The 57,489-nt window shown below is 46.3% G+C and carries 62 protein-coding genes and 1 pseudogene (2 of these 63 running past the window's edge); 7 read left to right on the top strand and 56 right to left on the bottom strand.

Annotated elements, in window-relative coordinates; all coding sequences use genetic code 11:
• The 14 genes from KSZ58_RS06995 to KSZ58_RS06930 form a co-directional block, all read right to left on the bottom strand.
• A protein-coding gene (locus KSZ58_RS06995) for a PRC-barrel domain-containing protein (protein ID WP_224720950.1) crosses the window boundary here: on the bottom strand, positions 1-160 show its 5' portion. The gene continues 95 nt to the left of window position 1, outside the view; only the first 160 of its 255 coding nucleotides appear in the window; its start codon is at positions 158-160; its stop codon lies off the left edge, out of view.
• 36 nt (positions 161-196) lie between these two features.
• Entirely contained in the window at positions 197-976 is a 780-nt protein-coding gene (locus KSZ58_RS06990) for a SigB/SigF/SigG family RNA polymerase sigma factor (RefSeq protein ID WP_009269202.1), read from the bottom strand.
• A gap of 234 nt (positions 977-1,210) precedes the next feature.
• Positions 1,211-1,915 carry an RNA polymerase sporulation sigma factor SigK gene (gene sigK, locus KSZ58_RS06985; protein ID WP_002608792.1) on the bottom strand — a complete coding sequence of 235 codons (705 nt, stop codon included), beginning with the start codon at positions 1,913-1,915 and terminating at the stop codon, positions 1,211-1,213.
• On the bottom strand, positions 1,915-2,652 hold the full coding sequence (locus KSZ58_RS06980) for a sigma-E processing peptidase SpoIIGA (RefSeq protein ID WP_009269203.1): 738 nt from the start codon (positions 2,650-2,652) through the stop codon (positions 1,915-1,917). The genes sigK and KSZ58_RS06980 overlap by 1 nt, the downstream gene beginning before the upstream one ends.
• A gap of 101 nt (positions 2,653-2,753) precedes the next feature.
• Positions 2,754-2,930, bottom strand: coding sequence for a hypothetical protein (locus KSZ58_RS06975; protein WP_008817428.1), 177 nt, complete (start codon positions 2,928-2,930; stop codon positions 2,754-2,756).
• A 515-nt stretch (positions 2,931-3,445) separates the two neighbouring features.
• A complete protein-coding gene (locus KSZ58_RS06970; protein ID WP_008817429.1) occupies positions 3,446-4,636 on the bottom strand; it encodes a coenzyme F420-0:L-glutamate ligase in 1,191 nt (396 codons plus the stop codon).
• Between the two features lie 107 nt (positions 4,637-4,743).
• Positions 4,744-5,235, bottom strand: coding sequence for a metallophosphoesterase (locus tag KSZ58_RS06965; protein WP_002608788.1), 492 nt, complete (start codon positions 5,233-5,235; stop codon positions 4,744-4,746).
• Between the two features lie 63 nt (positions 5,236-5,298).
• Positions 5,299-6,279, bottom strand: coding sequence for a GerMN domain-containing protein (locus KSZ58_RS06960; protein ID WP_008817430.1), 981 nt, complete (start codon positions 6,277-6,279; stop codon positions 5,299-5,301).
• A gap of 65 nt (positions 6,280-6,344) precedes the next feature.
• Positions 6,345-7,472 carry a M15 family metallopeptidase gene (locus KSZ58_RS06955; RefSeq protein ID WP_009269204.1) on the bottom strand — a complete coding sequence of 376 codons (1,128 nt, stop codon included), beginning with the start codon at positions 7,470-7,472 and terminating at the stop codon, positions 6,345-6,347.
• 58 nt (positions 7,473-7,530) lie between these two features.
• Positions 7,531-8,130 (bottom strand): hypothetical protein, encoded by a 600-nt coding sequence (locus KSZ58_RS06950; protein ID WP_009269205.1) that lies wholly within the window; start codon positions 8,128-8,130, stop codon positions 7,531-7,533.
• Between the two features lie 370 nt (positions 8,131-8,500).
• The gene (locus KSZ58_RS06945) at positions 8,501-8,695 is read right to left on the bottom strand and encodes a helix-turn-helix transcriptional regulator (protein ID WP_079747667.1); all 195 of its coding nucleotides are present in this window, start codon (positions 8,693-8,695) and stop codon (positions 8,501-8,503) included.
• Positions 8,696-8,743: 48 nt separating this feature from the next.
• On the bottom strand, positions 8,744-10,522 hold the full coding sequence (gene uvrC / locus KSZ58_RS06940) for an excinuclease ABC subunit UvrC (RefSeq protein WP_009269206.1): 1,779 nt from the start codon (positions 10,520-10,522) through the stop codon (positions 8,744-8,746).
• Positions 10,522-12,855 (bottom strand): endonuclease MutS2, encoded by a 2,334-nt coding sequence (locus tag KSZ58_RS06935; RefSeq protein ID WP_009269207.1) that lies wholly within the window; start codon positions 12,853-12,855, stop codon positions 10,522-10,524. The genes uvrC and KSZ58_RS06935 overlap by 1 nt, the downstream gene beginning before the upstream one ends.
• Before the next feature lie 10 nt (positions 12,856-12,865).
• Entirely contained in the window at positions 12,866-13,513 is a 648-nt protein-coding gene (locus tag KSZ58_RS06930) for a CvpA family protein (RefSeq protein ID WP_224720952.1), read from the bottom strand.
• A 146-nt stretch (positions 13,514-13,659) separates the two neighbouring features.
• On the opposite strand from KSZ58_RS06930, the gene rnhC reads away from it, so the two are divergent.
• A complete protein-coding gene (gene rnhC, locus KSZ58_RS06925; RefSeq protein ID WP_008817436.1) occupies positions 13,660-14,562 on the top strand; it encodes a ribonuclease HIII in 903 nt (300 codons plus the stop codon).
• 161 nt (positions 14,563-14,723) lie between these two features.
• Here the strand turns inward: rnhC and KSZ58_RS06920 are convergent, their stop codons facing one another.
• The 6 genes from KSZ58_RS06920 to KSZ58_RS06895 are packed head-to-tail and all read right to left on the bottom strand — an operon-like array spanning position 14,724 to position 20,823.
• Positions 14,724-15,713: a proline racemase family protein gene (locus KSZ58_RS06920; RefSeq protein WP_008817437.1), complete on the bottom strand. Its 990-nt coding sequence runs from the start codon at positions 15,711-15,713 to the stop codon at positions 14,724-14,726.
• A gap of 22 nt (positions 15,714-15,735) precedes the next feature.
• Positions 15,736-17,208 carry a glycoside hydrolase family 1 protein gene (locus tag KSZ58_RS06915; protein WP_008817438.1) on the bottom strand — a complete coding sequence of 491 codons (1,473 nt, stop codon included), beginning with the start codon at positions 17,206-17,208 and terminating at the stop codon, positions 15,736-15,738.
• A complete protein-coding gene (locus KSZ58_RS06910) occupies positions 17,201-18,409 on the bottom strand; it encodes a pyridoxal phosphate-dependent aminotransferase (RefSeq protein WP_008817439.1) in 1,209 nt (402 codons plus the stop codon). The genes KSZ58_RS06915 and KSZ58_RS06910 overlap by 8 nt, the downstream gene beginning before the upstream one ends.
• Positions 18,410-18,464: 55 nt before the next feature.
• Complete coding sequence (locus tag KSZ58_RS06905; protein WP_002608777.1) at positions 18,465-18,800, bottom strand: PTS lactose/cellobiose transporter subunit IIA; 336 nt, start codon at positions 18,798-18,800, stop codon at positions 18,465-18,467.
• Complete coding sequence (locus KSZ58_RS06900; protein WP_008817440.1) at positions 18,797-20,431, bottom strand: PTS transporter subunit EIIC; 1,635 nt, start codon at positions 20,429-20,431, stop codon at positions 18,797-18,799. Before KSZ58_RS06900 ends, KSZ58_RS06905 begins: the two co-directional genes overlap by 4 nt.
• Positions 20,432-20,445: 14 nt before the next feature.
• Positions 20,446-20,823, bottom strand: a complete 378-nt coding sequence (locus KSZ58_RS06895) for a RidA family protein (protein WP_002608775.1) — start codon at positions 20,821-20,823, stop codon at positions 20,446-20,448.
• Positions 20,824-21,058: 235 nt separating this feature from the next.
• Between KSZ58_RS06895 and KSZ58_RS06890 the strand changes: the two genes are divergently transcribed.
• On the top strand, positions 21,059-21,733 hold the full coding sequence (locus tag KSZ58_RS06890) for a transcriptional regulator (RefSeq protein ID WP_002608774.1): 675 nt from the start codon (positions 21,059-21,061) through the stop codon (positions 21,731-21,733).
• Positions 21,734-21,913: 180 nt separating this feature from the next.
• On the opposite strand, the gene KSZ58_RS06885 is transcribed toward KSZ58_RS06890, so the two are convergent.
• From KSZ58_RS06885 to KSZ58_RS06860, 6 genes are all read right to left on the bottom strand, one after another.
• Entirely contained in the window at positions 21,914-22,408 is a 495-nt protein-coding gene (locus KSZ58_RS06885) for a dCMP deaminase family protein (RefSeq protein WP_002608773.1), read from the bottom strand.
• Positions 22,408-23,661, bottom strand: a complete 1,254-nt coding sequence (locus KSZ58_RS06880) for a rhomboid family intramembrane serine protease (protein ID WP_008817441.1) — start codon at positions 23,659-23,661, stop codon at positions 22,408-22,410. The genes KSZ58_RS06885 and KSZ58_RS06880 overlap by 1 nt, the downstream gene beginning before the upstream one ends.
• Positions 23,662-23,665: 4 nt before the next feature.
• Positions 23,666-24,580: an RluA family pseudouridine synthase gene (locus tag KSZ58_RS06875; RefSeq protein WP_217752644.1), complete on the bottom strand. Its 915-nt coding sequence runs from the start codon at positions 24,578-24,580 to the stop codon at positions 23,666-23,668.
• The gene (gene lspA, locus KSZ58_RS06870; RefSeq protein WP_002608770.1) at positions 24,568-25,044 is read right to left on the bottom strand and encodes a signal peptidase II; all 477 of its coding nucleotides are present in this window, start codon (positions 25,042-25,044) and stop codon (positions 24,568-24,570) included. Before lspA ends, KSZ58_RS06875 begins: the two co-directional genes overlap by 13 nt.
• 301 nt (positions 25,045-25,345) lie before the next feature.
• Complete coding sequence (locus KSZ58_RS06865; protein ID WP_021420228.1) at positions 25,346-26,602, bottom strand: DUF2812 domain-containing protein; 1,257 nt, start codon at positions 26,600-26,602, stop codon at positions 25,346-25,348.
• A complete protein-coding gene (locus KSZ58_RS06860) occupies positions 26,599-26,937 on the bottom strand; it encodes a PadR family transcriptional regulator (protein WP_008817444.1) in 339 nt (112 codons plus the stop codon). Before KSZ58_RS06860 ends, KSZ58_RS06865 begins: the two co-directional genes overlap by 4 nt.
• A 372-nt stretch (positions 26,938-27,309) precedes the next feature.
• On the opposite strand from KSZ58_RS06860, the gene KSZ58_RS06855 reads away from it, so the two are divergent.
• The 3 genes and pseudogenes from KSZ58_RS06855 (at position 27,310) to KSZ58_RS23470 (ending at position 28,811) form a co-directional block, all read left to right on the top strand.
• Positions 27,310-27,603 (top strand): hypothetical protein, encoded by a 294-nt coding sequence (locus tag KSZ58_RS06855; RefSeq protein ID WP_022300727.1) that lies wholly within the window; start codon positions 27,310-27,312, stop codon positions 27,601-27,603.
• A gap of 197 nt (positions 27,604-27,800) precedes the next feature.
• Complete coding sequence (locus KSZ58_RS06850; RefSeq protein WP_008817446.1) at positions 27,801-28,064, top strand: CD3324 family protein; 264 nt, start codon at positions 27,801-27,803, stop codon at positions 28,062-28,064.
• A 119-nt stretch (positions 28,065-28,183) separates the two neighbouring features.
• A pseudogene (locus tag KSZ58_RS23470) lies at positions 28,184-28,811 on the top strand (CatB-related O-acetyltransferase).
• 50 nt (positions 28,812-28,861) lie between these two features.
• Here the strand turns inward: KSZ58_RS23470 and KSZ58_RS06835 are convergent.
• The 14 genes from KSZ58_RS06835 to KSZ58_RS06770 all read right to left on the bottom strand — a co-directional run bounded on the left by KSZ58_RS06835 (position 28,862) and on the right by KSZ58_RS06770 (position 41,316).
• Positions 28,862-29,326, bottom strand: a complete 465-nt coding sequence (locus tag KSZ58_RS06835) for a hypothetical protein (protein WP_008819307.1) — start codon at positions 29,324-29,326, stop codon at positions 28,862-28,864.
• Between the two features lie 4 nt (positions 29,327-29,330).
• Complete coding sequence (locus tag KSZ58_RS06830) at positions 29,331-30,368, bottom strand: DUF1700 domain-containing protein (RefSeq protein ID WP_008819308.1); 1,038 nt, start codon at positions 30,366-30,368, stop codon at positions 29,331-29,333.
• Entirely contained in the window at positions 30,355-30,684 is a 330-nt protein-coding gene (locus KSZ58_RS06825; RefSeq protein WP_002608762.1) for a PadR family transcriptional regulator, read from the bottom strand. The genes KSZ58_RS06830 and KSZ58_RS06825 overlap by 14 nt, the downstream gene beginning before the upstream one ends.
• A gap of 178 nt (positions 30,685-30,862) precedes the next feature.
• On the bottom strand, positions 30,863-32,179 hold the full coding sequence (locus KSZ58_RS06820) for a GGDEF domain-containing protein (RefSeq protein ID WP_009269211.1): 1,317 nt from the start codon (positions 32,177-32,179) through the stop codon (positions 30,863-30,865).
• 1 nt (position 32,180) lies between these two features.
• Positions 32,181-33,746: a diguanylate cyclase domain-containing protein gene (locus KSZ58_RS06815; RefSeq protein WP_022300728.1), complete on the bottom strand. Its 1,566-nt coding sequence runs from the start codon at positions 33,744-33,746 to the stop codon at positions 32,181-32,183.
• 171 nt (positions 33,747-33,917) lie between these two features.
• The gene (locus KSZ58_RS06810) at positions 33,918-34,430 is read right to left on the bottom strand and encodes a dUTP diphosphatase (protein WP_008819311.1); all 513 of its coding nucleotides are present in this window, start codon (positions 34,428-34,430) and stop codon (positions 33,918-33,920) included.
• An 85-nt stretch (positions 34,431-34,515) separates the two neighbouring features.
• Complete coding sequence (locus tag KSZ58_RS06805; RefSeq protein ID WP_009588382.1) at positions 34,516-34,653, bottom strand: hypothetical protein; 138 nt, start codon at positions 34,651-34,653, stop codon at positions 34,516-34,518.
• 7 nt (positions 34,654-34,660) lie between these two features.
• Positions 34,661-36,496, bottom strand: coding sequence for an ABC transporter ATP-binding protein (locus KSZ58_RS06800; protein WP_021420230.1), 1,836 nt, complete (start codon positions 36,494-36,496; stop codon positions 34,661-34,663).
• A complete protein-coding gene (locus tag KSZ58_RS06795; RefSeq protein ID WP_008819314.1) occupies positions 36,462-38,276 on the bottom strand; it encodes an ABC transporter ATP-binding protein in 1,815 nt (604 codons plus the stop codon). The genes KSZ58_RS06800 and KSZ58_RS06795 overlap by 35 nt, the downstream gene beginning before the upstream one ends.
• 93 nt (positions 38,277-38,369) lie before the next feature.
• Positions 38,370-38,627 carry a TIGR03905 family TSCPD domain-containing protein gene (locus KSZ58_RS06790; protein WP_002608758.1) on the bottom strand — a complete coding sequence of 86 codons (258 nt, stop codon included), beginning with the start codon at positions 38,625-38,627 and terminating at the stop codon, positions 38,370-38,372.
• A 28-nt stretch (positions 38,628-38,655) separates the two neighbouring features.
• Positions 38,656-39,150 (bottom strand): Gx transporter family protein, encoded by a 495-nt coding sequence (locus tag KSZ58_RS06785; protein ID WP_008819315.1) that lies wholly within the window; start codon positions 39,148-39,150, stop codon positions 38,656-38,658.
• The gene (locus tag KSZ58_RS06780) at positions 39,150-39,530 is read right to left on the bottom strand and encodes a NusG domain II-containing protein (RefSeq protein WP_008819316.1); all 381 of its coding nucleotides are present in this window, start codon (positions 39,528-39,530) and stop codon (positions 39,150-39,152) included. Before KSZ58_RS06780 ends, KSZ58_RS06785 begins: the two co-directional genes overlap by 1 nt.
• A 142-nt stretch (positions 39,531-39,672) precedes the next feature.
• Positions 39,673-40,092 (bottom strand): FMN-binding protein, encoded by a 420-nt coding sequence (locus KSZ58_RS06775; protein WP_008819317.1) that lies wholly within the window; start codon positions 40,090-40,092, stop codon positions 39,673-39,675.
• Between the two features lie 51 nt (positions 40,093-40,143).
• A complete protein-coding gene (locus KSZ58_RS06770) occupies positions 40,144-41,316 on the bottom strand; it encodes a CapA family protein (RefSeq protein WP_161128974.1) in 1,173 nt (390 codons plus the stop codon).
• 64 nt (positions 41,317-41,380) lie between these two features.
• On the opposite strand from KSZ58_RS06770, the gene KSZ58_RS06765 reads away from it, so the two are divergent.
• Positions 41,381-41,518: a hypothetical protein gene (locus tag KSZ58_RS06765; protein ID WP_009588378.1), complete on the top strand. Its 138-nt coding sequence runs from the start codon at positions 41,381-41,383 to the stop codon at positions 41,516-41,518.
• Between the two features lie 289 nt (positions 41,519-41,807).
• Here KSZ58_RS06765 and KSZ58_RS06760 read toward each other — a convergent pair whose 3' ends face one another.
• The 10 genes from KSZ58_RS06760 to KSZ58_RS06720 all read right to left on the bottom strand — a co-directional run bounded on the left by KSZ58_RS06760 (position 41,808) and on the right by KSZ58_RS06720 (position 52,678).
• A complete protein-coding gene (locus KSZ58_RS06760) occupies positions 41,808-42,230 on the bottom strand; it encodes a hypothetical protein (RefSeq protein WP_008819319.1) in 423 nt (140 codons plus the stop codon).
• Between the two features lie 154 nt (positions 42,231-42,384).
• Positions 42,385-43,866, bottom strand: coding sequence for a glycerol kinase GlpK (glpK, locus tag KSZ58_RS06755; RefSeq protein ID WP_161128975.1), 1,482 nt, complete (start codon positions 43,864-43,866; stop codon positions 42,385-42,387).
• Positions 43,867-44,074: 208 nt separating this feature from the next.
• The gene (locus KSZ58_RS06750) at positions 44,075-46,660 is read right to left on the bottom strand and encodes an ABC transporter permease (protein WP_009269217.1); all 2,586 of its coding nucleotides are present in this window, start codon (positions 46,658-46,660) and stop codon (positions 44,075-44,077) included.
• A complete protein-coding gene (locus KSZ58_RS06745; RefSeq protein WP_040014014.1) occupies positions 46,657-47,349 on the bottom strand; it encodes an ABC transporter ATP-binding protein in 693 nt (230 codons plus the stop codon). The genes KSZ58_RS06750 and KSZ58_RS06745 overlap by 4 nt, the downstream gene beginning before the upstream one ends.
• Before the next feature lie 106 nt (positions 47,350-47,455).
• Positions 47,456-48,559, bottom strand: coding sequence for an RNA-guided endonuclease TnpB family protein (locus KSZ58_RS06740; protein ID WP_009269219.1), 1,104 nt, complete (start codon positions 48,557-48,559; stop codon positions 47,456-47,458).
• Positions 48,531-48,959, bottom strand: a complete 429-nt coding sequence (gene tnpA, locus KSZ58_RS06735; RefSeq protein ID WP_002606802.1) for an IS200/IS605 family transposase — start codon at positions 48,957-48,959, stop codon at positions 48,531-48,533. Before tnpA ends, KSZ58_RS06740 begins: the two co-directional genes overlap by 29 nt.
• A gap of 450 nt (positions 48,960-49,409) precedes the next feature.
• Positions 49,410-50,414, bottom strand: a complete 1,005-nt coding sequence (locus KSZ58_RS06730) for a sensor histidine kinase KdpD (protein ID WP_009269220.1) — start codon at positions 50,412-50,414, stop codon at positions 49,410-49,412.
• Positions 50,404-51,087 (bottom strand): response regulator transcription factor, encoded by a 684-nt coding sequence (locus KSZ58_RS06725; RefSeq protein WP_035303550.1) that lies wholly within the window; start codon positions 51,085-51,087, stop codon positions 50,404-50,406. The genes KSZ58_RS06730 and KSZ58_RS06725 overlap by 11 nt, the downstream gene beginning before the upstream one ends.
• Positions 51,088-51,607: 520 nt before the next feature.
• Positions 51,608-51,736, bottom strand: coding sequence for a hypothetical protein (locus KSZ58_RS23160; RefSeq protein WP_021420236.1), 129 nt, complete (start codon positions 51,734-51,736; stop codon positions 51,608-51,610).
• 246 nt (positions 51,737-51,982) lie between these two features.
• On the bottom strand, positions 51,983-52,678 hold the full coding sequence (locus KSZ58_RS06720) for a DinB family protein (protein WP_161128977.1): 696 nt from the start codon (positions 52,676-52,678) through the stop codon (positions 51,983-51,985).
• A 342-nt stretch (positions 52,679-53,020) separates the two neighbouring features.
• On the opposite strand from KSZ58_RS06720, the gene KSZ58_RS06715 reads away from it, so the two are divergent.
• Entirely contained in the window at positions 53,021-53,461 is a 441-nt protein-coding gene (locus tag KSZ58_RS06715; RefSeq protein WP_055200792.1) for a DUF3788 domain-containing protein, read from the top strand.
• A 72-nt stretch (positions 53,462-53,533) separates the two neighbouring features.
• Here KSZ58_RS06715 and KSZ58_RS06710 read toward each other — a convergent pair whose 3' ends face one another.
• The 6 genes from KSZ58_RS06710 to KSZ58_RS06685 all read right to left on the bottom strand — a co-directional run.
• A complete protein-coding gene (locus KSZ58_RS06710) occupies positions 53,534-54,385 on the bottom strand; it encodes a MerR family transcriptional regulator (protein WP_008819327.1) in 852 nt (283 codons plus the stop codon).
• A 17-nt stretch (positions 54,386-54,402) separates the two neighbouring features.
• A complete protein-coding gene (locus KSZ58_RS06705) occupies positions 54,403-55,143 on the bottom strand; it encodes an ABC transporter permease (RefSeq protein ID WP_008819328.1) in 741 nt (246 codons plus the stop codon).
• Complete coding sequence (locus tag KSZ58_RS06700; RefSeq protein ID WP_008819329.1) at positions 55,140-55,859, bottom strand: ABC transporter ATP-binding protein; 720 nt, start codon at positions 55,857-55,859, stop codon at positions 55,140-55,142. Before KSZ58_RS06700 ends, KSZ58_RS06705 begins: the two co-directional genes overlap by 4 nt.
• A gap of 178 nt (positions 55,860-56,037) precedes the next feature.
• On the bottom strand, positions 56,038-56,448 hold the full coding sequence (locus tag KSZ58_RS06695) for a hypothetical protein (protein WP_008819330.1): 411 nt from the start codon (positions 56,446-56,448) through the stop codon (positions 56,038-56,040).
• Between the two features lie 69 nt (positions 56,449-56,517).
• Positions 56,518-57,156 carry an ABC-2 transporter permease gene (locus tag KSZ58_RS06690; RefSeq protein WP_009269221.1) on the bottom strand — a complete coding sequence of 213 codons (639 nt, stop codon included), beginning with the start codon at positions 57,154-57,156 and terminating at the stop codon, positions 56,518-56,520.
• On the bottom strand, positions 57,153-57,489 hold the 3' portion of the coding sequence (locus KSZ58_RS06685; protein WP_161128978.1) for an ABC transporter ATP-binding protein. Its footprint extends 521 nt past the window's final position; only the last 337 of its 858 coding nucleotides appear in the window; its start codon lies off the right edge, out of view; its stop codon occupies positions 57,153-57,155. Before KSZ58_RS06685 ends, KSZ58_RS06690 begins: the two co-directional genes overlap by 4 nt.

Below are 57,489 nucleotides of genomic sequence, written 5' to 3'. Positions count from 1 at the left end.
ACAGCTTTTTCACAAAGGACTGCGTGGGATGGACAAATATGGAATGAATCACATACGTGCATGGATCAAATTCCACATCATTGACGAGTCCGATCATACTGCCATCCATCACATTGATGACCTGTCTTCCGCAAATATCCGTATATTTCAATTCTATCACCTGTTTCAGTATATGCCCTTCACCCGCAGGTGTTGCCTAGGAATCAAATTCTTTTTTCAAAACTGCAATGGCGTTTTTTTCCAGACGTGACACCTGTGCCTGCGAGATGCCCAGCTCTCCGGCAATCTCTGTCTGCGTCATATCCTGATAATAGCGTTTCTGTATGATATCCAGCTCCTTCCCCTTTAAGCGTGTCAGACTGCGCTTTAACGCCATCAAATTGTTCAGACGCTCGATTTCATCCTTGTCATCCTTGATCTGATCCAGCAAAAACAGCTCATCTCCGTCCGAATTGTATACCGGTTCAAAGATGGAAAGCACACTCTGTGTGGAATCCAGTGCATCCACGATATCCTTTTCCTTAACCTCCAGCTGCTGGGCAAGCCAGGAAACACTTGGCTCCTTTTGATGCTTATGTACATACTCCTCCTTCAGCTTGAAGGCCCGATACGCCAGATCCTTTAAATGGCGGGATACCCGGATTACCTGATTATCGCGCAGATAGCGTTTGATTTCACCCATGATCATCGGTACCGCATAGGTGGAAAAGCGCACTTCATGCTTCAGATCAAAATTGTCGATGGACTTCACAAGCCCGATGCAGCCAACCTGAAACAGATCATCCATATTTTCACAGCGATTGGAAAAGCGCTGCACAATGGACAGCACCAGCTTCAGATTTCCATTGATCAGTGTTTCCTTGGCACTTTCATCGCCCTGCTGGAGCTTCACAAACAGCTCCTTCATTTCTGCATTTGTCAAGACCTTTAACTGTGCGGTATTGATACCGCTGATTTCTACTTTATAACGACTCATATGCTCTTTGCCTCCTAGTGTCTGTACTAGCAGTGTGCCCGAGCCGTTTCTTTGTTATGCGTAAAAGCAGGCAGCTTTTCCTGTAAGTAATTGGAAGGAAAACAGTCTTGACAATAGTAAGATAAAAACAGCCGGATCAAACGTCTGTCCGACTGCTTATAAGGTTTTTTTCAGTGCATGGTTCCTCGTATTTTTTCAAATTTCATAATCCGTTGCTGCAGCTGAACCGTTGTTTTACTGTGAGTTCTTCATCTGTACCTTCAGCTTGGCGATAATGCGCTTTTCCAAACGGGATATATAGGACTGGGAGATACCCAGACGCTTGGCGATATCCTTCTGGGTCAGCTCTTCATGCTGAATGCCGTAGCGCATCTGCAATATCTGGCGTTCCCGCTCCTTCAGCGTCGACATCGCCTCCAGCAGCTCCCGCTTGTTTTCCTTTTTTTCAAACTCCTTGGTCACGACATCATCATCGGTTCCCAGAATATCCGAGAGCAGAAGCTCATTTCCGTCATAATCAATATTGAGTGGTTCATCGAAGCTGACCTCCACCTTGCGGCGGCTTTTCTTGCGCAGAAACATCAGGATTTCATTTTCAATACAGCGTGATGCATAGGTCACCAGCTTGATATTCTTATCCCGTTTAAAGGTATTGACCGCCTTGATCAGCCCGATGCTTCCGATACTGATCAGATCCTCCATAAAAATCGGATTGGTTTCATAGCGCTTTGCGATGTATACGACAAGGCGAAGATTATGTTCAATCAGTGTGTTGCGGGCCTCCTCATCTCCGTTTTCCAGAGCAATCAGTGCAGCCAGCTCCTCTTCCTTGTCCAGCGGCTTGGGAAGTACATCATTTCCCTGGATGTAATAGACCTCCATGACATCCTGTTTAATAAATAAAAAGCGAATGAGTTGCAGCAGTTTTTTCATCATCATCACCCCAGTGTCATCATATTCATGTTCAGCAATACTTCGCAGTTCAGCGGAAGGCTTACATGGTTTCTGCAGCAGACCAGCACCCTGTGCTTATGGCATCCCTCTATCGCCGCCAAGCATGCATAGCAGCGTATGACAGAGGTATCGTCAACGGTATTCATTACTACCAATTCTATGTCCTGTTTCTTAAAATATGTCTCATAGGAGGAAGAAATAAACAGGACCGGTATTCCTTCATAGCTCAGCAGATTTCCGCTGTCCAGCCATCCCTTCAAATGCAGCGTCGTATCCGCAAGCTCAATCTGCAGTCGGTACAGGTAATTCATGCGTGCCAGCATATCCTTCCATTTCACATGGAGCAGAAGGAACATTCCGCCATATACCAGCCACAGCCAGTACACCGACGCATGGAGCGGGACAAACCAGAGAAAGTTATGAAAACCACCCTGATAAAACGCAAAGGATGTCATGTACCAGAGTATGCGGATTCCCTGCATCATCATCCAGCTTTTGGCACAGAAACGAAACTGCCAGAAAAAAAAGACGACTTCCTCCAGCACCAGAAACAGCCAGGAGCCAGGAAAGAACAGCAGACAGCCCGGTATGCTGAGAGCAAGTGCATAAACCAGCATTTTCCGTATCGGCAGCGGTTGTACACAGGCATAGGATGCCATTAAAAATGACAGCAGAATGGTTGCGGTGTTATGCAGCATACTGACCTCTACATAGCTCTCCATACAAGCATCCCTCCTTCATGGCACAGTATACACCTGGCTATGTTATGAATCTGTCGATATTCGCCATACGCAAACCGATAAAAACCGGCAGGCTTCGACACTCAGACATGCATGTTCGCATACTCCCTGTGCAATTCAAGCAGATTGGGCTGGATATGATGCTTACTGCAGAAATCCACATACTGCTTCAGATACCCTTCCAGCTGTCCGCTATGAGCAAGCATGGTTATATCCTTTGAAAAATACGTGAGAAACTCCTGAAACGATAAAAACGACATAGCATCACCTCTATCCTATGGTATGCAGTCCTGTCAGAAATAGAACCGCGCTCATTCCTTTATTGATGCCTTACACAATTATGAGATCAAATACAAATTACAGACTGAAACGACTGTTTTCTAATCATAAATTAAAAACAGCAGACCCCTGCCTGCTGAGCATTCCCATACAATATCCATTCATGTACCTGTTTCCTAGCTGTACAAAGCTATGATATTTCATTATAAAGAAAAGCTTCCTTCTCGCATCCACACGTATCATGCATACCACCACCTTGCGCCGTTTCTTTTTCGAAAGTCTGTGTTTATTGCGATGTTCAGAACAATTGCGGACTTTTATACGCCTGTCCTGTCCCTTTCAGATTTTCTTCACGATGCTGATGACATCTATCGTAAACGTCCCCTTCTGATAAAGTCGGCAGCACAGGCAGCTGCTTCGATTATAATTCCTTAACGCGTGTACAGCAAAACACCATTGCCGCGCAATGGTGCTTTATGTATCAGCTGTTCACCCTTTAGTTTGTGAAATTATCGAAATATCCCTGAACGAGTACGATCGGTGTTCCTTTGTCTCCGGAACCGCTCGTCAGATCACAGAGAGAGCCGATCAAGTCTGTCAAACGTCTTGGAGTTGTTCCCTGAGAAGCCATGTTTCCGACCAGGTTGTCTTCCTTTTCACGGATTTTCGCCTCGATTGCCTTCTGCAGCTCCTCTCCCTTCAGCTGTGCAAAATCATTGTCTGCCAGATATTTCAGCTTCAGTTCATTCGGAGTCCCCTCCAGTCCTGGGGTGTATGCAGGAGAAACACAAGGGTCCGCAAGCTCCCAGATTTTCCCGACAGGATCCTTAAAGGCACCGTCACCGTACACCATAACCTCCACATGCTTCCCGCATGCCTGCAGTACCTGCTTCTGAATATCCTGTACCAGCGGCTGGCAGTTTCTCGGAAACAGCTTCACCATGTCCTCTGTAGATTTGTTGGATCCCAAAAGACCAAAGGCTTCATTGTATCCGGACCCGTCAACGGATGCCGTCATAATATCATCCAGGCCGCAGACACGCTCGGCACCGTTTGCTTTCAGGATGCGTTTTGTTCTAGCTCTTGTGTGAATGTCACAGGTTAGAACATTTTTTGTATACTTAAGAATTTCCTTTGGATGGTTGGCGAAAATGATTTCCACCTCGGCACCGCAGGATCGGATCAGATCACCATAGTAGCTCACATAGTCAATTCCGGTAAATTCATGACGGTTTTCACCAAAGAGCTTCCGATATGTTTCCAGACTCAGGACATCGCTGTACGGATTGATTCCGGCTTCATCCAGCTTATCGATGGATACCAGCTCGTTTCCAACCTCATCGCTTGGGTAGCTGAGCATCAGAACGACCTTTTTCGCCCCCTTTGCAATTCCCTTCAGACAGATTGCAAACCGGTTACGGCTCAGGATCGGGAACATAACACCAATGGTTTCTCCTCCCAGCTTTTCCTTAACATCAGCGGCAATTGCATCCACTGACGCATAATTTCCCTGTGCTCTGGCAACGATGGACTCCGTTACCGCAATAACATCACGGTCACGCAGTTCAAAGCCCTCCGCTTCTGCAGCTGACAATACGCTTTGTGAAACGATGGCAGCCAGATCATCTCCTTCACGGATAATCGGACAGCGCACACCTCTGGATACCGTTCCTATTTTTCTTTCCATAATCTCTAACACCTTTCTTTACTTTGTGTATCTTCCATCTATTTCAATCACCCTTGTGATTTGAAACCCTGATAACGCAAGAAAAACCGCATCATGTACGGTTTGTCCTACCAGAAAAACTTGCTTTTCTTCTGCTTTTGCGGCAGAAATTCAAATTGTACATCCACTGTGTCACCATCTATGTTTAACAGCGCATAGCTGGGACCTCTGCCATCCCTGCTTCGCCACAGCGATCCGGGATTGATCAAACGGATACCATCCACTGTTTCATCCGCCGCGATATGCGTATGTCCATAACAGACAATATCACAGCTGCGCTCCTTTGCGGCATCCGCCAGCTGCTGGCTTCTGCGTGAATACATAAACTGATGGGAATGTACAATAAAGATACGATGAGTCCCGATACTCAAAATCTGCTCATCCGGATAATCATAAAATATATCATTGTTACCGCCAACCGTCACAAAACGGGGAAATGCCCCCGGATCCGCATCGATATCTCCGCAGTGAATATATGCATAGGCATCCCCATGCTGCTGCAGAACATATTCCAGCGCATCATCACGGCCGTGACTGTCACTGACTACTACTATCTTCATTTTTACCACCGCTATTATCATACCAAAAAATGCAGACATTTAGAAGTGTTTTTTTTAAATACGCTAGAACTGTACCTCATTATACGTCAAAGCATACACCGATACCATATCCTCCTTCTGATCCTTCGGTGAAACCGTGACCCCGTCCACGCGTACCTCGACCTTTTCAATGCCGGGCAGTGCAGCCAGAGATAGCACCAGGGCATTGTACACATCCTGCTTCACCGTGCGGTTGCTGGCAAGGATATTCTTATTCAGATTCACAATCAGGGAGCCGTCATAAACATCAAAGCTGCTGACCTTGATATCATCGGCATACAGCGGCTGATCAAGCGCACTGGAGACACTGATATCGGAAAGAATGTTTTCAACACTCGCCTTCAAGGCATCCCCCTGACTCTGTGCAACCCGCTTACTTTTGGGAACCATGTATTCATTCCCCTGTACCTTTTTTGTATAGAATACCGTCAAGGAGGCAGAGTCATGCAATGTGGTTGTTGAGGTTTCGAAATGATTGATACCGATACTGCGGTTGAGGATTTCCGGAATCGGTGTCTGTGCATTCGGCATACTGGTCAGCTGTTTATCATTCAGATAGAGCTTTACCTGCTCGATATCATGAAACTGCGTAGCTCCCCATGTGATTGCCTCCAGAATACGCAGCTCATTCTCCTTATCATAGTTTTTCAGAGAATCATCAAAATACAGGGATACAATGCCGTTTTTGATAGAAGAGGACTGCAGGGTGCACTCCTTTGTAAACAATGGTGTAAAGCCCTTGATTTCCTGCTTCCCGCTCATATAGGAAAACATGAGTGCCAGCTTATCCTCCTCGCTCATCTCCTCACTGACCGGTATGGATAACGGAACCAGTGTCTTATCACTGTCCATCATATAAATCTGCATATGCTTTGTTTCATCCTTTGTGGAAATCACCGGGGATGCACTTTGTTCCTGTGCCGGGAAAAAGCGTACCGACAGATATCCGATCATGGCGATGGCCCCGAATACCACGGCCATCTGTTTCTTGAAGGTTTTCTTCATACGTTGTTCACCTCTAGTTCAATGTATGTGGCAGGAACAGAAAAAAGAACAGGTCCGACCTGTTCTTACTCCTTCAAATCACTGATATTCACTTCATCCAGGACATAGCCCTCATCATGCAGCTTTTTCGCGATTTCCTTACCGACATAGCGCAGGGTGTAGGGCTGATAGCGTTTTCCTGTCGCATCCTCCTTCTGTTTAGGATAGCGGATAATGAAGCCGAATTTATAGGCGTTGTCCTTCAGCCAGATTTCCTGATCGCGCTCCTCCTCACTCGGATTTTTCTTTTCCTTCTTATCCGAGCTCTTCGCTTCCTCCTTCTTTCCTGCATCTTTATCCTTGTCGCTTTCCTTTTTCTCATCAAATTCCGTCGTCAGGCCGTTTGGAAGCAGGCGCACCGTATAGCCGAGCTGAAATTCACTCTGTCCCGGATAATCCCAATGCTGCAGCACATCCTCTCCATAAACGAGCTTTGCTTTCTCAAACAGCTTCATCTGATCCTCATAGGAAATATAGCCGGCTATCACCTTCATATCACCGTTTTCCTTCTGGTTGACTTCCCCTGCAGCCGCCATCAGCTCCTTCAGCGGCTTAACGACCTCTTTCTTGATTGTGATGTCATTGGCCTGCGGAACAAGGGAGGCGTGGGGCAGATCATTGATGGATACCAGATCCTTCGGTTCATAGGTATACAGCGTATTTTTACCGCCCAGCACCAGATACGGATCATTGGGCTTCGCAATCAGATGAGCGTTTTCAATATTCGGATCCCCCTCATCAAAAAAGCGGGTCAGGACATTATAGGTATAGTTCATCAGCAGGTCATGCAGCTCCTGATACTCCATACGCGCACGGTAGCGGTTGATAAAGCTCACGATGTATTCCTTAACCTCCTGGTCACTCTCCGTATGCGACGGCTTCTGTGTCTGATATGCCACATCATACCAGAGTGTATTATTCAGCTCAAAGTCCTTGATTTCGATAAATGGCAGAAACTGCTTCGGTTCTATCTTTTGTGATACCAGATAATTGATCTGCTCGGTGCTGAGATGGGACAGCACCAGCTTTCGTTCCTCCTCACTCAGCTCATGCGGATATCTGGCCAGTTCATCATAATGCTGGTTCATGATATAAAAGCATCCGCTGAACAGTGCGATCAGCAGGATGACAAACACACTTCGTTTCAGTAGCATAGGCTCACCTCGTTCTTTATTATACACGACTTTCAAAACGAAAAAAAGAGCAAGATACTCACTCTTGAATCAGCGTTGCGGTTTCATTCTCCTCGTCCTGTGCTTTCCAGCCGTCCCGAAGCTCCTTCACCATCTTGAAATAGGTGGAGCGCTTAAAGCCCAGCTGCTTCTGATAGTCCTCATGCTTCATTTCCTTACGCATGATCTTCCGTATATTTTCTTCAAAATCCTGGGGTAATACCATTTTCGGTCTGCCGTAGCTGCCTTCCCCGTTCCTTTTCTTCTCCAGTGCCTTTTGAATCCCCTCCAGCTGCAGGGCATAGTTGCGCTTGCGAATCGTTCCTGTCACAAAGTCAATCAGCTGCAGCATCTGTTCCAGATCGACACTGCGCTCATCGCGCAGCCTGACACAAACGCCGCTTTTTTGCAGAGTGCTCAGTCTGTGCTTCAGCTCCTGTACCTCACTGGCAAGGTGTGCAATATCCTGAATGTACAGGATATCCGATTGCTTCCATACGGCTTGCAGCTGTTCCCACTGCGCTGTACTGCCATAATCAAAAAAGCAGACAGCCGCGTTTTTCCTTTGCATTTCCGTTTGTATTTGCTGCAGGCTGGACACCTCCTGCTCATCCTCCACATAAGTATAAAAATAATTCATATGCGTATTTCCTTCCTATTCCATTTTTCTTTGTCACCCGCAGTCAGTAAACAGCATGACTGTCCGGTGAGTCATCGTCTTATGTCATTCTACACCATCTGTATGGCAGAATCAATCCTTACGGCAAAAGAATCCAAAAAACTATAGTTTTTTACAATATTTGGAAATTTTCAGAAGCTGTTCTTTCCCTATAGGAAGACACATGACCAACAGAAGCTTTTCCTTTGTTCGCATTCATACACGGATTGATTTACGTTCCCATACTGCTGCTTCATACCCTTGCATTGGAGCATTGCATCCTGTATGCTCTCATCTATTCGCTATACTCGGCAGTATTGCAGAAGAAAAGCAGAACGTTTTCACGTCCTGCCTATTCAAGCGTTAATTCCTCCAATTTCAGCAGCTCCACGACCGCCTGGGCTCTTCCTTTTACTCCAAGCTTCAACATAACATTGGATATATGGTTTCTAACCGTTTTATCGGATATGTTCATCAGTTTCGCTATTTCCTTGGTGCTGTAATTGGCAATCAGTAATTCAAAAACCTCTTTTTCACGTTGCGTCAGTATTTTTTGCGTAGCACTTACCCCCTAACGTTCCTACCTACCTTTATCTTATGCATCTTCCGATTTTTGGTCTGTATTATGCAGGATATTGTAGATATTTTGTGCTACTTTCTCGGGAACCACCTGACGTATTTCCTCAATCGTGGCCTCTTTCAGGCGTTTCAGGGATTTAAAATGCTTCCAGATTTCCTTTTTCCGGACTTCACCAATCCCTTCCACCTCATCCAGAATGGACTTCGTCATGGCTTTTCCTCTGAGCTTACGATGATAGGAAATGGCGAAACGGTGTACCTCGTCCTGCATCTGGGTCAGCAGGAAAAACAGAGAGCTGTCGCGTTTTACCGGCAGAATATTCCCATTCACATCCATCAGATTGCTCGTCCTGTGATTGTCATCCTTCACCAGTCCGCAGATCGTTAAGGGAATATCCAGTGCCTCGATAATTTCTCTGGCCGCCTCGATCTGGAGATAGCCTCCATCGACAATCAGCAGATCGGGAAAGCGTGCACCTTCCTTCAACAGCCGGAAGTACCGCCGATAGATGACCTCCTTCATAGAGTCAAGGTCGCTTATGTATTCGCCCAGACGAAAGGTACGATAGTCCTTCTTGCTTGGCTCACCGTCCCGATATACCACCATGCCGCTGACATTGTGCGTACCGGAGATATGCGAGTTATCAAACAGCTCGATGCGATGAATCTCCTTCTGCAGCAGATTGCAGAGCTGTTCCATCCCCTCATAGCGCCGGCTTTCCTTGCGCTCTACCAGCTCAAACTTCTGTTCATGCGCATTTTTGGCATTCGCAAGCACCATATCCACCAGCTTCAGCTTGTCTCCGCGAAGCGGCTGCAATATCTTCGTGTCCAGAATTTCCTCCAGATGCGTAATATCATATTCCTTTGGTATTAGAATTTCCTGCGGCAGCGGATTATTCGCATAATACTGCAGAATAAAGGATACAAAGGCATCCGCTTCATTCTCATACAGCGGCTCAATGGAAAGCGTACGCTCCAGCAGCTTTCCTCCACGCAGGAAAAAGCCCTGAATGGATATATAGCCCTTGTCGACATAATAGCCAAATACATCCCGGTCCTTGCGGTCCTTAAAGTCGATCTGCTGCTTTGCCGTCACATGCTCAATCGCATGAATCAGGCTCAGCTTCTCCTGTGCCTTTTCAAACAGCAGCTCCTCACTTGCCTGCTCCATTTCCCGATGCAGGGTATCCAGCATCTCCCGGACATCCCCCCGCATGAATTTCTGAATGCCGCTGACCATATCCGCATACACACGCTCATCAATGTCCCTGATGCAGGGAGCCAGACACTGTCCCATGTGATAGTACAGACATTCCTTTTTCGGCATCCGCCTGCACTTTCTCAGCGGATAGATACGATTCAGCAGCTTTGCCGTTTCCCAGGCCGCCCCGGAATCCGGAAATGGTCCGAAGTAATAGGCCTTACGGTCCTTCGTATTGCGCACCACCTTTAATACCGGAGCATTTTCCTTTGTGAGCTTCAGATACGGATAGGATTTATCATCCATAAACATGATGTTGTATGGAGGTGTATGCTTTTTGATCAGATTGATTTCCAGCAGCAGCGCCTCTTTTTCACTGGATGTTACAATATATTCAAAATCGTCGATATTACTGACAAGGCGGGTGGTTTTAAAATCGTGAGCGCCGACAAAATACTGCCGTACGCGCTGCTTCAGCTTTTTTGCTTTTCCGACATAAATAATATCTCCGTCCTTGTTTTTCATTAAATAGCAGCCAGGCATAGCAGGAAGAATTTTCAGCTTATCCTCGATTTTGGCCATATTTGCCATTATTTACCGCTTCCCTTCTGCTTTAAAACAACAACAGTCGCTCCCAGACCGCCTTCGCCCTGACCTCCCATGCGAAAGCTCTCCACACGCGGATTGCGCTTCAGAAAGTCATGTACCCCCTTGCGCAGGGCTCCGGTTCCCATACCGTGAATGATGCGGACATTGTTCGCTTTTGCAAGCATTGCATTATCCAGATATTTATCAATGATCGGCAGGGCTTCCGCCACCCGCATACCGATGACGTTGCATTCCATGGAAAAGGAGCGCACGCCTGCCTTGGCGTATCCCTTTTTCTTTGTTTTCTGCACCTGCTTCACAGCCGGTTCGATTTCCTGCAGCGTTGTATTCATTTTCATACCGTTTGCCAGTACGCAGACCTTATCCTTGTTCATGGAAATAATTTCTCCATAATAGTTCAGCTTGCTGATTTTTACATAATCCCCCACCTGATAGGAAGGCAGCTTTTGCGGTGTAGCGTCTGTTTCCGCATCGTCCATCGAAGACAGCTGCTTTAATCTGGCCTTGCGGTCACTGATTTCATGCGGCTTGGCTTCACTGTGCATATGCTTCAGCTCATCAATGATATCCTGTGCTTCCTCCAGAGAGGACTCCAGCTGTTTTCTGGCATCCTCTCTGACCGTTTCCAGAATTTCCTCCCGCCGCTGCGCCAGCTGTTTTTTCTCCTGCTCCAGATCTGCCTGCAGCTGCCTGACATCCTTTAGTCTGGCAGCCAGCTTTTCCTTCAGCTCGTAATTTTCCATCAGGGATTGTTCCAGCTTTTCCATCGCGATGTCCGCCTTGCTGCGGTCCGCTTCCTTGCGTTCCCTCGCAAATCGAATGATGCTTTCCTTCAAGCCATAACGGCGGGCGATTTCAAATGCATTGGACTGTCCGCTGATTCCCTCGATATACCGGTAGGTCGGCAGCATTTTTTCCATATCGAATTCCACACTGGACAACAGGATGTCCTCATTATCCGCACCATAGGTTTTCAATGCGGAGTAATGGGTTGTGGCAATCACCATGGCACCGATGGCACGCAGATGATCCAGTACAGCAACCGCCAGCGGTTCCCCCTCCTTCGGGTCCGTCCCGCTTCCAAGCTCATCCAGAAGGACGAGAGAGCGTGCCGTCGCATGATCACAAATATCCGCCATTTTGGATATATGGGATGAAAAGGTGGACAGGGATTCCTGAATGGACTGATCGTCACCGATATCCACATACAGGGCGTCAAACAGCGGTACGACGGCCTGCTCCGCACTCAGCGGCAGACCGCTCATCGTCAGGGCGACAAACAGACCGATGGTTTTCAGTGTCACCGTCTTTCCTCCGGTATTGCTTCCGGTAATCAGAAGGCTGTGATGCGGTGAGCGGATTTCGTATGTATTTGCGACAACCTTCTGCGGATCGATCAGCGGATGTCTGGCTGTCTTCAGATACAGATGGTCATCCTTTGTATTCAGCTCGGCAATGCAGCCGTCCATTTCCTTCGTCCATAGCCCGCGGGCAAAGATACTGTCCAGCAGAGCGAAGGTTTCCAGATTGGACAGCAGCTCATGACTAACCGACTTGACCTGCTGACTTAATTCAAACAGGATGCGTGTGATTTCCTCCTGCTCCTGACTTTTCAGCGTTTGCAGACGGTTATTGAGCACCAGCAGACTGCGTGGCTCAACATAGGCCGTCTGACCGGAAGCACTCTCTCCGTGAACAAAGCCGTCCACACTGTTTTTCTCACTGATTTTCACAAGCACGCAGGTACGGTTGTTGCGCATCGTCGTGATCGTATCCATCAGCTTGCTTGCATTGCGTGAGAGAAACCGCTGTACCTCGCTGCTGATATCCGCATTGCAGGACAAAATGGATTTCCGGATGCTTTTCAATGCCGGGCTTGCGGAATCCAGAACCTCCGCATTTAAGGAAATGCAGCGATCGATCGAGGAAGCCAGCTGCTGATGCTCCGCAAAGGAATCACACAGCTCCTTGATCAGTGGTGTATCCAGATCACTTGCTTTCATATATTTGCGAACCTGCTCCACACCGCGTGTACTATCCGCAATTCCGCGCAGCTCATGCGGTGTCAGTGTCATGTCCTTCATGGCTGCCTCTATGCTGTCACGCGTATCATGGATACCGCCAAACGGCATGTTCCCAAATCGCACGACGAGGGCATAGGCCTCTTTTACTCTTGCCAGCTCACGCCTGACCCAAAGGGCATCAAAGCGCGGCATCATTTGTCGAATCAGCTGTTTTCCCAGGGAAAAGGACGCGTGTTTCGCAACCTGCTCCTTTACCTCATGCAGCTCCAACGGCTCATACATATCTTTCATATTCTTACCTCTATTGCAGCGCAGACAGCAGCGTGTCCACGTCTTCTTTCTTCATATTCTGCTCCAGCAGCCAGCTGCGGATATTCTCCTTTTCTGCTGTACTGAGCGTTTGTTTTTCATCCAATGCCGATGTCAGTCTGGATAACTCCTGCAGCGGTTCCCTGGCATAAAAGGTCAGGGCATCCATCATCCCATCGCTGTATCGCAAAAGAGATGCGGATGCAATCTCATTCCCGGTTTTCCAGAATGGCAGACGGCAGACCATGGCAGCCAGCACCATCAGCAGCACGGCCTGCAGTGCCCCCAGCGCAGCTCCCAGAAGCCGGTTGATACCGGATACGACCGGTACATGATTGGCCGCCTTTGTAAACGGCTTTATAACCAGCACCGCCAGCTGCAGCAGGACAAAGAGAATCACGAAAATGAGCAGGCGATTCAGGTTGTCATACAGGACAGCCTCCAGCGGTGTATCCTGCAATGGGAGCGCATGCTTGGGATACAGGTGGATAAAACTGCCGACATAGGAGGATGCCCACCATGCCAGAAAGCCGCATACAAAGAAAGACAGTATGCTCAGCAGCTTTAATAGGAAGCCGTCGCGGTATCCGCCGAATACGAGTGCACAAAGCACACACAGGATGACCATATTTACTAGCATAATCAGGGACACAGGCATCACCTACTTTCTTTTGTCCGTCTCATTATTTTACCATGAACGCATAAAAAAATGAATGGGAACACCCGATTTCTGTATCCTGTTGTCTCATTTTATGCTAAAATGGAAAAGTTATGAGGAGGAATACCATGGGAACATGTACCATACAGACAGATCGATCCAGCATGATGGCGCTGAAGCAGCGGTTGAAAACTGCGGAAATCCGTAAGACACCGCCCTATGCGATTTATCAGATCAAGACGAGGGATTGTGTCATTACCGCTTATGAGTCCGGCAAGCTCGTATTTCAGGGAAATGGCGCCGAGGAATGTGCAGCGCTGATTGCCCCGTCTGCCATACAGAAAACGCAGAGCGGGACAACAGCAAAAAAAACACAGGGACAGCCGAAAGCAATCTATCCGCAGGCCGGCAGCGATGAGGTTGGGACCGGTGATTATTTCGGTCCCGTGACCGTTTGTGCAACCTGTGTCCGTCATGAGGATGTGGAGTTTTTACGCAGTCTTGGGATACAAGACTCCAAGGCCATTGATGATACCGCCATACGGCGCATGGCTCCCAAGCTGATGGAACGACTGCCTCACAGTCTTTTGATTTTGGACAATGCCACCTATAATCGAATTCACGGTGAAAATAATATGGTTGCTATTAAATCCCGTATGCATAACCAGGCCTACGTACATCTGCGTAAAAAGATGGGATCACTGCCGCAGTTCTGCATCATTGACCAGTTCGTGCAGAAGACTTCCTATTACCGCTATCTGAAACATGAGCGCGAGGTCGTCTATGATATTCATTTTGAAACCAAGGCGGAAAATAAGTATCTGTCGGTTGCAGCCGGATCAATCATTGCCCGGTATGCGTTTTTGAAGGCCTTCGATGCGATGTGTGAGCAGTACGACTTCACCTTTCTGAAGGGTGCCGGCAGCAAGGTGGATCAGAATATTCGTGAGTTTGTGGCAATGCACGGAAAAGAGGCACTGCTCCAGGTTGCCAAGCTGCATTTTGCAAACACAAAAAAAGCCTTAGGCTAAAACAAACCCGTTTCCTGCATGAACAGAAAACGGGTTTTTCGTATGCCTTCATCTGCCAAAGCACAAATGAAATAGAAAGACAGAATCAATAAAAGGGCAGAAGGCCAGCAAAACTCGAAGGCCCTCTGTATCTTTTTATAAATCATGATGCAAAAGCAGACTCAAATCGTAAAGCCATAGGTCAAAGGGTCATTCTCATCGATCACATATACTGCCTTCCCCGTGATATAGGCACTACCTGTAATCATCGGTTGAATACCACGATAGTGTCCGATAACATCCTCCGCTTCATACCGTCCATAAAATTTTGCTCCGGTAAAGCTTTCATTCACAAAAATTTCGTTTGCAGATAAGTTTCCTTTCGCATGCAAATATGCCAGCTTTGCACTTGTTCCTGTCCCACATGGTGAGCGATCGATCTGACCTTCCTCGGCAATAACGATATTCTTCTGTTTCTTTTCTCCAGTAGCTACATAATATTCAGCATTTACAACGCGTGTGATTGCAAGTGAGGGATGCTTTATCTCATATTGCTTATTCAGCTGAGCCAGCAGTTTCCTTGTAAAGGGTATCAGAAACTCAATATCCTTTGCATCCAGCTGCAATGAAAGCTGTGCAGCATCAAACAAAGCAAAGAACGTACCGCCAAAAGAAATCGCAACCCTATATTCCTTGCCATCTACCCTTACCTTTACCTCATCAGCAAACAGAAATGAAGGAACATTATGCAAGGTAACCTCCTGCGCTTTTTTATTCTCCACCCTTACACTTGCGCATATAGTTCCTGATGGCGTATCCATCACAACCTCTGTATGCGGTTCGCACACAGGTACTAGCCCGGCCTCCACCGCATACATAGCACAACCGATGGATGCATGCCCGCACATATTTACCCATCTCTTCGCATCCATGAAAACAACACCGAATGCAGATGCTGTATGCTCTGCAGGCAGAATAAGCGCCCCAACCATATCCTTATGTCCCCTCGGCTCACACATCAAGGCACGGCGCAGATGGTCATACCGTTGTTCAAGGATCTCCTTTTTCTCCATCATTGTAATGCCCGGTATATCTGGAAAGCCAGAAGTGATAATGCGGGTAGGTTCTCCCAATGTATGCGTTTCAACCGTTGTAAAAACAATTTTCTGCATATCCCTCTTCCTTACAGGCACACTACTCAATGCAGCTGCCGTTTGTCTGAATGATTTTTTGATAATGATAGAAGGAATCCTTTCTGATTCTTTTCAGGCTTCCCTTCCCCTGATCATCCATATCTACATAAATAAACCCATAACGCTTTTTCATTTCACCGGTAGATGCACTAACCAGATCAATGGGTCCCCACCACGTATACCCAAGCAAATCAACACCATCCTCCAATGCATCCCGCATTGCGGACACATGTTCATTCAGATACTGGATACGATAAGGATCATGAACCTTTCCATCCTCACTTACCTCATCAATTGCGCCTAAGCCGTTTTCAGCGATAAACACCGGAATATGATATCTTCCATACAACTCATTCAGCATCCAGCGAAGCCCCTGCGGATCAAACACCCAGCCCCAGTCAGATTTTTTCAGATACGGATTGGCAACCCCTAAAGAGAAATTACCTGCAGTTGTTTCATGATGCTCATCCACTGCATGACAGCCGGATGTATAGTAGCTGAATGCCAGAAAATCAATCGTCCCTTTTTTCAAAATACACTTGTCCTCCTCGGTGATTCCAAGTGCTTCTATATCGACACCCTTGCCTTTCAGATAATGTCTGCTGGCATAGGAATATTCTCCGCGTACCATCACGTCCCCACAATACCAGAGGCGGTTCATGCTTTGCTGTGCTTCAATGACATTCACGGGGTTACAGGAATATGGGTAATGCGCATCCCCCGCAACCATGGAACCGATTTGAAAGTCCGGATTGATGTCATGACCTGCCTGTACAGCCAGCGCACTGGCGATAAACTGATGATGCAGAGCCGTAAAGCGTTTCGTCATTTTATCTGCAGACAAAGACTCCTCACTCGCCTGTGCGATATCCAAATATCGGGTTCCGTTAGAAAGAATCCCACCTGTATATATATCGCCGAAATAATTTGTCATCATATTGATTTCATTAAACGTGATCCAATACTTCACTTCATCCCGATACTCGCGGAAAATCGTTTTACAGTACGTGACAAAGGCAGGAATCGTCTTTCTGCTTAGCCATCCATCCTGTTTCAATGCCAGTGCCAGCGGTACATCGTGATGAGAAATGGTAACCAGCGGCTCGATATCATATTTTTTGCACTCCTGAAATATTTTATGATAGAATGCAAGACCAGCAGGATTGGGCACCTCGTCATCACCGTTGGGAAAGATTCTTACCCAGGAAATCGACATGCGGTATACCTTAAATCCCATTTCCGCAAACAACGCGATATCTTCCTTGTAATGATGATAGTGATCAATAGCTATCGCTGCCGGATAATAACAATCCTTTTCAACTGGTGTAAACTCTCTTGGGATTTCTCGACTTCCCGCTGTCAACAAATCAGTGACCGCAAAGCCTTTTCCATCCTCTTTCCAGGCTCCCTCACACTGATAGGCGGAAGTTGCCCCTCCCCACAAAAAATTTTCCGGAAACTGTATCTTATGCATGCTGTGTTCTCCTTTCTATTAGCATTTCAACACCCTTTTTTAATCGATTCAGACCTTCGCTGAGAATTTCCATACTGGTGGCAAGACAAATACGAACATGCCCCTCCGACTCATCACCGAAGTATTGGTGTCCTCCCGGTACAATCGCCAGCTGCACTTCCTCTTTCAGAAATTCGACAAATTCAGCTCCTGTAACATGAAGCTCCCGAATATCTACATACAGCAGGAATGTCGCCTGTGGTCTGTAGGCATGTAAGCCCGGAATATGTTCATTGATAAACGCCACTGCATAATCCCGGTTTTTTGTGATATGCTTTAAAAATGCCGCACGCCATTCTTGCGTTTCTTCCATAGCCGCAATCGCGGCAATCTGCGATAGTGAGGTAGCACCACCCGCAGTAGACAGCACATCGGAAGCATCAACCAGCTTCTGGAATTTTTCATCATCGTTCGCATAAACGCAGCCAATTCTCAATCCGGCAAGACCAAAGCTCTTAGAGAACCCAAATACAGATACTACGCGTTTACAGCGCTCCTCGCCTAAACAATAAATGCTGTTGAACTGTGCATCGGGATACAGGATATCCGACCATATTTCATCGTTCATAATCAGTAGATCATGTTTCTCACACAATCGCATGATTGCCTCCAGCTCCTCCTTCGTATAGACAAGACCGTATGGGTTATGCGGATTACACAATCCAATCATTTTGGTTCTCTCGCTTATGCACTCCTCCAGTCTTGAAAGATCCATTTTCCTATTCTCCGTATCAAGCTTTGCTGCGTAGCTGATTGGAGTTGCTCCAGCCGCTAAACAGGATTCCCGGAAAAGGAAATCGCAGGGATCAAAGACAATCATTTCATCTCCAGGCTTCAAAAAAGCCTTCGCCACGATGAACATCGCTCTTGCTGCACTGTCTACCGCCAGTACCTGCTCCGCTTTGATTTCCTCCCCCTTTGTTTCCTTCACATAATTTGAAAATGCCTGATTAAACGCAGGCAGGCCCAGTTTCGGTGTATAGGAGAAATAGCCTTCCTCCACGTACGCAAGCAATGCCTGTTTAATCGCCGGAGCACATGGGTAATCCATATCGGCAGCAGTGAGTGGGATAGTTCCATCCGCTACCTCCGCCCAGCGCAGATTGTATGCTTTCTTTTTTAATATATCGAGCTTAATGTTGCTGTTATCAAAGTAATTCATATCGTTCCTCCAATTCTAAAATTTTTGGCAGAAAACTCTGCCAAAAATTCCGGTTCTATTTTTCCAATTTCTTAAACCGCTCATCAATTGCTTCGCAGATATCCACGAGCTGCTGTGCGATGTTGATTTCACTGCATACGGTCATACACGTATCCTGTGCATGTGTGAATAGAATCGAATACTCAATTTCTTCTCCATTTGATTCCGCCTGCAGAGAGGCTGTCTGTGATTGGTGCGCAGCCACAATATCTTCATTTGCATCCAAAAGCTGCTGCTTTGCACGTTCTATATCAAAGGTTTTTAAAGATTTTAATGCCTCTGCTGTTTTCAAGCGGGCATCGCCGGCATGCAGGATGATCTGCATTGCCGCCTGCGCATTTTCTAATTTCATATGATCTCCCTTTCCTTTCTGTTTTCCAGCTCTTCTTTGTACTGCTGTTTTTCAAATACCCTAAAGAATGGCATCCAAATCAGCCAGGATACAGCAAACAATGCAATTACCAGAATAACCCCGGACATACTGTTCGTTGTCAGATAGCCTTGTACGATATTTGGAAGATACCACATCTGCATAGGTGCACTCGGAATAGGAACAAGGCCGATGCGCATAACAAGATACATAAGACTTGGAATAATAATTGAATTAAGGCACAGTGGAATCATAAGGATCGGATTCCATACAACAGGAGCACCAAACACAATTGGCTCATTGATATTGAAGATTGCAGGGAAGATACAAACGCGCCCGATGGATTTCAGTTTTTTTACATTTGAACGCATACACATCAGAACCAATGCAAGCGTACACCCCTGTCCACCGATATAGGTGATTCCCATTACCGTTTCCATAAGGTTAATACTTGACGCCGCCTGTCCTGCCGCAACCGCAGCCATATTGGCATCCATACCCTCCATCCAGATTGCCCATGCGATGGGGAACAGAATCCAGGTAAAGCCAAAGGAATACAGGAAGCAGGTGAAGAAACAAATCATAACAAGACCAAGCCAGGTCTGTCCAAAGGAAGAAATCGGTGCAAACAAGCCACGGATAAACAGTGGTAAATCAAATCCGGTGCTCATAATAAATAAACCGATGGCCAGTGTGATTGTTACAGGAACAAGTGCATCCATCCATGCCACAACCATATCCGGCATAACCGTATCCTCCTTAAACATAGAGTGCCTAGAAGCAAAATTAAAAATCCATGCTGTAAAAACGGATGTCACAACTGCTGTCAGCATACCACCTGTTCCAATTTTATCCATGATGAAATTCATCGTACCGGCTTCTCCGTCAATAACCGGAAGTGTGATGATAAAGAAGAGAGCAAGACTGGTCAGCATCGCAGAAATTTTCAATTTTTCATTTCCTCTTTTTTCCAGTACCTTCATCGGTACCAGAATAGCCAGAAATACTGCAATCAAGCCAAAGGAATATGTATTCAGCATGGAGATATCCGGAATCCAGCTCATCACCTCAAAGTTACGGAATACACCGACGATTGAGGAAACTGAACCGATCATAATCATTGGCAGAATACTCATGATGGATTGTTGTATTGCGGATATATAAATATTCTGTGTAAGCTTATCCAGTTTAGGAGCCAGTGATTTGGTAATCCATCCCATAAAGCCCTTCGCCGGTTCCTCCGAAGCCTCACTGCTCTGCGTTGGTTTTTCCTCTTTTACAGAGATTTCTTCGACAGGCTTTTTTACTTCCCGCAACGCATCCAATGCCTGCTTCAGCGTGGCAGCTCCATCAATACTTCCATACGCATCCTTGTCAATAAAGGCAAACGGAATATTAAACTTTTTTAAATCCTTTTCAAGCGCTTCCCTTTTAAACGCTAGATGAGGACCAAACATGACAAGATCTGTCCCCTGTAAATTGTTCATCATTTCTGCTTCACTTCGTGCAATTATTTCAAAATTTTCAATTCCCTGTTCTTTTGCGGCTTTTCGCATTGCCTGCGCCATAAAACCACTGGACGCACCTGCTCCGCACATTAACAAAATTTTCATAAGTTCTCTCCTTGTTATTTACACGCAATAACTTCTAATTCAAACAATGCCTGTTTCGGAAGCTCCTTCACGGATACACAGGATCTTGCCGGATAATTTCCTACAAAATACTCAGCATAAATTTCATTTACCACAGCAAAATTCTCCATTTCTGTCAAGTAACATGTCGTCTTTACAACATCCCTCATTTCATAGCCGGCCTTTTCCAAAATCGCCTTCACATTTTCAAGTGATTGTCTTGCCTGTTCAGCAATATCCCCGCTCACGATCACCCCCTGCCCGGGTTCTATCGGAAGCTGTCCGGATACAAACAACAAATTGCCATTCGTGACTGCCTGTGAATAGGGGCCGATTGCAGCAGGTGCGCTATCGGCATCAATAATTTTGTTCATTCCTTTCTCCTTTCTAATGAAATATTTTTTATTCCTATACTATAATACATTATTTTATTTTAGTAAATAAAATAATTATCATTTGTTAGATGAATTATATTTTAAGATTACAAAACTTTAGCAGTATTAAGCAATTTTCGCATTTATTTAGTTTACTTAATGAATTTTTTTGAAATTGTTTTGAATAAATGAAATTAGTACGCTATAATAGACAGCGAAGGGAGTGGAGGATACCATGAAACCACAAGAAGTTCAATTAACCCTGATTGATAAGATGATTCTGCAAAGCTACCGCTCAATGGTTGAAGGTCTGGGCAACTATTTGGGAGAGGCCTATGAAATCGTGCTTCATAGTCTGGAGGACTTTCAGCACTCCGTCATTTATATCAACCATGGTGAGCATACCGGCAGAAAGGTCGGTGCCCCGATTACAGATAAGGCATTAGACTTTCTCATCAAGTTCAGTGAGAACAGCTCGAAACAGGAAACCTATTATTCGGTCAATGCAAAGGGAGAACCTCTGAAAAGCACAACGATTGCCATCAAAGGAGAAAATGACCGCATTATCGGTTTATTGTGTATGAATTTTTATATGAATATCAGTTTTTATGATTTCATTCATACGTTCGTACAAAAAGAAACTCTCACAGCAGAAAACGATTCCGCAACAGAAACCTTTGCCAGTAATGTAGATGATATGATTACATCAACATTAAATACCGTAAAAGAGAGGATATACAATGACCCTGCTATAAGCTCGTCAAATAAAAACAAAGAAATTATTTATGACCTGTATAATAAAGGAATTTTCCAAATCAAAGACGCTGTTACAGTTATCGCTAAGCTTTTGAACATTTCAAAAAACACGGTGTATTTGCATTTGCGAAAATGCAGCAATCATAAATTCTGATATCATATGAATACCAGCATATAACAAAAAAGCTATTTCACTTAAACTTTTATCGTGAAATAGCTTTTCTTCATACTGACGGATTCTATAAGTACGAGCATACATAACAATCGCATAAATGCACAGCGAACAATTGGTATTCACACAAGGAATGCTGGTCCTATGATTGCCTGAACCTTCTTATCGTATTGTCGGATTGATTTTTCTGGATACCTGCAAATCAATGGCATAGGGAAGCTGTACCAGCTCTACCCCCGCACTGCGCAGCATCCGCTTGCTGGCAATCGTCCCTTCCGTATGTGCATACTTATCGGACTCATACACAATACGGCTGATTCCGCTCTGTATGATCGCCTTTGCGCACTCATTGCATGGAAACAGCGACACATAAATACTGCATCCTTTTAAATCATGTTTGCTGTTTAAAATCGCATTCAGCTCCGCATGCACGACATAGGGATATTTGGTGTTACCGAAATCCCCTTCCCGATCCCACGGAAACTCATCATCGCTGCAGCCGTTTGGAAATCCGTTATAGCCGATACTGACAACACGATGCTCACTGCTGACAATGACAGCCCCCACCTGTGTGGAAGGATCCTTGCTCCGTTTGGCACTCAGGTGCGCCAGTCCCATGAAATATTCATCCCAAGTTAGTACATCTTCCCGTTTCATTAAATACCTCCTGTTTTTTCATACTGCTGATGAAAATGCTCCTGCAGATATTCTGCATAGGCATTGAGCGGTGTATGACGGTAAACACTGATTATGGCTTCATCCAAATGCCGATCCAGCGGTGCAACCGTATCCACAGCAGCACCATAGGCAAACAGACTTGCCGCATACAGAACAAGCGCCAGACAGGCATGCTGCTTCATACCGGATTCACTCTGTCTGCCATGCATCCATAAGCCGTACAGAATTCCGCACAGAATCCCCGCAATACAGGCGATAAAGGACACCGAGGGCACCAGTGCGAGTACGGCCAGAATTGCCATACAGTTATACAGCGGAATACGCAGTAGTGGATGTCGCAGTGTATGCGACAGCAGCTGACTGGTGAGATAGGCTGCCGCCACACCAAAGATCCCGGCACTCATACCAGTCGCAATCCCGTTGGGTGCCGCAATCAGCTGTGCAGCATTCCCCAAAATCACAGAGGAAAGAAAAACCGCCATATACCAGCCTCTTCCCAAACGCTGTTCACACAGCTTTCCGGTCGCATACAGGGCATACAGGCTGATGACGAAATGAACAACACCGTTATGTACAAAGCCGCCGCTGAGAATACGCCAGTATTCATGCGCCGCAACAATACTCATCTTATAGTAACCGCCGACAGCCACGATGGCACTTTCCATATTACCGTCCAGATAGGCCAGTAGATATTCCAGTACGAGAAATATCGTACAAATCGCCATTATAGCAACTGTGCAGCGTGGAATACTTTTCTTACGCGCTTTTTTTATGAAATCCTGCTGCTGCTTCAGCTCTGCCTCTTCCACCTGAGCCATGAGTGTACTGCTTTCCTTATCCGGATCTGCCACGCGATGCACGACACGGTCAATGCCATGAAAGACGCTGGTCAGCTGCGGTTCACTGAGGGCTGAAGGAGTGATGCAAATCTGTGTCAGAAACGCATTGTGCACCGGACTGGATTGCGGATTGGTATTCAATATCAGCATCGGTCCCTCTCTGTGCATCAGATTGAGTATGATGCGGTGAACGTTGCGCACATAATCCGTGTCCGCAAAGGTTCCGGCATTGCCGCTGGATGAAATGCGGATCACCGGATATACCTGATGATTTTCATTCATCAGCCACAGATCATCCTTGTGCTGCTGAACCCTTACAATGCGATAATGCTGTTGTACGACCAGGTAATGCAGCAGCTGATAGGCAAACAAATCATATTCACTAATCTGCATCCAGTCACCTCGATTCCTGTCGCAGTTCTTCCAGTATGTCCGCAAACTGCTTCGGCAGCTCTGCTTCCACTGTCATCACTTCCCCCGTTCTCGGATGCTGAAAGGTAAGCTGGTGCGCATGCAGGAGTTGTCCGTTTGTCTGCATGGTCTTGCGATAGCTGTATTTCTCATCCCCCACTACCGGATGTCCGATATACTGCATATGAACACGTATCTGATGCGTTCGTCCGGTTTCCAGACGACATTCCACCAGGGTATAATTTTCAAATCGCTCAATCACCTGGAAATGTGTACGCGCATCCTTTGAGTTGGTTGCCGTTACCGCCATCTTCTGGCGATCCTTCACATCCCGTCCTATCGGCGCGTCAATGGTACCGAAATCATGCTGAATCACACCGTGTACCAGCGCATAATACAAACGGTTCACTGTCTTGCTTTGCAGCTGTTTGGACAATGACGCATGGGCGAGATCATTTTTAGCGATAATCAGCAGTCCCGTTGTATCCTTATCAATGCGATGCACGATTCCCGGACGCAGTGTACCATTGATTCCGGAAAGATCCTTACAGTGATACAGCAGTCCGTTGACAAGTGTCCCGCTTTGATTTCCTGCAGCAGGATGCACGACAATGTTTTTTGGCTTATTGATGACGATCACATCTTCATCCTCATATCGCACGTCCAGCTCCATTTTTTCCGGACGGGCTTCCATTTCCATTTCATCATTGAATACGGCCGTAATGCAATCGTCTGCCTTCACCTTATAATTTGCCTTCACCGCATTCTGATTGACCAGAATGCTTCCCGCAGCCAGCAGCGCCTGCACCCGGCTGCGGGATAAATCCTCCTGCTCACTGATGTATTTATCAATGCGAGCCCCTGCATCCTCTGCAGCGGCGATAATCTTTATTTCGCGCATATCCTACGACCTCCATATGTTTCCAGAACCATTGATAAAACAATGAGCCCTACACCGACACAAAGTGATATGTCAGCGACGTTGAATACCGGAAAATCATATCCGAAGATAATGAAATCCAGAAAATCACGAACATACTGGAAAATAAGACGATCAATAAAATTTCCCAGTGTACCGGCCATCATCAATACCACACCAATGCGTGTCAGTCTGTCCCTGTGATCTGTAGTACGGTAAAAATACAGCATGCCAATCAGAAAAACAATGGAAATCAGATAAAAGAAAACCATCTTTCCTTCCAGCATGCTCCAGGCTGCCCCTGTATTGTGCAGATACGTAATTCTGAAAAATCCCGGAATTACGTCAAAGCTCTCATCTATTTGCATGGACGTCTGTACGCCCCACTTGCTCAGCTGATCCAGCAGTAGTACTGCCGCCATCATCAGAATATGCTTAGCCTTCATGCGATTCACCTTTCCTTATATGTTCTGTGGGCTATCCTTTAAAAAGCACACAAAACAGTATCGTATCATATTATAACAAAAAAAACCGCCATTGGCGATTTTTATGTGTACTTTTTATTTCGAATCACGGTAATTAGGAAAGTTTATAAATAAGGAGGATGAGCTCGACACGTTCATACAAAGATTCTGAATAAAAAGTCCATTGGCAGATTCTTATGAAATTTGCTTACAGTATACCACGAAGAAACCACACTTTCAACACATTTTTCAATTTTTATTCATTTTATTTCTGAAAATATTTTCACAGATTCAACAATTCATGTATGAGCTTCCATCCGTCATCATCCAGCAAAAAATCGTCATTGATACATACATACGTATCATCACGGATGAACAACACCTCATACTCTCCCTTATACATGGTGACCCCCTGTGTCTTTATCGGCTCACCATATCCCCTGCACATCTGCTCCATTCCATTCTCACTTTGATAACGGCGCTTCGTCCAATCCCTGAAAAACCCATCGCGGATGCGATACCAATCAATATACAAATTCTTATCCGCTGCATCCTCTTTCTCACTGTAGGCACTGAAGGACATATGCTCGCTCAGCATGGAAGATTCGCTGTAGCTGTCCAGAGTCAGACCTGCGGTATTTACATGCTGCAGGACAAAATCCGATAACCTTGTCTGTTCCATCGGCTTTTGAAACGAAAGCGAATCATAGGTGCTGGTAAGTGTGATATTCACGCCGATCGCAAAGGTTACCCAAAGCAGTGCTATACTGCCGATCACCTTGAATCCCATTGGGTATCTGGTTTTCCAAAAACGGTAAATGAGCCAGCCGAAGACCAGAAAGATCACAGTGAATGCGATCACATAAAGAACATTGACTGTGAACAAAGAGCCGATCAGCATACAGATCAGCAGCACTACACTGCCATACACGATTCTTGACTGCCGAAGCAGCATTTTTGAAGAGGTCATATTCCTTCTGCGCACAAGCCATATAAAGTAAGGGAGAAGATGGATCAGCCATGTAATATTCAATGCGGCCATCAAAAGAAAATTCTGAAACTGGGAACCATCGGCGTACATGCTCCAAAGAAGTCCGTGATAGCTTTGCAGCAACAGCAGTACATACAGCGCCCATGATATGAAAAGCCATACAGCTGTCTTATGCATACTCACATTCATGATACGGCGATCCTCCTGTGTTCCCTCACGCAAGGTAAGGTTAGGATCATCGCAGCGATACACCATGAGCGGGCCATTTGATCCGACAAACGTATACCCGAATTCTTCAACAAAGGTGCGATACTTATGGGCATCCGCTGTTTCTGAATCCGGTATAATCATGGAGTAATCCTTTGTATAGTCCACAAGGTAATACTCCTTCTGTGAAGCATCCGCTTCAAATGTGAGCCAGCAGGAGCGGTCCCCTTTTAAGCTTACCAGCTTCCAGCCCTTCTCCGCCATGTCATTCAGATATGCCTGTAAAGCCGGGTATTCAAACGGATATACAATCAGCCATACATTTTTCTTCCTTCGTTTCATGATGCCGCCTCCTTTTCATCGCTTTGCTTTTCAATCCATACTTCCCCATCCTGCAGCATGGTTTTCAAGCGCCTGTATTCCTGCATCAGCATTTCCTTTCCTTTTTCTGTAATCAGATAGAACCGTTTCCTGCCATCCGACTCCGTTTCCCGAATCATATCTTCATTTTCAAACTTCGACAGCATGGTATACAGGGTTCCCGGTACTAGGTGTACTCTTCCCCTGGTCAGCTTCAGAACAAACTCTGTAATCTCCATCCCGCAGCGTGCCTGAAGCAGCGCAATCAGCGTATAGTACATTGGCTCTGTCAATGTTTCCAGCTGTTTCTTCGGCACAGCACCACCTCCAATATCGTTTAACGATATATCTCTGTTATCATTATATTATCGTTTAACGATATTGTCAATACGCTTAGAAAATCACAGAGGTAGAAAGCGTTGCTTTTCAGCATGTGAATGGAACTAAACAGATAACTTTGAAACTCGCGAAGGTCTCAGCTTCAGACACTTCCATCGAGCTTGAATTTTATAACGGCGAAGCAACAAGCTTCAACATAGATTTCTTATATAAGCAGCTGTACTTGCTTTATCTCCTACACTGCTGTGCTCTGTACATGCCGCAGGTCGAACCATCCTTCCGTAACTTGTCACGCTGCAGCAGCCATGCTATACTACGTTTAACACAACATGATGAAAAGGAGAACACCTATGAAAAGACTTAAAAGCATACCTGGCAAATGGATGCTGACCATCATGCTTGCCCTGCTTCTCACCACATGCTACTTCGTCCTGAACAGCCGGGTTTACCTGCTGGAACAAAAGGAGCAGCTTGTACAGCAGGAACAAAAGCTGATTGCACAGGAGGAAGCAGGAATTCCCATCCGCACACAGCATGTTTCTCCTGCATCTGTTCATGTCGGGGCTGCCTACCTGTGGATCATCCCCTTTGGCATTTTGGAGGTCTGCTTTCTAATTTTATACATTGTGCGCTACCTTGCATAGCTTTCTTTTTACGGCAGCTGCATTGTAGATTATACGAAAGCATGCTATACTGAAGCCACAAGGAAGTGTGATAATATGAAGCTAAATGAAGCAAGACTCCATGCAACGCCGGATTGCTGCGACACCTGCATGGAGTAAACAAGTCGCAGCATTTGCCGGCTTTGCATCCTGAACAGAATTGTAAAGGAGGAGCCTGCATGAAATATGTAAATGCCCATACGATTTTACCGAAAGACCTGGTGGAGGAGCTGCAGAAGTATATACAGGCAGGATACATTTATATTCCTGCTGCCGGAAAGAAAAAACGCTGGGGAGAGCACAGCGGCTATCGAACCGAGCTACAGCTGCGAAATGAAGGCATCCGGCAACGCTATGTGTCCGGCTGCACGATTGAGGAGCTTTCCACTCAGTATGCATTATCGGCACATGCTATCAAGAAAATCATTTATCAAAAATCATAAGAATGCTGCGGCATTCTTTTTTTCTACAAAACAGGTCTGTACGATTTTGTGGCTTGCCGCATCCGCACCTCTTCCCATACAATGAACTGGTAAAAAGGAGAACAAACATGAATAAACATCTGATTTATCCACGCAGCGGTGATCCAAATACCGTCTATATCAAAAATGTCATAACCCGACCGGAAATTACGGCAGGTGATTTTTCGATGTACAATGACCATGCACAGGATCCCCGTGATTTTGAAAAGCATAACGTTTTATACCAGTACCCTGCCAATTGCGATCAGCTGATCATCGGAAAATTCTGTTCCATTGCCTGCGGTGCAAAATTTTTATTAAACAGTGCTAATCATGCCCTGCAGTCCCTGTCAACCTATCCCTTCCCCATATTTTTCGAGGAATGGCAGCAACAGCCAAAGGATGTCCGGGATGCTGGGGGATATCGTGATTGGCAATGATGTATGGATCGGATACGAAGCAGTGATACTGGCCGGTGTTACGATCGGTGACGGCGCCATTATCGGAACACGGGCACTTGTCACAAGGGATGTTGCGCCCTATACCATCGTCGGCGGTGTGCCTGCCAGAGAACTACGCCTGCGGTTTCCTGAGGAAACCATAGCGGAGCTGCTCACCCTGAAATGGTGGGATTGGCCGATTGAGCTGATCCAAAGCAATCTCGCGGCACTGCAAAGCGGTGATATCCGCCGATTAAAAGCAGCATGCCCGCATCAAACACACATATAAGGATGAAAAAAACGCGGTGTAATTCCGCGTTTTCCTTTGTTTCACATCAATCAATCCGAAATCACATGTACACGATCACGCATCTGTGAGGAGGATACAATGACAACATTGTCTCTGTAATCCATCGTATAAACCTTGCGTTGCTTCAGGCCATCCAGAAAGGTATTCAGGAAATCCATGCCGTCATTGACACCCCATTCATGATTGTAGCGCTCTTCAATAATCATCGTATTGCCGTTCGTTTTCACCTGCATGTCCGAAGTATATTCAATACGAACCTCATCCTTCATGCTCTCATCGTATTTCCACTCATAGCCGGTGTAATAATCATCCTCAAACACGATATTCAAATCCTGATCCTTTACACGGAAGGTCTGTGTCTTTACCGTATCAGAGCCATAATAGGCACTTCTTCCGTCCACAAACTCAAATTCCTTGATTTCAAAAACCAGCATGGTCGTTCCAATCGCCATCATCGTAATACCGACAATCAGGGATATCAGAAATTTTTTCATATGCCTACCCCCTTCTCCATAAGACGCTGTACAGCAGTGACAGGAAGCCTCCGGTTGCCACCAATGCACCGATTACGATAAAGTAGGCGCCAAACAGGGTCAGTCCTTCAAAGCTGAGCACGATCATGGCCCCCAGGGCGCAGCACAATGCCACAATGATACCGACAAAAGGAATCATCATCAGACAGAAGAATATCCGCATCAGAATCGTCGCAACACTTGTTACACCGCGTTCCATGTGATCACCTTCATAGCTTCGGCGATATTCTCTTCTGCGGGGTTCCTCATACATGCTTTCATCCTCATATTCATCATCCGTTTCGCCACGCTGCGTATCTCTTTCCTGATATTTTATATCATCTCGCTCATCATATACCGTTTCGCGACGCGTGCTGCGATCGTTTGTAAAGGAATGAACCGTCTTCTTTGCCTGATCAAAATCAAAGCTTTCCTTGAAATCATCAAATACACTGGCTCCCTCCCCGTTTCTCGAATGACTGCGATAGCGGTTCAGCCGCTTTGTACACAGGTTGACCAGCACGACAACAAAGATTGCCACATAGGCGACACCGATAATAAATTTCCATATCGCCGCCAGCAGACTCCCGATTCCAAAGCCCGCCACGGAATGCAGCAGGCTGCTTCCCAGAGAAGAAATCATACGGAACGGAATATGCAGAACAGCCAGCAGAATCAGTATCACCAGGATTTCAAACACCAGGCGTACGACATCATCCATCTGCAGGGAGGTAAAGGAGCCCAGAAACCGCTGAAAGCCGTTGAACAGATCATCCATAAAACGGTTCAGCTTGGTATCGAAGGAGCGGTTGACACGATCCGTATTGATTTTATAGGCATCCAGAATATCATCCACCAGTTCATCGATATTTCCAAAATCCTCAATCGCCTCTTCCTCCGATTTCCCCTCTTTCATTTTCATTTCAATATGCGTGCGGTACTCATCAATGATATCACGTCGTTCCCTTTCATTGATCACATCCAGCTTGCGATCCAGCAATCGCAGAAATTCATCTTTCGTCATCGATTTCACTCTCCTTTATAAATCTGCTGACCTGTTCATGGAATTCATTCCATTCCTGCAGCAGCTCCGTTGTCCTCGTTTTTCCATTCCCGGTTATGCGATAATATTTTCGCGGAGGTCCCTCCGTGGATTCACTGAGGTAGGTTTCAAAATAGTGCTCATTGGTCAGACGCTTCAACAGCGGGTAGATGGTCCCCTCATTCACATTGATAACCTTACTGACCTCGGACACCAGCTCATATCCGTACATATCCTTTTTATATACGCAAAGCAGCACAATCAGTTCCAGAACACCCTTCTTGAATTGTGTATTCACCAGCATCACCTCCACTATTATAATACCCTTAGTACTTTGCATTGTCAAGTACTAAAATAAAAGTAATACTGTGGATTGCAGAATAGAACAGATCATATACAAAAAAAACTACAGGCTATCCGACAGATATACCTGTAGTCCCTTCGTATATGAATAAAACGATACTCACCGTCCAGATTCAGGAATGCAGATCATACAATGCATTTAATCGCATCGATGCAAGCTTCAAAAGCTCCTCTGCATCTGTTTTCTTTGCCACACAGCGGACAATAGCGCTTTTCGGTTCCACAAAGACCTTTTTCCCTTGTATTTTCTTTTTCCAGAATAGCTGAAGTATAAAGTCCTCGATTGCCTCCATTGCCTTTTCGCTCCTCGTATCTTCGAAGATTGCTATGACGAATTCCTCTTCACTCAGACGTGCAGCAATACTTCCCACAGGCAGATGCTCCTGAACACCCTGCTGTATGATTTGCAAATATGCCTGCATTTCCTCCATACTGGAGTTTTTGCACAGCTTATAAAAATTATACAGCTGAATATACAGTACAGATACCTCCTTGTCCCCCTGCATTTGTTTCGCACGCTTCATAAAATAGAAGAATCCCTCACGAGTCAGCAGGCCGCTGTCTGCATCAGTATAGGATTCCCTTATCAATTGCTTTTTCTGTACATGCACACGCAGTGCGAGGTATACAAGGGCGAGGATGAGCAAAGCATTGAGTAAGCATATGCCGTTGATTGCAAGCTTCACGGAATAAGGCAGCCAACCATTCTCTGGCAGAATGCTGAGATTCCATGTCGCAGGTAAGCTAACCTCCAGCTTTACAGCCTCGGAGAAATCAACACTCGGATCAGACACCCTCACAACCGTCTTTTTTTCACCAAGCGCATTTACTCTCCACAGCTCATACTCATAGCCTCTTTTCTGGAGATATTCCAGATTCATGGCTTTTATAAGATACGCACTATCCACTGCCGCGATAATCTCTCCCTTGTACTGATTATTTTCATACAGCGGCTCAATAAAGAGAAATACCTCCTCCTTTGTCGAAGACAGTTTCTCCGGTCCGGCAATAACTCCGTCCTTTATCACCTTTGCAAGGGTATAGCTATAGGATACATCATGTAATTTCATGCCGATTGCCGATTTGTATTTCTCCCTCGGATAAATTGCCTGTAAGGTATCCTGCTCAAAGTAGGACAGAAAACGGATTTCGGCATGGTCCTTTTGAAGCTTCGCTGCCTTCTCTTCAAACAGTGTCAGATTTGTTTTCTCCTTTGTATTCAGTGCAAACATCAATTTGGATGCGAAATTCTCTGCCTCCAATTGCTGTATCAGATGCTTGCCGAAAAGCTCAATGACGGTTTCCGCAGCCTGCCGCCGTTTGCTGATCAATGCTGCCTGTATGCTTTTTCCGGTATGCAGACTCAGCCCCAGTACAAGAATAACCAAGAGAAGTACGGGGAGTTTTCTCTTTAATGACATCCGCCTCATATCAGGACTCTCCCTTCAGAAAGAGGGAATACGCTTTTTTGCCATGCCGCTTTACATCATACAGGGCCTTATCCGCCTTTGCAATCAGCACATCCAAAGAATCTGTTTTGTTCCAGATACAGGCACCGATACTGCAATGCACGGCCACAGCTTTCTGTCTGACAGCGATTGAGAAATTCAGTTTTTCAACAAGCTCGGATAATACGGCATGAACCTCCTGTGCGGTATCTACATCGTTTAAAACAAGAATGAATTCATCTCCGCCATAGCGCCCGACAATGCCCTCGTATTTCATTTCGTATTCCCGTAGAATGGAACCGATTTTTCTTAAAGCACTATCACCTGCCTGATGCCCGTGTGTATCGTTTAGTGTTTTCAGGTCATCAAGATCAACAAAGCAAAGTGTCATACAGCTCCCGTATTCTCCACTCTCCAGCAGCTTCTGCATCCTGCTTAGGAACACCGTTCGCGTTACGACGCCGGTCAATCCGTCCCGCAGCCCTGTACTGCTCATTTGCAGTAAATCATCATAATCCACTTGCTCGGGAATGCTGTTCTTGTACAATTTCCGCTCCATCCTGTGGACGGCAGCTACCATGCTTTCCATATTCGCTTTTTGCTGCCGGCTGTATGCTCTCACCAGCAGATAAAGAGAGAGTGTGATTGCAGCAGTGATCGCAGCAATCAGCAGCAGATGGGGCAGCATAGCTGAAAACAGGCGAAAGAAGTCGATTGTTATCAGAATATCCCAATTCGTATTTTTGACAGGACCGTATGCAGTATACATCAGATTTCCGTCTTTTCTACTATAGAAAGCGCCGGATTCACGCGCCAGCAGTTTAGTTTCCAGCGTATCCGTCGTCATACTGTACATACGGACATCCTGCAGTTGACCCACGTAGGAGGAACCATAGGATAACCCATTTGTCGATGACATGATCTGTCCCTTAGAACCGATCAGAACAGCTTCGCTTTGATTTGCGGATGCCGCCTTTTTCAATAGCTCTACGGTATCATCAAAATATATCGAGCAAAACAGGCTTCCGGTCATAACACCGTCCTGAAGCAGCGGAACAGCAACCGTATAGTTCAGGGTAACGCCGTCTGCACCGGCAACAAAGCTGTCGGTAACAATCGGCTGCTTTGTGGCATACAGCTTCTGCATATGCTCACGAGCAGCCAGACTGGCCGGTTCCTCCCCCAATGTGTAAACCTGTATATCCTCATCAACGTAGCAGATAAACATATAGCCGAACTGTGTATTGATGCTGTCCAGCTTTTCCACCTTTTCCTCCCATTTTACAGAGGGATCATAAAATTCAGGAAGTGCCGCAAGTGAGTTTAAAAGCTTCAGGGATTCATCAATCCGCTGCGATATCTGCGCTGCTGCACTTTGCTGTGCCGCCTGCGCCGAATGCTTCATCGAACGAATCGTCAGCAGGGATCCCGCGCATATCACCAGAAGCAGATACAGCATCAAAAAAAGCAGAAAATAGGTACGAACCGGTGTAAACGGGAGGATTCGGCTTTCCTGCTTCTGCTGTACCTTTCTCTTGATTTTATGCATACATATTCACCTCATAGCCTTTATTTAATAAGTATAACATGTCTGTCACACGATACACCATGTTTCCATAAAACTTTACATATATATTTATTTATACTCACAATGTGTATGCGTACTTGCTGTACACATATCGCACAAAGCAAAAAAAGCTGCAGATTCAATGTCCTGCAGCTACTCATTCGTACTCCCAAAGCCGCCGTTTCGCTGCTTTTGCACATCATCATCCTCACAAATGCCAAACGGAAGAAAAATCCCCTGCGCAAAGCCGTCTCCTTTGCGAATCTGAACGGTTTTTCCCTCTGTGGAATCGTTCATCATTTTTATGAAGATATGCCCTTCGTTGTCGCTTTCAAAATAATCGCTGTCAATAATTCCTACCGTGTTGTTAAACTGCAGACGATAGGTAAAGCCCAGCGAGCTGCGGGGAAACAGCTGCAGCACCCAGCCCTCCTGAATTTCCGCACGGATACCGGTTGGTATTTTTATCGTTTCCCTTGGTTTCAGGGAAACTGCCGCAGGTGCAAAAAAATCATAGCCGGCTGATCCCTTTGTCGCACGCACAGGCAGCCTTAACGCCTCATATATTCTCTGAATTTCTGCCGCATCGGTCCCGGGAAATGCAGTGCCCCAGTCCTTCTCAAACCGCTGCATGCTCACCTTATGAAATTTCGCTATTTTCTCCATATCGGATACCTCCTTACATTCCTATTTATTCTACCACAGAAACCATACTGTTTACCTGCTGTATATATAAATTTTCAAGCAGACTCTATCCTGCTGGATAACAGCGCCACCGTGCTTCCATAGCCTCCCAATGCCGTGTTTCTGTATGCAAAACAGGCACAGATTCACCCATTGCGGTAATCTGTGCCTGCAGATAAGGATATCTGATCAGCATCTGTTTCATACAGGTATCATTCCATACAGCGCTGTATGCGCTCCTGGCGATACTGAGAAGTAAACAATTCATAGTAATATCCCTGCTTTGCCATCAGCTCCTCGTGTGTTCCCTGCTCGATGATCACCCCGTGCTGCAGCACGACAATGATATCCGCTGAAACAATCGTACTCAGACGGTGCGCAACCACAAAGCTTGTACGACCGTGCAGCAGCTGATCCATCGCATACTGGATCGCCTTTTCACTTTCAGTATCAATGGAGCTTGTCGCCTCGTCCAAAATTACGATAGCAGGATCACACAGCATGGCTCTTGCAAAGGAAATCAGCTGCTTCTGTCCGGTTGACAGACGATCTCCGCCCTCACCGACTTCAGTGTCATAGCCCTTTTCCATACGGCTGATGAAGTCATGTGCCTGAATCAGGCGGGCAACCTGCTCCACCTCTTCATCACTGGCGTCTCGACGGCCATAACGAATATTATCCCGTATGGTGCCGCTGAACAGATTCGGCGTCTGCAGTACATAGCCGATATGGGAATGCAGCCAGCCCACACTGCGCTCTCTTAAATTCTTGCCATCCATAAGGATACGTCCCGAGCAGGGCTCATAGAAGCGACAGAGCAGATTGACAATGGTGCTTTTCCCGGAACCGGTTTCCCCAACCAGAGCTACCGTCTGTCCTTTTTTCACTTGCAGACAGAAATCACGCAGAACGGGCTCATTTTCATAATAATAGAAATTTACATGGTCAAATACCACATCCCCGTAAAGGGGTTCGTAGGCATCTGTATGCTCCTTCAGCAGGGTTCCATAGCGTTCGATGACATCCGGATAATCCGTGATTTCGATTTCCTCCTCCAGCAATGCAACCACGCGCTCCGCACTTGCCTGCGCCATCTGTATCTCCGCAAGCACACGGGCAATCTGCTTCAGCGGATCAAAGAACAGCTGCGCATAGTTGATAAACATCGCCAGTGTTCCAAACTGAATGGTTTTCAAAAGCACCTGCTCCCCGCCCACATACAGCAGCAGGGCGATAACGACAGCGGACAGCAGATAAACGATTGGCTGAAAGATGGCATTGATTCGCAAGGCCCGCATGCTGTAGCGCTTCATATCATCGGTTTTCTTTTGAAATTCATTGTAATTCTGCTGCTCAATGCCCAATGTCTTTGTTGTCTTGGCACCGTTGATCCCTTCCGCAAAGGAAGCGGTAATACGGGAATTGGCTTTTCTTGACTGCCGCTGAGCAGAGAGGATGCGGCGCTGAAAATACAGGGAGACAAACCAGAGCAGCGGTACAACCACCAGTACACACAATGCCATCTGCCAGTTGACAAGCAGCATGACAACACTGATTCCCAGCATGACGAAGATCCCCCACACCACATCGACAAAGGCCCATGCCAGCGTTTCTGCCAGACGCGCCGTATCCGAGGTGATTCTGGCCATCAGCCAGCCGTTTGCAGTGCGGTCAAAATAGGAAAAGGTCTGCTCCTGCAGCTTGCGAAAGCACTTCTCCCGCAGATTTTTACCAAAATCACTCTCCACCCTTGCGGCAAGACGGAAAAACAGGTATACCAGCAGACACTGAGCCAGTATCATTCCGACATAAACAAGGATGAATACCGGCAGGGTATCTGCGCCTGTTTGATCATCGACATACGTATTCAGGGCGTAGCGGTTCAGCAGCGGCATGATGACATCGGTAACCGCCAGAATGGTGTTAAAGAATATCAGCGGAATCACACTTTTCTTATGCTCCCACAGCAGCTGGAAAACCTTTTGCCATGTACCGCGGTCGAATACATCACTCTCAAACTCCTGCTCCTTCATGATGCGCTGTGCCATATGCCTCACCTCCCTCCTTCTGAATTTCATAAATTCGCCGATACAAGCCGTCCTGTTTGATCAGCTCCTCGTGCGTTCCCTCCTGTACCAGACGTCCATGCTCTAAAACAAGAATACGATCGGCGTTCTGTGCGGAAGCCACACGATGAGTGATCATGAGCATCGTCATGGAATAGCGGATATCCTGCAGGGCTTCCTGTATCATCGCATCCGTTTTCATATCCAGTGCGGACAGAGAATCATCAAACACCATGATCGGACTTTTCGCCAGCAGGGATCGTGCAATCGCCACACGCTGCTTCTGTCCCCCGGACAGGGTAACCCCCTTTTCTCCAACCATTGTTTCATAGCCCTGATCAAACTCCTCGATATCATTGTGAATACAGGACATGCGGGCAGCCTCCACCACATCCTCCTTCATCGCATGATGATCGGACAGATGGATATTCTCATAAATCGTCTTGGAAAACAAAAACGGTTCCTGCAAGACGATCTGCACATGACGGCGCAGCCATGATTTGGCGATATCGCGCAGCTCCACACCGTTGATGGTTATGCTGCCCCGATCATAGTCATAGATGCCGCTCAGCAGATGCACCAGACTGGATTTTCCGCTCCCCGTCGGCCCCATGATGGCAATACGTTCTCCCTCACGAATGGTAAACGACAGATCATGCAGCGTATGCCGGCTTCCATCCTCATAACGGAAGCTAACATGATCGAAGCAGATATTTCCGCTGATATCCGGCCGCAGCCCGCTCTCCAGATCCTCTGCCTCCTCCTGCAGCACCTCCTCGATTCGTGTGATGGAAACGCTGACCTTACCAAGATCGGACAAAATCCTTCCAAGCTGACGCAGCGGCCATACAATGGTACTCTCATACATCACAAACACAAAGAATGTACCGACACTCAGCTCTCCCTGCAGCGCCATACCGATACCGAAAACAATCATGACCAGAATCTGCATCTGTCCCAGAAAATCCGTACCGCTCCAAAACAGTGCCAAAGCATGCATCAGATCGAAATATTTTTTGCGGTATGCATCATTTGCCTCCTCAAATTTATCAATTTCATGCTGCTCCTGATGAAACGCCTTTACCACACGCATGGCATTCAGATTTTCCTGCAGCACGGTGGTCATGGAGCTTTCCGCCAGATCGCATTCCAGAAAAATTTTCTTCGCTTTGGAAAAGAATACATAGCTGGCAATCAGAATCAGCGGAATCAGTGCAATGGATACCAGTGTCAGCTTCACACTGCGGCTGAACAGAATGAGTGATGCAAGCGTGACATTCAAAATCGCAAACAGCATCTCGGAAAACTGATTCGCCAGAAATCTGCGCACCGTTTCGATATCCGAGGTGCTTCGCTGAATCAAATCCCCGCTGTCCCTGCTTTTATGATAGGAAAACGGCAGCTTCTGCAGATGGTCATATAAATCATTGCGCACATTCAATGCCAGTGTTTCCGCGACATTACCGGCATGCATACTTCTGCGGTTGATCGCAAAGGCTACCATCAGATAGCTTCCCACGACCAGCGCGGAACCAATCCACAAATGAGACTGCAACGCCTCCATACCGCCTGCCATATCCACCAGCTGCTGTAAAAAAGCATTGTCAAACGGCACTCCCTTGATGACATTGTCAATCATCCAGGAAATGATCAGCGGCGCTGCCAGCATAAACAAGGAATATACAGCCACATCCAGCAGAATCAGTACAAACTGATAACGGTACGGCCTTACATATCTCCATACAAATCGTATTTTTTTCATAATCCCCTTCCTCTCTATAAACGAAAAAAATAGGCAATAAGCCTATTTCCCTTATGCCTTCACAGCCCTGTGCCACAGGCACAGAGATCCTGCCTATCCCAGCTTTCTGGCGTATTCACTCAACGCCTCTGCGATCTGATCCGGGCAGGATGTCGGCTTCGCTCCGCAGCGAACCCCACGAAATGCATCCAGTACTTCACTTATTTTTTTATCTTTTATAATTCTCGAAATGCCCAGCAGGTTGCCGGCACAGCCGCCAACGATGGTTACATTGCGAATGATATCGCCGTCCATCTCAAAACGCATTTCTCTTGAGCATACGCCCTTTGGTCTATATACAAATGTTTCCATATCCAATTTCCTCCTCAATCAACCGCAATCATTCTATGTGTATTCGTTTCAGAACCGCTTTTGCGACATGTGCCACAAACAGTCCGGTCGGGATGCCCAGCAATATCAGTACCGGCAGGATTGCCTGCATGAAGAACTGCTGGTAAATCAGCGTTACCGCAATGACCTGTCCGATCGCATGGGCGCTGCTTCCCGCAACACTGACACCATAGATACTCATCGGTGTTTTTCTGGCAAGGATACAGGCCAGTGTCGACAGCAGTACGCCGCACATCGACAGCCAGAAGCCGGTGCCAAACAGCATCCCTCTCAACAAAGAGGCCAGTACAACCCGCATGATGTTGACCGACAGCATCACCCTGGCATCAAACAGATAATACGCGATCAGGCCGACAATATTGGCCAGACCCAGCTTGAATCCCGGTACCGGTACGGGCACGGGAATCATGGATTCAATCATATGAAAGAGAATACTGACAGCCGTCAGCATTGTGATCGTTGTCATCCTCTGTGTGCGGCTCATCACTGTATCACCGTGTCCACATCATCATCTCGCACATCGCCTGCTTCAATTTGTACGACGATATTGTTGGGCAGACACACAATCGGACGATTGGCATCCTCCACCCATCCCTGAATGGAACAAAGATGATTGGGACTGTTTTCCTTTTCCACACGAACACGTTTATCCTTTACCTCCACCTGCACGTCGCCGAGTGTTCCCTTTACGGTATACACATCGTTGAGTGACAGGCTCTTTCTGAGTATTTCACGATCCTTATAGCTGACAACAACTTCCTTTTCCCGCCCTGCATCACGGTATGCGCTCCAGATCAAAGGGACATACAGCAGACAGGCACAAACTGCGACGATCATAATAAATAGTTTATCCGCTTTATTCATAGATCCTCCAACATTCTTATATTATACCCGAGAGAAAACGCTTTGCAAACCTTTTTCGTGAAAGAATGCAGAAGCTGACACCATTTGAAAGAAAAAAAGATATCTGCATCGGCTATTTTACAGCCCGCAGATATCCTGTTACCTATTTTGCATTTTTCTCTGCATCCTGAATGGCTTTTATAAAGCCGTCCACGCTGATGGTACAGCCGCTTCTCACATCATTATTCTCTGCCTTGCCATCCTGATTGAGCTTGATTTTATCGATGCCGTGCTTTTCGACATATTTTTCAAAGAAGGCAATCTGTTCATTCCATTCCTTTTTGATCGGACTGGCCTGCTTCATACCATAGTCCTCACCGAGCTCTTTTTTGGTCTTATCCTTTCCCTTGGCGGTTTCATCGATTTCGACCTCGGCAATCTTATCATTTTTCAATTTGACTCTGGCTGTTGTCTTTTCCCCGCTGTCATTCGTATAGGTTCCCGTACCTTCCTTTTCCACGCTCTTTCCGCCGCAGCCGCACAGCAGTACGGAAAGGCCCAGCATCATTACCTGCTTTTTCATGCATATCATCCTTTCGCTGCTGTTAGTATGCGATCATTTCACCCGTTTATACTACTGCCATGTGATTTCACCGTCATACAGCTGCTTCAGCTGTTCCCTGAGCCATGCATAGGTAAAATCAGCGCTGACGGTACGCTGACCATGCTCTGCCGCCAGCTCCTCGCTATAGGAAGAAAACGGAAGCAGCTGAAAGTTATCATAGGAGGCATCGAAGTGATTGACGATCGGTATCATTTTTTTATTTTTCACTTCTGTTTTTCCTGTTTCTGTATGAAACTCCACATCACATTGCACGATACCGCCGATTTCATACATATTGGTAAACTGCTCGCTGGCACGGTCAACCCCCATAGCCGCTGACACAAAATTACCGAGAGAATACATAACAAAGGTTTCCTTTCCCTGTGCATTCGTTAAGGTCTCCACCCTTTGCAGACAATGCGGATGGTTACCGATGATGATATCCACGCCCTGCTCATTGAGAAAGACTGCTGCATCGCGCTGTGCAGCATCCAGCTCATAGGTGAATTCGGTTCCCCAGTGCATCGCCGCAATCACCACATCCGCTTGCTCTTTTGCTTTCCGCACATCCTTTGCCAGCTGCTTTTTACAGCGGTCGTCAAACACATGCCCCTCATTGAGAAAATGATTGACCGCAAAGCCGTTTTCAGTGTCAATTGGCTGATTGGTGTCGTAGGTATAAGCGAGAATCGCAAACCGTACCCCGTTTCGTTCCACGACGAGAATATTATCCCGCTGCGCCTTATTTTCATAAGCCCCGGTTGTTCGGATACCGGCGTCCTCCAGATTCCTTTTGGTGTTCACGATTCCCTGCATCCCACGATCATAGCTGTGATTATTGGCGAAGGTCAAAACATCAAAGCCGATCTCTGGAAACTGTTTGGCGATTTCCTCAGGCGCATTAAAGGTATAGTCACTGCCTGTGATTCCCAGCTCACGGCCGCCGAGCACAACCTCCTGATTCCCGATGACAAGATCGCTGTCCAGATAGGGGGTTACCTTGTCAAAATAGTTTTTAAAGCTGCATCCCTTTCCCATCCAGTTGTATAATGCGTCCTCCATCAGGATATCTCCGGTAAAGCTCAGTGATACGCTGCGGACTGGATGTTCCTTTTTCGGCTTTGGCTGTGGCGCCGGTTGCTGTCTGCTGCAGCCGCCAAGCAACATAGCCATCATACAGCACAGCATAAGTATTTTTTTCATACAGATAATTTCCTTCCCTTTTATTTGTACATTATAGTATAAAAGAACGGCTCTGTTAAGAGAAATGGCACACAAACAGCGAAAAATCACCTGTCTGAAAATCGGTTCTATGATTACGTGCATGCATGTCATGCGTGTACTTACATTGAGACAGACCATGCCCAAAGCAGCTGATAAAGCAGCCGCAAACCGTGTATCATAAAAGGAGGCGTAGATTGGCGGTACCCTTTTGTAACATTTTAACAAATAACAGGCAGAAGTCCCCTATCTCTGCGACGATAAGCAGATGGTGGGATGAATGCAGCCATTTTCCTTTATCCTTCACACAGGATAAACACGATTAAATTTCTTAGATTCAAAAAAAGTAAAAACATTTGCTATATACAGCTTTAAAAATACGATGAATCCGATTGCAGACAGGAAGCTGAAATCCGGATTTGCACAAAAAAAAGAACGAAGATAGCTGGTATCTCCGTCTTTCACAGGCTATTTTATTTTGCGTTGTCCTTTGCGTTCTTTGCCGCATCCATCAGATTTTTCACATTGATGGTGCAGCCAGCCAGAACATCGTCATTCACAGGATAGCCTGCATCATTCATTTCGACCTTGTCCAGACCGTTTTTCTCAATGTAATTCTCCAGGAATTCCACCTGCTCATCCCATTCCTTTTTCGCTTTCTTGCTTGCGGCCTTCATTCCATATTTGTCGCCAAGCTCTTTTTTGGATTTTCCCTCTTTTGTTTCGTCAAGATTGATGGCAACGACATCATCACCCTGTACCGTGATTTCAGCAGTCGCGTAGTCTCCATTCTTGTCTTTTGCGGATTCACCGTTTCCTTTTTTTTCAGGCTCGGAATTACCGCCGCAGGCTGCTAGTAACATCGTCATTGCTAGTAGTACTGTGAGTTTTTTCATCGTAATATTCTCCTCCATGTGGCTGTATGATAACAGCGCTTTGATTGTCCCTCATCGTATGATATGATGCTGGCAATCCTATGGTAACAGATAGGATAAAGAATCGTCAACTGTTTTGCTCATGTTTTCACAAGTTAATATTTTCCAGTAACCATCAAAAGTCAAGAATCGCATGGATTGCTTTGTTCCAGCCCTGCAGACAGTCTGCTCTTTGCTGCGCATCCATCTGTGGTGTAAAGCGCCGTGATACCTGAAACTGGGAACGGATTTCTTCCTTGGATTTCCAAAAGCCCATGGCAAGCCCGGACAGGTAGGCAGCCCCCAGTGCAGTTGTTTCACTGATGGTGGAGCGTACAATGCACGTATCGGTGATATCACTTTGAAACTGCAGCAGATAATCGTTGCGGCTGGCACCACCATCCACCTGCATCTGTGCGATGTCCAGTCCGCTGTCCTGCTTCATCGCCTGGAGTACATCATTGGTCTGATATGCCAGAGCTTCCAGCGTAGCACGTATGATATGCTCCTGTGTTGTGCCTCTGGTCAGCCCAAACATACCGCCCTTTACCTGCGGCTTCCAGTATGGAGCACCCAGACCGGTAAAGCTCGGTACGACATATACACCGTCACTATCCGCAACCTGCAGGGCACGCTGCTCGCTTTCCGCACTGCTGTGCAGAATTTTCAGGCCGTCGCGAAGCCACTGTATGGCAGCTCCTGCGACAAAGACGCTGCCCTCCAGAACATAATCCGTCTCCCCCCGGATTCTCCAGCCAACACAGCTGACGAGCCCGTGTGCGGAGTGAATCGGGCGCTCCTTTGTATTCATCAACAGGAAACAGCCGGTTCCATACGTGTTTTTTACATTTCCCGCATCAAAGCAGGTCTGTCCGAACAGGGCCGCCTGCTGGTCACCGATCAATGCCGCAACCGGAACCGGATGATCAAACACACCACTGGTAACCCCGTACACCTCACTGGAATCACGGATTTCCGGAAGCATACAGCGGGGAATATTCCATAGCTTCAGCAGCTCCTCATCGTATTGCAGCGTCTTCAGATTCATCAGCATCGTTCGGGACGCATTGGATACATCACTCATATGCTTCGCTCCCTTGGTCAGCTTCCACAGCAGCCAGGTATCCATGGTTCCGAACAGCAGCTCCCCTTTTTCCGCACGCGCTTGAGCACCCTCCACATGATCCAGTATCCAGCGAATCTTACTGGCAGAGAAATACGGATCCAGAAGCAGACCGGTTTTTTCGCGAATCATCCCCTCCAGCCCCTGCTCCTTCAGCTTTTGGCAATAGGTGTCCGACTGACGGGACTGCCAGACGATGGCGAAATATATCGGCTGACCGCTCTCCTTATCCCAGACAACTGTCGTCTCTCTTTGATTGGTGATGCCGATGGCAGCCACCTGGGTATCCCTTACACCGGTTTTGGCCAGCACCTCAAACATCACACCGATGGTACTTGCCCATATATCGTTTGCGTTTTGTTCCACCCAGCCCGGATGCGGATAATAATTTTCCAGCTCCTTTTGCGCTACTCCGACGATGTTGCTGGCTTTATCAAACAGAATGGCGCGGGTACTGGTCGTTCCCTGATCAATCGCCATAATATAGGATGTCATATAAGCTTCCTCCTTCGTTATTTTCTTTCATTATACCATAGAATGATAGCGGTTTACACAGGATTCCAAGGTCTCTGTTCACCCTTTTTCAATTTCATGAACAAGGAAGCTTTATGGATTCACCAACCGATACCTACAGCTGCATTCGCGATAACCGGATTGCTTTCCCTATTCCTGACAGGGATGTATCCAACGGCATACAATCCGGTCATATGCTTTCCTGTCGAATCGTTTCCATCAGATTATCGTGCTTCATCGCCTGCAGTGCCAGGCGCATGCTCATAAACAGCAAAGCCGCCAGCAGAAGGATGATAAACAGCAGTCCCTGCCACGGAAATGCAAAGGCAAAGGCGAAATTACGCTGCAGAACTGCGTACACACCGTAGATGACAAGCAGTGTAAGCGGTATGCCAAACAGCATGGTCCTGCCCAGATATTGCATAATTTCCATACGGATCATTGCGCGAAAGGCGCCCGGTGTGATTCCTATGGATTTCAGCATGGCAAATTCCCGTCTGCGCAAGGCGATTCCTGTGGAAATCGTGTTATAAATATTGGCTGCGCTGACCAGCAGGATCAGTGCCACAAAGCCATACAGGAAGACATTCAGAAACAGCGACAGCTGATTCTGCCGATCCTTCAATGCCCGGATATTGCTTTTGAAAATCGTTCCTGCCGGATGCTGAGACTGCAGCTGTGTCAGCTCATTTTCCAGTGCATAGGGCTGAGAGGAGCGATACTGAAACTTCATGGAAAGCATGTCCTGTGTAAGCTGCAGCTGTTTTTTCAAAATCCGCATGGACTGCTCATTCGTTATCAGATAAATCGTATGAATATCATCAACATTGGCCGGCATAAACCATGGATGCACTTCACTGACTGCCGCAACATGTATCGCTGTTTCATAGGAGCGCTTATCCATAGCGGCCTGCAGCGTCATTCCCTTTTCCGCATTCTCCAGCAGCCGGTAATCGGTAAAGGTATTCTCTTTTTTGCAGGTCAGCTTATTCAGCAGGATCGCCTGAGCATCACTGCCTGTAAAGTCTTCCATAGAAGCATTGACCTCCCCGGCATAGCGGGCAAAGCTCTGATCATTCAAAGCGATAATCTCAAAAGACAAGCGCTGCTGCGGTTCATCAAAATGCCGTCCCTGCTCATCCAAAAGCTGCTGCAGCTGATCGCTGTAGGCTGCGGTCGAATGATCCTGCAGCGTCACACTTTCCATATAGAGAAACTCTTCGGCAGAGGGAAGCCGGGACAGCTGTTCTCGTATCGCATCCCCTTCCGGCTGGCTGTATCCATTCATTCCTCCGGTTACATCAGCCGGTATTTCCCCCTGTGCCATTGAAAAGGCCTGTGAAATAAAGGTGGAAAAGCTGTAAGCTGTCATAAAGAGAACCATACTGATAATCAGTGAAAACAATGTGGCATAATAGCGGTGTCTGCTTCGCTTCATGTTCTTTGCACCCAGCGCGGCGGAAAAGCCGAACCACTTGCGGATCCAGCGTGTCCTACGCACATCCTTTACGCGGATACTGACATCCTGATTCTGCCGCAGCGCATCGATCGGTGTGATACGCGAAGCACGCCGTGCTGGCAGCCAGGCACTGATCAGCAGGACGATAAAGGAAAACAGAACGGAAACCAGCACACTCTGCCAGGTAATGACAAGCCTCAGCTCCACCATGGTTTCAAACATCCCCTGAATCAGCGGCTGGATGCAAAGAAAGGTGATACCGATCCCTGCATAGCCGCATAGAATACCGATTGGAATTGCAAAGGCACCAATCACAAACGCTTCAAAGAAAACGGAGGAGCGCTTCTGTTTCTGCGTAGCACCAATGCTGGCAAGCATTCCCAGATAACGGCTTCGCTGTGATAACGAAATGGCGAACGCATTGTAAATCAGAGAAATCGAGCCGATCATAATAATGAGAGCCACCATCCCCGTCGCAAGCGTAATTGTCGTCATAAAACCGTTATCGTCATTGATACCGTAAAACATCAGCAGCGTATTGTTGGGATTGATCTGTACATCCTGCAGACCGTAATCCTCTGCAAGCTGCTGTGCATCCTCATAAATGGATGCAGTTCGCTCCTTCATCGTAAAGGAAATGACATACCGGTTTTCCAAAGTCCCCTCATTTCCCTGAAACGGCAGATAAAAGGCATAGTTCTGGCTTCCGAAATGCACCTTTCCATCATCCATAATACCGGTGATACGAAAGGTACGCTCCCCGGTTTGATGAAAGCTTTCACCTGTCGCATCATCCGAATTCCATTGGGAATATGACCGGCTTCCATCCTTTTGTAGCGTATAACCGATAGGCAGAGTTATACTGTCTCCGATTTTCCAGGCGGTACCGCTTGTTTCCATAAAGCTTTCCGACAACAGAATTTCATTCTTTTGGCGCGGGAGCGTTCCCTTCACCAGCTGCAAGGCATTCAGATGCAGGTGCTCCATATCATAGACCTGAAGCTGTATATATTGTCGCTGCGCATCCTTTACATCCTTCAAGAATGCACAGGTATCGTGATAGGAAATCAGACTTTCCTTTATGCGGGAGTCCTTTACCAGCTTTTCTGCCTGTTTGGCAGGAACATCATAAAATTCCATTTCAAAATCTCCGAAATTGGAACGGGCATTGCGCAGCATCAAATCCTGAAAGGACTGTGCGATGGTTGAAACGGCCGCAATCATGGCAACAGACAGGATAACACCAAAGATGGTGACCATCGTTCTGCGCTTAGCGGCCTTCATGCATTTCCATGTCACCTTCTGTATGATATTCATCGGCGAATCACCTCATCACGCACAATGTGACCGTCCTCTATTTTTAAAATCCGATCTGCCTGCAAAGCAATGCCTTCATCATGTGTGATGATGATCAGTGTCTGGTGAAGCTCATCATGCAGGCGCTTCAGCAGGTCGATGATTTCCCTGCTGTTGGCCCGATCCAGATTTCCGGTCGGCTCATCCGCCAGTACGATGGCCGGAGATGCCATCAGTGCACGACCGATGGAAACGCGCTGCTGCTGTCCGCCGCTGAGCTGGCTGGGCAGATGCTGTAATCGCTTCTTCAGCCCCAGTGCCTCTACCATGCTGTCCAGCTGCTGCGTATTGACGCTGCGATTATCCAGCAGCAGGGGAAGTGTGATGTTTTCTTCCACATTCAGTACCGGAATCAAGTTGTAAAACTGATAGATCAGACCAATCTGTCTTCTGCGAAAAATCGCCAGTGCGGTTTCATCGAGTGCATACATATCCTTATCACTCACATACACCTTGCCGCCGGTTGGCCGATCCACACCGCCCAGCAGATGCAGCAGCGTGGATTTACCGCTTCCGCTCGGCCCTACAATGGCGACAAATTCACCCTGCTCCACACAGAAGGACACATCATCCAGCGCACTCACCTGCGCCTCCCCCTGTCCGTACCGTTTTGTTAAATGCTCTACTCGTGACGTACTCTCACCACTTATGCTATGACTAGCATAGAAGTGGGAGCTTCTTGTTCGATAGAACCGATGTCCTAAGCATAAGCAAGCTATCCCCGCTCGTCCAGCGGTTCTTTGTAATCCTTATTTTCTAACCTCTATGTAATCGTATACCTTCATCACGTATATTCTTCGCTGCATTGATATCACGATCCTCTATATGACCACATTTCGGACATTGATAGATTCTTTCATTCAGTCCTATCTTTCTCTTTGCTCCACAGTGATTACATATCTGCGTACTGGCATACCATTTATCGACCTTTATAAATCGTTTTCCTCCATCTTCTAACTTGTACTTCAAATAATTTCTCAAGATGCCAAAGCCATTATCCATGAGATTCTTTCCTAGCTGTAATCCTTGGCTCATAGCTTTCATGTCGATATCTTCTACAACTACCATATCCCAGGAATTGGCTATCTTCCTGCTTTCTTTATGTAGAAAATCTTTTCTTTGCTGTGCTACATGGGCATGCAGCTTGGCTACCTTGTTTCTTTGCTTCTTATAGTTATTACTTCCTTTGACCATCTTGGAAAGTTTGCGCTGTTCTCTTGCTAATCGCTTCTCACTCGCACGATAAAAATGGGGATAGTCACATACCTGACCTTCACTATCTACATATAAATATTTTTGCGAATAATCAAGACCTAACACATGTACCACTTCTTTACTTTCTACTTTATTTTCATATTCAAACAGACATGTCGCAATATAACGGTCCTGCTGTTTGCTTATCGTCACTGCTTTTAAGACCCCCTGTGGTATGCGATGCATATGGATCCTTATATTACCTGCCTTTGGTAAACGTAGATAGGTCGTCTGGTTTTGTATCGTACTAAACAATCGGATATTTCCGTTGACCATATTTGTCGTGTAACTTTGTTTCGCCTGATGCTTTGATTTCCATTTGGGAAAACCGATATCTGTTTCTTTGAAGAACTTTTTGAAAGCAGCTTCTAAATGTAGTTGAGCGTTTGCTAATGCCAAAGAATCTACTTCCTTGAGAAATGGATGATCCTTCTTATAGGATGCAGGTGTCGTTTGCTTCATTTTCTTAGTTTCTTCATAATATTTGATTTTGTCATCTAACATATGATTATACAAAAAACGGACACAACCAAATGTTTTGGTAAAGAAAATCTCTTGCTCCCTGTTTGGATAGATTCTAAACTGATACCCTTTTCTTGACACCATTCTTCTCACCTTGACTTTCGATATAAGCTTTGATGATGTCGGTGGTGACACCTCCTGTACTGATCAAACAGAAGCTCTGACTCCAAAATGCTTCTTTCCAAAGCTTTTCACGAATTTCAGGAAACTCCTTCTTCAATAAACGTGAACTGGCACTCTTATACGCATTGATGAATTTCGTAAGACAAGAGTTAGGGTGAGCAGAGAACAGGATATGAATATGATCGACATCATGATTCCATTCTTGAAGAGAGATGTTATAGGATCTGGCAATATGAAGAAAGATATCTTTTGCACGATCACTGATGACATCATCGAACACACGACGCCGATATTTGGTTGTCATGATCAAATGGTAATGGAGAGCAAACACTGAATGAGCATTACTGTCTAAATCTAGCATAAATACACCTCATCTCATAATATCGACCGAAACTATTTTTATACTCATAGTATACCACAAGGCGGTCTGATTTACCATATTCATAAAGAAAAAGGACAGGACTTACGCATTTATTTGACTTAAGATATAGATGGAAGATTATTCAGGAATTCCTTATTTAACAAAGTCATATCACATATATGTAATTGTGCTCATCTCTTGATTTTTTCACTCAACATGCATAAAAAAGCATTAGCAAAATTTCTCAAATGTTTTTGCTTTTTTTGAATCTAAGAAATTTAATCGTATTTATCCTGTGTGAAGGATAAAGGAAAATGGCTGCATTCATCCCACCATCTGCTTATCGTCGCAGAGATGGGGGAATTCTGCCTGTTATTTGTTAAAAATTCCATAAGCTACCTCCTCCTCTACAGCATACCGCATCGGTATGACACCCTCGTGACGGCGTGCTTACAAAATTGTCACATCCTTGTAAATGCGAATGAGAAAGCAGGCTCCCTGTTCGCTGGCAATCGCCTCCACATCGCCGTTCTGCTGCTGAAAAACCGCCTTACTCATGGCAAGACCGATTCCCGCGCTGTCTATCGAGGCATTCCTTCCCCTGTAAAAGCGTTCAAAAATATGCGGCAGCTCCTCTGCCGGGATCCCCTTTCCGCTATCCTGGATTCGAATACAGGTATGCAGCGGATTATCCTGTACAGAAATATGAATACTGCCCTGCTGCGGCGTATGCTCCACACAGTTTTTCAGTATATTTCCCAATGCCTCCACACTCCATTTCATATCCAGTGTAACCTCCAGCCCCTCATCACAGACGAGTGTACAGGTCTGCTCCTTCAGCTCCATCATGATATGCAGAGGCTCCAGACTTTCCTGCAAAAGCTGATACACCGATAGCTGCTGCGGGTGAAACTGTAAAACCTGCGCATCAATGCGGGATAGCTTCAGCAGTGTGGAAACCAGCCACTCCATGCGTTTCAGCTGCTGGCGCAAAGCATCCGCAAACTGATTGTGCTGCTTTCTGGGTAATTCCTCATCCTGAAGCAGCTCACTCATAATCATCATGGAGGTCAGCGGTGTTTTCAGCTGATGGGAAATATCGGAAAGAGAATCTGCCAGAAACAGCTTATCCTTCTGCAGACTCTCCTTTTGCAGCTGCAGCGTGCGCGTGATTTTATAGAGATCACTGTGCAGTATGCTGAGCTCTCCTTCCCTGTATTGGGGAATATCAAATGCTCCATCGCCCTGATATACTTGCTGTAAATACATTGACAGCTTTTTCAGCTGTGCATAGCGGTACCGGCTGAGCAGCAGATATATTGTAAGAAGCATCCCCTGTGTAATAAAAGTAATCAGCATGGCGGCGGTTGAAATCGGCTGCAAAAGACAGGCGGTAACCAGCATGAGCGCAAGGCTGGCCCAAATTGCGATACGCAGCTCTGTATTACGCAGCATGATGAAGCTCCAGACGGTAGCCCAGCCCCCGCACCGTCACAATGATCGACGGATTCTGCGGATCGCGCTCCAGCTTTTCACGAAGACGTTTAATATAAACGGTAAGTGTATTATCATTGACAAAATCACCGGCAGCATCCCAGATTCCCTCCAGCAGCTGAGAGCGGCTGAGCACCTGCTGAGGATGATTGATAAACACCATGAGCAGACGATATTCCAGTGCAGTAAGCAGCACCTCCTCCTGTTCCCTGTATACCTTTCCCTGTTTAGGATAGATGCTTAGATATTGTATCTGAACAATATCCTCCTCCTGACGGTGATAGCGGCGCTGTACGCTTCGCATCCGGCTGAGCAGCTCATTGATTCGAAACGGCTTTGTAATGTAATCGTCACCGCCCATGTCCAGCCCCATCACTACATTCCCCTCATCATCCAGCGCAGTCAAAAACAGCACCGGCACATCCTGCCGGCTTTTTGCATACGTACAGATATCATAGCCACTTCCATCAGGAAGACCGACATCCAGCAGCAGCAAATCAAACGTCTGCTGATCCAGCTGCTGCAGTGCCGAACGTTTATGGTCGCACCACACCACCTCATAGCCTTCCTTTTTCAATGTATACACAAGACCCATCGCAATGGCCTGATCATCCTCAACAAACAGCAATTTCATAAGCATCCGCTACCTTTCCTTTTCTGTATTATAAAAAATAAATATCACCCTGTCTATGTCTGTGACAAAACTGTCACAATCTGACCTGCTGTACAGATTTTCTATTCCATTTTTTACAGCCTTGCGGCATCGGGATATCAGAATCCGGACAAGCCCAGGGAATGTAGTGCTGATCCTCATGTTCCTCGTTCTAAAGCGCATGCTCAATCATCCTTTATGCTATGGTCACCGCTAAGTGAGTCTTTAAAAGCAGCATAATTGAATGCACTTGATGCTATAGCTCTGCTTGCTGTTTCTAAAGCTGCTGTATTGGAAAATCGGATCGAATCAGCTCTCTGCAATTCTTCATATCATGGAAATCCTTACAATATCATGGAAGGTTTTCTATACTATTTTCCTTCCATAAGTAACTATAAAGGCAGGCAGACACTCGCTAAAAAATATGTCCTCTTCGAGTAAGCTGTATATACCGCAATGCTTTATGGAATGACAAAGACCCTTCCCGTTTTTCCATTCCAGTTCATGCATACAGAAGCAGTCCCACAGCAACCTTTACAGCCTTCTGAGCGGTACGGTTCGTCATACAGAAAACACGCTGTAAAGGCATTTTGAATCCTATACGAAAGTAGAAGCACACATCATTCTTCATGTAACCAGCAGCCCTGCATCATGTTGTCAATAACATGGATATGGATTACCCGGATTTTGTTTATCACAAACGGATAGCAGCTATCCTTGACTCATTCTTCCTTCAGAGTACAAAAAAACGAGAATTCCATTTCCATTGAAAAATACAACAGGCTTGAATTCTCTTATTATTTATCCCCCGAAATCGAATAAGCACCGTATCCTTTCACTATCCGCTTTTTCTATGCACTCCGCTTGCCTTGTATCCTCAGCTGCGATACAGGTGCTTTCTGTTTCTGATTTCCAGCTTCCAGCGACAGCAGTCATTCAGATGCAGCAGAATATGACGGGTCGGCGGCATGAGAAGAATACCGGCAACGTCCTTTTTGCCCCAGAATTCCAAAAGCCATAAGGAATCCGGATGCTCACTTACACCCCCGCATAAACGAATCCGTGCGAGGTCCTGCTGTGAAACGTGACGCTTCATATCCGCAAACGTAAGCTCCTGTACAAGCTGTCTGCTTCTGCGTCCGACTGCATTTCGATATGCCAGCAGCTCAGGAATACAAACCGTTTTACTGAAATCCATGATTTCATCATCCGTTAACGCATTACCTGTATCGTCCAGCCTGATCTGCAATCGCTGCTTCCAATCGGGATTCCATACCTGCTCCTGCCTTGCCACCAGCATATTCATTGTCAGATCCTCAATGCGTGCGATATGCCAGATAACCCAGGCAATTGTTTCCGCTTCCCTTGTCGGCATAATTGCATACTCATATTCCTGTAAATCCTGTAAAAGAGCATCCACCTCATTGCAGGGCATTTCGGAAACCGCGGACGCATGCAATGCCGCATGAAGGGAAAGAAACAGCTCCTTCGCTGCCTCCAGCTCCTGCTCCTTTCGAATCATATGCTGCAGCTTTTTATGCTGTTCACTTAAGCCTTCACCAAAATATTTCATCCTATACTCCTTTCGATTCCCGGATTGCCGCTTCCTTTACAGCCTACAGCCATCATCAGAATCACAGATAATCAAGGCTCATAGCGCCTTCTCTCTATGACAGGGAATTCTGTGCCGATTTCCATAATAGCTTACTAACACCCGTTACAATATATTGAAATATAGTGCGTCATAAATCTCTACCCCCATTATACCATGCCCATACCCTGAATAAAACCGTACATTCATCTATGTAGTCCTGCTTGCATATCCGGTACGAATCTTGTAACCTGCGCATTCTGTGACAAGACAAACGCAAGAAATCCTAGTATACTGTAAACATGAAGCATGAGGAGGTACTATATGGATATACAGCAGGACAGCACACACATCCCGCAGATTGAGGATTTTTACGCCGTCATCCATAACAAGCTGTTTGAAAAATTTCTGCAGGCAATGAAGGACATCTTTTCCTGTGAACCGCAAATGGAATTCAGCAGATGCACATGGGAATACGGATGGAATATGAAGTTCAAAAAAAGAGGCAGAAATCTTTGTACCCTGTATGCACGGGAGCAGTATTTCACCCTGCTGATCGTCATCGGCAAGAAAGAAGCGCCGTATTTGGAAGCACTGCTGCCGCACCTCGGTGATGCAATGCAGGAAATCATTCAGGAAACAGCAGAAGGGAATGGACAGCGCTGGCTGATGATTGACGTGGAGGATGAAGGCAGCGTATATCAGGATATCTGGAAGCTGCTTGCCTTACGTGCAGGCTGCTATGATGTTGCAGAGTCTGAATGAAAAAGAGCGCCATACAAAAAGGCATGGATTCCTAGAAAAGATTCCATGCTTTTTTGTATCCTGTTCTATGCGTTAGGTTCGCTGAATTTTGCGTACAGGAAACTGGATTTCTGTGAGCCAGTCGTCCTCACTGTCCTTGTTCCAGATACCGTCAATATAGGCTTCTCTTTGATGCCCGATCATCTCGTAGCCGTTGTCCTCAATAAAGGAAACGATGGCACGATATGCCAGCGGCAGTGTACGATACGCCCCCTTATGCATGACGCATGCAGCAAGTTCAACAGCCGGCAGCTCACGAAATTTCAAATCACCGCGATCCTCTTTCATTTCAGTAACCGCCTCGCAGATTTCCGCATCCACATCCTGCTCCCGGTACTCATCATCGTAATACATGGTGAAGCAGTATTCCGGCTCCTTACATTCACAGCCTGCCTTCTCCATTTCCAGCCCCATATCCGGCATTTTATAAAACAGATCCGCATAGCTGTCGAGATGTACCCGCATAGAGGCAATGGTAACCGCTGGCAGTGATTTCAGAATGACACGGTATTCATCATCCAGATGTCCACCACTCAGATAGCCCTCCACACGCGCCAGCTTTTCGCCTGTTTCCGCCATGATTTTCAGCAGCTGCTGTTTTCTTTTCTTCAACAGCTGTTCCTGCGAAGCGCCATTACACACCTGCCGTATTTCCTCCAGAGAGAATCCCATATCCCGAAGAGCCAGTATCTTATGCAGCGGCAGCAGCTGATTCGAGGTATAGTAGCGATACCCGCTGTCCTCATCTACATAAGCAGGCTTCAGTAAACCGATTTCATCATAATGGCGTAGTGTTTTCACTGTTATATGGTTCATTTGTGAAAATACCCCGATCCGATACAGCTTTTCAGGTTCATCCTGATGACAGAAAAAATCTTTGTTCATAGTGGTTTCCACCTTTCTTAATCCCATTTAAATGATACAACAGAAAGGATACAGCCGACAACTGCGAATACAATCAAAAGGGCGACAGATATCCATATCTCCTGACTCCACATGTTTAAAGAAACCGCCTTTAACAGCTTGATACCATGTGTCAGCGGCAGGACATTGCATACCTTTTGCACAGTGTCCGGAAACAACTCGAAGGGGATGGTTGCCCCCGATAAAAACAGCATGGGAAAATAGACGAAGGTTGTAACGACATTCGCAATTTTCACCGTCTTGCACAAGCTTGCCAGAATCATGCCGATGCTGTACATGGACAACATGACAAGCAGAAATGCACCGATGAAAAGGAACGGATCCCCTTCCATGCGGTATCCGAATCCAAACACAGCCAAAACGGTAACCAACGCTGCTGAGAAGAATGACGTCAGCATGCCAATCACCACCTGAACGGACAGAATCATAAACGGGCGAATCGGTGTCGCAAAGAAGTGCTTCAGGATTTTCTTGTCACGGTAATCTGCGATCGTCAGCGGCAGTCCCATAAAGGCAGTCGCACAGATTCCGACCGTCAACAGCGACGCAAATGCACTCTGTAAAAAGGAATAATCAGCACCTCCTGCGGATTGCGAACCGGCTACGACTGCAATCAGAAGCAGGACACCGACCGGCATACCGATTCCGAAAATGATGCCATCCGGACTGCGCAGACTCAGCTTCCCCTCCACCTTTAAAAATGTCAGAAATCGTTTCATATGCTCACTTCCTCCTCACTGTACCATAGATATGCCTCTTCCAGATTTTCATAGGGACTGTTTTCGATAAGTTCTTCAACGCTTCCCTCACACAGCTTTCTGCCCTGTTTCAAAATAAGTAGGCGATCACATAAATTCTCAGCCTCCTCCATATAATGCGTTGTCAGGAAAATTGTCATTCCCTTTTGCTTCAGTGATTTCAGAATATGCCATACCTCGCGACGGGCTGCCACATCCAGTCCGGTTGTCAGCTCATCCAGAAAAATCACCTGTGGATTTGGAATCAGTGCCACGACTACGGATAGCTTTTGCCGCTCACCTCCCGACAGCTGTTCCACCTTTTGATTGGTGAACGCTTCCAGCTGAAACTGCTTTAAAAGCGCATGATAGTCCGCAGGCTCATGGTAAAGTGCCGCGGTTTCCTCACATACCTCACAAACGCGAATATTGTTTGCGTGTGCCGCATGCTGCAGCTGGACACCGACATGCTCAAACAACGTTTTTCTGTGTTTGGCTGCATTCTGTCCTAAGATACGTGCACTGCCGCTGTCCGGCTTTGTAAGACCCAGTAAACAGTCAATCGTCGTACTCTTGCCGGCACCGTTATGTCCCAGCAGTCCGAACACCTCTCCTTTGTCAACGGAGAAGCTCAGTCTGTCTACGACTGTTCTTCCGTTATATGTCTTCGTTATATCCGAAACTTCAATACTTTTCATTGCAATTCCTCCTTTCACCTTCAGCTTACATGCTCCTGTAGGGGGAGAGTCAACAAAATTTTGTCAGGAATTTTTTTCCTATGAAAAGACAGAAAAACACATATAGCTGCTAAGAACTCCTACCCTCGAATCCTCTTTTCGCTTTATGTGCTTCGTTATATAATAGGTGTATGTCTTTTTAGCGAGCTTCTGCCTCCTGCTGCAACTGGTGCTGTTCCTCAAGCAGCTGCTCTGCAATCTGCATCGCATGAATCATTGGCTCGTGGCGATTATAATGGGCGGTTTCCTTTTCATATTTACTTTGTGCCTTTCTGCATTTTCTGATGATGGAGCGAACCGGCTCTATGGCGGAAGCCAATTCCTGAAGGGAAACTATATTTGCGTTTTCTATCGCAGCATTCATTTGCAGTGCTGTCAGCTTTTCTTCGATCAGCTGCTTTGCCACACGCATGGAAAACAGCCGATTTTTCAGTAAGGTATGCTGCGAGGTCCCTGCTGCGAATTTCCCTTCCATATTCTCACATTTTCTGATAATCGCCACGATTTCCTTATGCGCAGATTCCAGCTGCTCCTTTGTAATGTTCCTCATTCTCTTCTCCTTATTGCTTTTAGCTATGGATTTTATCCGGTTCCTGCTCTATTACTTGCAGTGTGCTGGTTATGAGGCACGCTTTTGAACTATGATATTTGATGCAGTCCATGAGATTGCAAACAGCAGCAAAGACGAACCTAATAGAATCTGAAGAAACATATCTGCATAATCCATCAGCTGAATACCAAACAGCATCAGCAGCTTGCTGGCAAGATATACAGCTCCAAAGGATACAAAACCGCTCATCATCATGGATACCTCCATTTTCTCGCCCTTGTTGTAATAGGTGGCAGGAATAAAGACAGCCGCAAAGCTCAATGCCAGTGCAATGCCCATTGAGAATCCCTGCCACATAGCAAACCGGGTTCCAAGAGCAGTAATTCCCATTGTAAATTGAATCACATAACCATATACAACGGTTATCAGAAAACCAATGCCCGTAAAAGCCAGATATGCGAAATAACGAGCTGCCACAACATTTCGAAAGGAAATGGGAAGAACCCGGTAATAGTCATACCATTTGTTCTGTGCATCCATCTGAATACATCCCATAATGCTCAATCCGAAAAAGGTTGGCAAAATCACGATTAGAATCGCTCCAAAGCCTTTCCATGTAGAAAATCCGCCAATGATGAAGACAGACAGCAGCAACGGCTTCCAGCTGGAGGCTAAATAATATAAATCCTTTCGTATCAACCCGATCATATCCGTTCTCCTTTCACATACAGCAGCATGATATCATCCAGTGTTGCACGCTCAACAATGCAATTTGGATAGTTATGTGCAGCCGCCTCGCGACCTTCGACAAGCACCACTGTTTCATAAGGCTGTTTGCGGTAGCGAATAATATCATCCGGGTTTAGCTGTTTAAAATCTTCTTCACGGCATTTCATGATACCATATTGATAAATCAATTCATCCTTAAGAGCAGACAGTACAAGCTCTCCATTATGAACAAATGTAATGTAATCAGCCACCTTTTCCAAATCGGTAGAGATATGGGAGGATATGAGGATAGAATGATGCTCATCCTGAACA

This window comes from Erysipelatoclostridium sp. DFI.2.3 (genome assembly GCF_019132535.1).
Classification (GTDB): Bacteria; Bacillota_I; Bacilli_A; order Erysipelotrichales; family Erysipelotrichaceae; genus Clostridium_AQ; species Clostridium_AQ innocuum.
The sequence above is the reverse complement of the archived record's forward strand: the minus strand, read 5'-3'. Positions and strand labels throughout refer to the sequence as shown.

Bases quoted from the DNA above. Each gene is read 5' to 3' on its own strand.
- KSZ58_RS06765 (WP_009588378.1), top strand. From the start codon at position 41,381: ATGGCACACAAACAGCGAAAAATCACCTGTCTGAAAATCGGTTCTATG.
- KSZ58_RS06730 (WP_009269220.1), bottom strand. From the start codon at position 50,414: ATGCTGCGTAATACAGAGCTGCGTATCGCAATTTGGGCCAGCCTTGCG.
- KSZ58_RS06955 (WP_009269204.1), bottom strand. From the start codon at position 7,472: ATGCTACTGAAACGAAGTGTGTTTGTCATCCTGCTGATCGCACTGTTC.
- KSZ58_RS06780 (WP_008819316.1), bottom strand. From the start codon at position 39,530: ATGAATAAAGCGGATAAACTATTTATTATGATCGTCGCAGTTTGTGCC.
- KSZ58_RS06795 (WP_008819314.1), bottom strand. From the start codon at position 38,276: ATGAAAAAAATACGATTTGTATGGAGATATGTAAGGCCGTACCGTTAT.
- KSZ58_RS06900 (WP_008817440.1), bottom strand. From the start codon at position 20,431: ATGAAAATTTTGTTAATGTGCGGAGCAGGTGCGTCCAGTGGTTTTATG.
- KSZ58_RS06810 (WP_008819311.1), bottom strand. From the start codon at position 34,430: ATGGAGAAAATAGCGAAATTTCATAAGGTGAGCATGCAGCGGTTTGAG.
- KSZ58_RS06960 (WP_008817430.1), bottom strand. From the start codon at position 6,279: ATGAAGAAAACCTTCAAGAAACAGATGGCCGTGGTATTCGGGGCCATC.
- KSZ58_RS06990 (WP_009269202.1), bottom strand. From the start codon at position 976: ATGAGTCGTTATAAAGTAGAAATCAGCGGTATCAATACCGCACAGTTA.
- lspA (WP_002608770.1), bottom strand. From the start codon at position 25,044: ATGAAGGCTAAGCATATTCTGATGATGGCGGCAGTACTACTGCTGGAT.
- KSZ58_RS06690 (WP_009269221.1), bottom strand. From the start codon at position 57,156: ATGATCGGGTTGATACGAAAGGATTTATATTATTTAGCCTCCAGCTGG.
- KSZ58_RS06905 (WP_002608777.1), bottom strand. From the start codon at position 18,800: ATGAAATTAGAAAATGCGCAGGCGGCAATGCAGATCATCCTGCATGCC.
- KSZ58_RS06910 (WP_008817439.1), bottom strand. From the start codon at position 18,409: ATGAATTACTTTGATAACAGCAACATTAAGCTCGATATATTAAAAAAG.
- KSZ58_RS06950 (WP_009269205.1), bottom strand. From the start codon at position 8,130: ATGAATTATTTTTATACTTATGTGGAGGATGAGCAGGAGGTGTCCAGC.
- KSZ58_RS06805 (WP_009588382.1), bottom strand. From the start codon at position 34,653: ATGAAACAGATGCTGATCAGATATCCTTATCTGCAGGCACAGATTACC.
- KSZ58_RS06930 (WP_224720952.1), bottom strand. From the start codon at position 13,513: ATGCTAGTAAATATGGTCATCCTGTGTGTGCTTTGTGCACTCGTATTC.
- KSZ58_RS06920 (WP_008817437.1), bottom strand. From the start codon at position 15,713: ATGCAGAAAATTGTTTTTACAACGGTTGAAACGCATACATTGGGAGAA.
- uvrC (WP_009269206.1), bottom strand. From the start codon at position 10,522: ATGGCAAATATGGCCAAAATCGAGGATAAGCTGAAAATTCTTCCTGCT.
- KSZ58_RS06835 (WP_008819307.1), bottom strand. From the start codon at position 29,326: ATGAAAAAATTTCTGATATCCCTGATTGTCGGTATTACGATGATGGCG.
- KSZ58_RS06885 (WP_002608773.1), bottom strand. From the start codon at position 22,408: ATGAAACGGGAAGATGTACTAACTTGGGATGAATATTTCATGGGACTG.
- KSZ58_RS06750 (WP_009269217.1), bottom strand. From the start codon at position 46,660: ATGAATATCATACAGAAGGTGACATGGAAATGCATGAAGGCCGCTAAG.
- KSZ58_RS06815 (WP_022300728.1), bottom strand. From the start codon at position 33,746: ATGCATAAAATCAAGAGAAAGGTACAGCAGAAGCAGGAAAGCCGAATC.
- KSZ58_RS06785 (WP_008819315.1), bottom strand. From the start codon at position 39,150: ATGAGCCGCACACAGAGGATGACAACGATCACAATGCTGACGGCTGTC.
- KSZ58_RS06820 (WP_009269211.1), bottom strand. From the start codon at position 32,179: ATGAGGCGGATGTCATTAAAGAGAAAACTCCCCGTACTTCTCTTGGTT.
- KSZ58_RS06770 (WP_161128974.1), bottom strand. From the start codon at position 41,316: ATGAAAAAAATACTTATGCTGTGCTGTATGATGGCTATGTTGCTTGGC.
- KSZ58_RS06700 (WP_008819329.1), bottom strand. From the start codon at position 55,859: ATGAAAAGTATTGAAGTTTCGGATATAACGAAGACATATAACGGAAGA.
- glpK (WP_161128975.1), bottom strand. From the start codon at position 43,866: ATGACATCCTATATTATGGCGATTGATCAGGGAACGACCAGTACCCGC.
- KSZ58_RS06970 (WP_008817429.1), bottom strand. From the start codon at position 4,636: ATGGAAAGAAAAATAGGAACGGTATCCAGAGGTGTGCGCTGTCCGATT.
- KSZ58_RS06720 (WP_161128977.1), bottom strand. From the start codon at position 52,678: ATGAAATATTTTGGTGAAGGCTTAAGTGAACAGCATAAAAAGCTGCAG.
- KSZ58_RS06760 (WP_008819319.1), bottom strand. From the start codon at position 42,230: ATGAAAAAACTCACAGTACTACTAGCAATGACGATGTTACTAGCAGCC.
- KSZ58_RS06740 (WP_009269219.1), bottom strand. From the start codon at position 48,559: ATGGTGTCAAGAAAAGGGTATCAGTTTAGAATCTATCCAAACAGGGAG.
- sigK (WP_002608792.1), bottom strand. From the start codon at position 1,915: ATGATGATGAAAAAACTGCTGCAACTCATTCGCTTTTTATTTATTAAA.
- KSZ58_RS06855 (WP_022300727.1), top strand. From the start codon at position 27,310: ATGAAAAGACTTAAAAGCATACCTGGCAAATGGATGCTGACCATCATG.
- KSZ58_RS06715 (WP_055200792.1), top strand. From the start codon at position 53,021: ATGGATATACAGCAGGACAGCACACACATCCCGCAGATTGAGGATTTT.
- KSZ58_RS06935 (WP_009269207.1), bottom strand. From the start codon at position 12,855: ATGAAAGATATGTATGAGCCGTTGGAGCTGCATGAGGTAAAGGAGCAG.
- tnpA (WP_002606802.1), bottom strand. From the start codon at position 48,959: ATGCTAGATTTAGACAGTAATGCTCATTCAGTGTTTGCTCTCCATTAC.
- KSZ58_RS06980 (WP_009269203.1), bottom strand. From the start codon at position 2,652: ATGGAGAGCTATGTAGAGGTCAGTATGCTGCATAACACCGCAACCATT.
- KSZ58_RS06705 (WP_008819328.1), bottom strand. From the start codon at position 55,143: ATGAAACGATTTCTGACATTTTTAAAGGTGGAGGGGAAGCTGAGTCTG.
- KSZ58_RS06800 (WP_021420230.1), bottom strand. From the start codon at position 36,496: ATGGCACAGCGCATCATGAAGGAGCAGGAGTTTGAGAGTGATGTATTC.
- KSZ58_RS06725 (WP_035303550.1), bottom strand. From the start codon at position 51,087: ATGAAATTGCTGTTTGTTGAGGATGATCAGGCCATTGCGATGGGTCTT.
- KSZ58_RS06895 (WP_002608775.1), bottom strand. From the start codon at position 20,823: ATGAACAAAATTATTGATGCCGATAGCGCACCTGCTGCAATCGGCCCC.
- KSZ58_RS06790 (WP_002608758.1), bottom strand. From the start codon at position 38,627: ATGGAAACATTTGTATATAGACCAAAGGGCGTATGCTCAAGAGAAATG.
- KSZ58_RS06775 (WP_008819317.1), bottom strand. From the start codon at position 40,092: ATGAAAAAGCAGGTAATGATGCTGGGCCTTTCCGTACTGCTGTGCGGC.
- KSZ58_RS06880 (WP_008817441.1), bottom strand. From the start codon at position 23,661: ATGCAGATTAGTGAATATGATTTGTTTGCCTATCAGCTGCTGCATTAC.
- KSZ58_RS06890 (WP_002608774.1), top strand. From the start codon at position 21,059: ATGAAACCACAAGAAGTTCAATTAACCCTGATTGATAAGATGATTCTG.
- rnhC (WP_008817436.1), top strand. From the start codon at position 13,660: ATGGGAACATGTACCATACAGACAGATCGATCCAGCATGATGGCGCTG.
- KSZ58_RS06710 (WP_008819327.1), bottom strand. From the start codon at position 54,385: ATGAACAAAGATTTTTTCTGTCATCAGGATGAACCTGAAAAGCTGTAT.
- KSZ58_RS06875 (WP_217752644.1), bottom strand. From the start codon at position 24,580: ATGCGCGAAATAAAGATTATCGCCGCTGCAGAGGATGCAGGGGCTCGC.
- KSZ58_RS06915 (WP_008817438.1), bottom strand. From the start codon at position 17,208: ATGCATAAGATACAGTTTCCGGAAAATTTTTTGTGGGGAGGGGCAACT.
- KSZ58_RS06850 (WP_008817446.1), top strand. From the start codon at position 27,801: ATGAAATATGTAAATGCCCATACGATTTTACCGAAAGACCTGGTGGAG.
- KSZ58_RS06975 (WP_008817428.1), bottom strand. From the start codon at position 2,930: ATGTCGTTTTTATCGTTTCAGGAGTTTCTCACGTATTTTTCAAAGGAT.
- KSZ58_RS06865 (WP_021420228.1), bottom strand. From the start codon at position 26,602: ATGAAACGAAGGAAGAAAAATGTATGGCTGATTGTATATCCGTTTGAA.
- KSZ58_RS06695 (WP_008819330.1), bottom strand. From the start codon at position 56,448: ATGAGGAACATTACAAAGGAGCAGCTGGAATCTGCGCATAAGGAAATC.
- KSZ58_RS06965 (WP_002608788.1), bottom strand. From the start codon at position 5,235: ATGAAGATAGTAGTAGTCAGTGACAGTCACGGCCGTGATGATGCGCTG.
- KSZ58_RS06830 (WP_008819308.1), bottom strand. From the start codon at position 30,368: ATGACGAAAGATGAATTTCTGCGATTGCTGGATCGCAAGCTGGATGTG.
- KSZ58_RS23160 (WP_021420236.1), bottom strand. From the start codon at position 51,736: ATGAAGAATGATGTGTGCTTCTACTTTCGTATAGGATTCAAAATGCCT.